Origin of the sequence: Streptomyces sp. NPDC091280 (genome assembly GCF_044768565.1) — a bacterium.
Lineage (GTDB): Bacteria > Actinomycetota > Actinomycetes > Streptomycetales > Streptomycetaceae > Streptomyces.
On sequence record NZ_JBIVUZ010000008.1, the window covers coordinates 485,879 to 543,549 of the forward strand.

General features: G+C 71.2%; 48 protein-coding genes (1 of these 48 cut by a window edge). 30 read left to right on the forward strand and 18 right to left on the reverse strand.

Annotation, left to right across the window (positions count from 1 at the left end; all coding sequences use genetic code 11):
* The first annotated feature begins 148 nt into the window (after positions 1-148).
* The 7 genes from ACIQPR_RS25910 to ACIQPR_RS25940 all read left to right on the forward strand — a co-directional run bounded on the left by ACIQPR_RS25910 (position 149) and on the right by ACIQPR_RS25940 (position 6,482).
* The gene (locus ACIQPR_RS25910; RefSeq protein WP_403652514.1) at positions 149-1,066 is read left to right on the forward strand and encodes an ABC transporter permease; all 918 of its coding nucleotides are present in this window, start codon (positions 149-151) and stop codon (positions 1,064-1,066) included.
* A complete protein-coding gene (locus ACIQPR_RS25915) occupies positions 1,063-1,866 on the forward strand; it encodes an ABC transporter permease (protein WP_403652517.1) in 804 nt (267 codons plus the stop codon). The genes ACIQPR_RS25910 and ACIQPR_RS25915 overlap by 4 nt, the downstream gene beginning before the upstream one ends.
* Positions 1,867-1,933: 67 nt before the next feature.
* On the forward strand, positions 1,934-3,016 hold the full coding sequence (locus tag ACIQPR_RS25920) for a PotD/PotF family extracellular solute-binding protein (RefSeq protein WP_403652519.1): 1,083 nt from the start codon (positions 1,934-1,936) through the stop codon (positions 3,014-3,016).
* Positions 3,017-3,018: 2 nt separating this feature from the next.
* The gene (locus ACIQPR_RS25925; protein WP_403652522.1) at positions 3,019-4,107 is read left to right on the forward strand and encodes an ABC transporter ATP-binding protein; all 1,089 of its coding nucleotides are present in this window, start codon (positions 3,019-3,021) and stop codon (positions 4,105-4,107) included.
* A 76-nt stretch (positions 4,108-4,183) separates the two neighbouring features.
* The gene (locus ACIQPR_RS25930) at positions 4,184-4,975 is read left to right on the forward strand and encodes a carbon-nitrogen hydrolase family protein (RefSeq protein WP_403652525.1); all 792 of its coding nucleotides are present in this window, start codon (positions 4,184-4,186) and stop codon (positions 4,973-4,975) included.
* Between the two features lie 8 nt (positions 4,976-4,983).
* Complete coding sequence (locus ACIQPR_RS25935; RefSeq protein WP_403652527.1) at positions 4,984-5,673, forward strand: RraA family protein; 690 nt, start codon at positions 4,984-4,986, stop codon at positions 5,671-5,673.
* 92 nt (positions 5,674-5,765) lie between these two features.
* A complete protein-coding gene (locus ACIQPR_RS25940; protein WP_403652530.1) occupies positions 5,766-6,482 on the forward strand; it encodes a 3-keto-5-aminohexanoate cleavage protein in 717 nt (238 codons plus the stop codon).
* A gap of 48 nt (positions 6,483-6,530) precedes the next feature.
* Here ACIQPR_RS25940 and ACIQPR_RS25945 read toward each other — a convergent pair whose 3' ends face one another.
* The 3 genes from ACIQPR_RS25945 to ACIQPR_RS25955 all read right to left on the reverse strand — a co-directional run bounded on the left by ACIQPR_RS25945 (position 6,531) and on the right by ACIQPR_RS25955 (position 9,836).
* Entirely contained in the window at positions 6,531-7,943 is a 1,413-nt protein-coding gene (locus tag ACIQPR_RS25945; RefSeq protein WP_403652533.1) for a cation:dicarboxylate symporter family transporter, read from the reverse strand.
* Between the two features lie 324 nt (positions 7,944-8,267).
* Positions 8,268-9,026 (reverse strand): methyltransferase domain-containing protein, encoded by a 759-nt coding sequence (locus ACIQPR_RS25950; protein WP_403652536.1) that lies wholly within the window; start codon positions 9,024-9,026, stop codon positions 8,268-8,270.
* A gap of 177 nt (positions 9,027-9,203) precedes the next feature.
* Entirely contained in the window at positions 9,204-9,836 is a 633-nt protein-coding gene (locus ACIQPR_RS25955; protein WP_403652539.1) for a hypothetical protein, read from the reverse strand.
* Positions 9,837-10,110: 274 nt separating this feature from the next.
* Between ACIQPR_RS25955 and ACIQPR_RS25960 the strand changes: the two genes are divergently transcribed.
* From ACIQPR_RS25960 to ACIQPR_RS26005, 10 genes are all read left to right on the forward strand, one after another.
* Positions 10,111-10,812: a hypothetical protein gene (locus ACIQPR_RS25960; RefSeq protein WP_403652542.1), complete on the forward strand. Its 702-nt coding sequence runs from the start codon at positions 10,111-10,113 to the stop codon at positions 10,810-10,812.
* A 74-nt stretch (positions 10,813-10,886) separates the two neighbouring features.
* Positions 10,887-11,642, forward strand: a complete 756-nt coding sequence (locus ACIQPR_RS25965) for a DUF1775 domain-containing protein (protein ID WP_403652545.1) — start codon at positions 10,887-10,889, stop codon at positions 11,640-11,642.
* Between the two features lie 330 nt (positions 11,643-11,972).
* Positions 11,973-13,034, forward strand: coding sequence for an ABC transporter substrate-binding protein (locus ACIQPR_RS25970; RefSeq protein ID WP_403652547.1), 1,062 nt, complete (start codon positions 11,973-11,975; stop codon positions 13,032-13,034).
* Positions 13,035-13,062: 28 nt separating this feature from the next.
* Entirely contained in the window at positions 13,063-14,697 is a 1,635-nt protein-coding gene (locus ACIQPR_RS25975) for a sugar ABC transporter ATP-binding protein (protein ID WP_403652550.1), read from the forward strand.
* Positions 14,690-15,643, forward strand: coding sequence for an ABC transporter permease (locus ACIQPR_RS25980; RefSeq protein ID WP_403652553.1), 954 nt, complete (start codon positions 14,690-14,692; stop codon positions 15,641-15,643). The genes ACIQPR_RS25975 and ACIQPR_RS25980 overlap by 8 nt, the downstream gene beginning before the upstream one ends.
* Positions 15,640-16,587, forward strand: coding sequence for an ABC transporter permease (locus ACIQPR_RS25985; protein WP_403652556.1), 948 nt, complete (start codon positions 15,640-15,642; stop codon positions 16,585-16,587). The genes ACIQPR_RS25980 and ACIQPR_RS25985 overlap by 4 nt, the downstream gene beginning before the upstream one ends.
* Positions 16,584-17,783 carry a M20/M25/M40 family metallo-hydrolase gene (locus ACIQPR_RS25990; protein WP_403652559.1) on the forward strand — a complete coding sequence of 400 codons (1,200 nt, stop codon included), beginning with the start codon at positions 16,584-16,586 and terminating at the stop codon, positions 17,781-17,783. Before ACIQPR_RS25985 ends, ACIQPR_RS25990 begins: the two co-directional genes overlap by 4 nt.
* Complete coding sequence (locus ACIQPR_RS25995; protein WP_403652562.1) at positions 17,774-18,502, forward strand: MBL fold metallo-hydrolase; 729 nt, start codon at positions 17,774-17,776, stop codon at positions 18,500-18,502. Before ACIQPR_RS25990 ends, ACIQPR_RS25995 begins: the two co-directional genes overlap by 10 nt.
* Entirely contained in the window at positions 18,499-19,293 is a 795-nt protein-coding gene (locus tag ACIQPR_RS26000; protein ID WP_403652565.1) for an IclR family transcriptional regulator, read from the forward strand. The genes ACIQPR_RS25995 and ACIQPR_RS26000 overlap by 4 nt, the downstream gene beginning before the upstream one ends.
* Before the next feature lie 152 nt (positions 19,294-19,445).
* Complete coding sequence (locus ACIQPR_RS26005) at positions 19,446-20,651, forward strand: hypothetical protein (protein ID WP_403652568.1); 1,206 nt, start codon at positions 19,446-19,448, stop codon at positions 20,649-20,651.
* 54 nt (positions 20,652-20,705) lie between these two features.
* On the opposite strand, the gene ACIQPR_RS26010 is transcribed toward ACIQPR_RS26005, so the two are convergent.
* Positions 20,706-21,821, reverse strand: a complete 1,116-nt coding sequence (locus tag ACIQPR_RS26010) for a serine hydrolase domain-containing protein (protein ID WP_403652571.1) — start codon at positions 21,819-21,821, stop codon at positions 20,706-20,708.
* Between the two features lie 180 nt (positions 21,822-22,001).
* Here ACIQPR_RS26010 and ACIQPR_RS26015 point away from each other — a divergent pair, with 180 nt between their 5' ends.
* Positions 22,002-22,883: a helix-turn-helix domain-containing protein gene (locus ACIQPR_RS26015; protein WP_403652574.1), complete on the forward strand. Its 882-nt coding sequence runs from the start codon at positions 22,002-22,004 to the stop codon at positions 22,881-22,883.
* 230 nt (positions 22,884-23,113) lie between these two features.
* Positions 23,114-24,349 (forward strand): MFS transporter, encoded by a 1,236-nt coding sequence (locus ACIQPR_RS26020; RefSeq protein ID WP_403652577.1) that lies wholly within the window; start codon positions 23,114-23,116, stop codon positions 24,347-24,349.
* Positions 24,350-24,356: 7 nt separating this feature from the next.
* On the opposite strand, the gene ACIQPR_RS26025 is transcribed toward ACIQPR_RS26020, so the two are convergent.
* Together ACIQPR_RS26025 and ACIQPR_RS26030 are read right to left on the reverse strand one after the other, a co-directional pair.
* On the reverse strand, positions 24,357-25,847 hold the full coding sequence (locus ACIQPR_RS26025) for a sensor histidine kinase (protein ID WP_403652580.1): 1,491 nt from the start codon (positions 25,845-25,847) through the stop codon (positions 24,357-24,359).
* A complete protein-coding gene (locus ACIQPR_RS26030; RefSeq protein WP_403652583.1) occupies positions 25,834-26,514 on the reverse strand; it encodes a response regulator transcription factor in 681 nt (226 codons plus the stop codon). The genes ACIQPR_RS26025 and ACIQPR_RS26030 overlap by 14 nt, the downstream gene beginning before the upstream one ends.
* 221 nt (positions 26,515-26,735) lie before the next feature.
* Here ACIQPR_RS26030 and ACIQPR_RS26035 point away from each other — a divergent pair, with 221 nt between their 5' ends.
* A complete protein-coding gene (locus ACIQPR_RS26035) occupies positions 26,736-28,358 on the forward strand; it encodes a glycosyltransferase family 39 protein (protein ID WP_403652585.1) in 1,623 nt (540 codons plus the stop codon).
* A gap of 1,326 nt (positions 28,359-29,684) precedes the next feature.
* On the opposite strand, the gene ACIQPR_RS26040 is transcribed toward ACIQPR_RS26035, so the two are convergent.
* Positions 29,685-30,770 (reverse strand): dipeptidase, encoded by a 1,086-nt coding sequence (locus ACIQPR_RS26040; protein WP_403652588.1) that lies wholly within the window; start codon positions 30,768-30,770, stop codon positions 29,685-29,687.
* The gene (locus ACIQPR_RS26045; RefSeq protein WP_403652590.1) at positions 30,767-32,080 is read right to left on the reverse strand and encodes an amidohydrolase family protein; all 1,314 of its coding nucleotides are present in this window, start codon (positions 32,078-32,080) and stop codon (positions 30,767-30,769) included. Before ACIQPR_RS26045 ends, ACIQPR_RS26040 begins: the two co-directional genes overlap by 4 nt.
* A gap of 193 nt (positions 32,081-32,273) precedes the next feature.
* Here ACIQPR_RS26045 and ACIQPR_RS26050 point away from each other — a divergent pair, with 193 nt between their 5' ends.
* On the forward strand, positions 32,274-33,035 hold the full coding sequence (locus ACIQPR_RS26050; protein WP_403652593.1) for an IclR family transcriptional regulator: 762 nt from the start codon (positions 32,274-32,276) through the stop codon (positions 33,033-33,035).
* Positions 33,032-33,988, forward strand: a complete 957-nt coding sequence (locus ACIQPR_RS26055; protein WP_403652596.1) for an ornithine cyclodeaminase family protein — start codon at positions 33,032-33,034, stop codon at positions 33,986-33,988. Before ACIQPR_RS26050 ends, ACIQPR_RS26055 begins: the two co-directional genes overlap by 4 nt.
* A gap of 72 nt (positions 33,989-34,060) precedes the next feature.
* On the opposite strand, the gene ACIQPR_RS26060 is transcribed toward ACIQPR_RS26055, so the two are convergent.
* On the reverse strand, positions 34,061-35,173 hold the full coding sequence (locus tag ACIQPR_RS26060) for an aminotransferase class V-fold PLP-dependent enzyme (RefSeq protein ID WP_403652599.1): 1,113 nt from the start codon (positions 35,171-35,173) through the stop codon (positions 34,061-34,063).
* A 248-nt stretch (positions 35,174-35,421) separates the two neighbouring features.
* Entirely contained in the window at positions 35,422-37,134 is a 1,713-nt protein-coding gene (locus ACIQPR_RS26065) for an MFS transporter (protein WP_403652602.1), read from the reverse strand.
* A gap of 273 nt (positions 37,135-37,407) precedes the next feature.
* Here ACIQPR_RS26065 and ACIQPR_RS26070 point away from each other — a divergent pair, with 273 nt between their 5' ends.
* On the forward strand, positions 37,408-38,181 hold the full coding sequence (locus tag ACIQPR_RS26070) for a TetR/AcrR family transcriptional regulator (RefSeq protein ID WP_403652605.1): 774 nt from the start codon (positions 37,408-37,410) through the stop codon (positions 38,179-38,181).
* 81 nt (positions 38,182-38,262) lie between these two features.
* Here ACIQPR_RS26070 and ACIQPR_RS26075 read toward each other — a convergent pair whose 3' ends face one another.
* On the reverse strand, positions 38,263-39,405 hold the full coding sequence (locus ACIQPR_RS26075) for a glycoside hydrolase family 75 protein (protein ID WP_403652608.1): 1,143 nt from the start codon (positions 39,403-39,405) through the stop codon (positions 38,263-38,265).
* A 486-nt stretch (positions 39,406-39,891) separates the two neighbouring features.
* Between ACIQPR_RS26075 and ACIQPR_RS26080 the strand changes: the two genes are divergently transcribed.
* A complete protein-coding gene (locus ACIQPR_RS26080) occupies positions 39,892-40,875 on the forward strand; it encodes a chitinase (RefSeq protein ID WP_403652611.1) in 984 nt (327 codons plus the stop codon).
* 172 nt (positions 40,876-41,047) lie between these two features.
* Here the strand turns inward: ACIQPR_RS26080 and ACIQPR_RS26085 are convergent, their stop codons facing one another.
* The 4 genes from ACIQPR_RS26085 to ACIQPR_RS26100 all read right to left on the reverse strand — a co-directional run bounded on the left by ACIQPR_RS26085 (position 41,048) and on the right by ACIQPR_RS26100 (position 44,943).
* Positions 41,048-41,905, reverse strand: coding sequence for a dioxygenase (locus tag ACIQPR_RS26085; protein ID WP_403652614.1), 858 nt, complete (start codon positions 41,903-41,905; stop codon positions 41,048-41,050).
* A 54-nt stretch (positions 41,906-41,959) separates the two neighbouring features.
* Entirely contained in the window at positions 41,960-42,802 is an 843-nt protein-coding gene (locus ACIQPR_RS26090; RefSeq protein WP_403652616.1) for a citryl-CoA lyase, read from the reverse strand.
* Positions 42,803-42,842: 40 nt separating this feature from the next.
* A complete protein-coding gene (locus ACIQPR_RS26095; protein WP_403652619.1) occupies positions 42,843-44,033 on the reverse strand; it encodes a CaiB/BaiF CoA transferase family protein in 1,191 nt (396 codons plus the stop codon).
* A gap of 91 nt (positions 44,034-44,124) precedes the next feature.
* Positions 44,125-44,943, reverse strand: coding sequence for an IclR family transcriptional regulator C-terminal domain-containing protein (locus ACIQPR_RS26100; RefSeq protein WP_403652621.1), 819 nt, complete (start codon positions 44,941-44,943; stop codon positions 44,125-44,127).
* Between the two features lie 271 nt (positions 44,944-45,214).
* Here ACIQPR_RS26100 and ACIQPR_RS26105 point away from each other — a divergent pair, with 271 nt between their 5' ends.
* Both ACIQPR_RS26105 and ACIQPR_RS26110 read left to right on the forward strand, forming a co-directional pair.
* A complete protein-coding gene (locus ACIQPR_RS26105) occupies positions 45,215-46,663 on the forward strand; it encodes an amidohydrolase family protein (RefSeq protein ID WP_403652623.1) in 1,449 nt (482 codons plus the stop codon).
* 258 nt (positions 46,664-46,921) lie between these two features.
* Positions 46,922-47,776, forward strand: a complete 855-nt coding sequence (locus ACIQPR_RS26110; protein WP_403652626.1) for an endo alpha-1,4 polygalactosaminidase — start codon at positions 46,922-46,924, stop codon at positions 47,774-47,776.
* 55 nt (positions 47,777-47,831) lie between these two features.
* Here ACIQPR_RS26110 and ACIQPR_RS26115 read toward each other — a convergent pair whose 3' ends face one another.
* Positions 47,832-48,422, reverse strand: a complete 591-nt coding sequence (locus ACIQPR_RS26115; protein ID WP_403652629.1) for a TetR/AcrR family transcriptional regulator — start codon at positions 48,420-48,422, stop codon at positions 47,832-47,834.
* A 176-nt stretch (positions 48,423-48,598) separates the two neighbouring features.
* On the opposite strand from ACIQPR_RS26115, the gene ACIQPR_RS26120 reads away from it, so the two are divergent.
* Positions 48,599-49,444 (forward strand): SDR family NAD(P)-dependent oxidoreductase, encoded by an 846-nt coding sequence (locus ACIQPR_RS26120; protein ID WP_403652632.1) that lies wholly within the window; start codon positions 48,599-48,601, stop codon positions 49,442-49,444.
* An 84-nt stretch (positions 49,445-49,528) separates the two neighbouring features.
* On the opposite strand, the gene ACIQPR_RS26125 is transcribed toward ACIQPR_RS26120, so the two are convergent.
* A complete protein-coding gene (locus ACIQPR_RS26125; protein WP_403652635.1) occupies positions 49,529-52,144 on the reverse strand; it encodes a LamG-like jellyroll fold domain-containing protein in 2,616 nt (871 codons plus the stop codon).
* Between the two features lie 179 nt (positions 52,145-52,323).
* On the reverse strand, positions 52,324-53,817 hold the full coding sequence (locus ACIQPR_RS26130) for an arabinofuranosidase catalytic domain-containing protein (RefSeq protein WP_403652638.1): 1,494 nt from the start codon (positions 53,815-53,817) through the stop codon (positions 52,324-52,326).
* 610 nt (positions 53,818-54,427) lie between these two features.
* Here ACIQPR_RS26130 and ACIQPR_RS26135 point away from each other — a divergent pair.
* The 3 genes from ACIQPR_RS26135 to ACIQPR_RS26145 all read left to right on the forward strand — a co-directional run.
* Positions 54,428-55,459: a LacI family DNA-binding transcriptional regulator gene (locus ACIQPR_RS26135; protein ID WP_403652641.1), complete on the forward strand. Its 1,032-nt coding sequence runs from the start codon at positions 54,428-54,430 to the stop codon at positions 55,457-55,459.
* A 505-nt stretch (positions 55,460-55,964) separates the two neighbouring features.
* Entirely contained in the window at positions 55,965-57,104 is a 1,140-nt protein-coding gene (locus tag ACIQPR_RS26140; protein WP_403652644.1) for a substrate-binding domain-containing protein, read from the forward strand.
* Positions 57,105-57,106: 2 nt separating this feature from the next.
* Positions 57,107-57,671, forward strand: partial view of a sugar ABC transporter ATP-binding protein gene (locus tag ACIQPR_RS26145; protein ID WP_403652646.1) — the start only. Its footprint extends 1,028 nt past the window's final position; 565 of the gene's 1,593 nt are visible here — the first part of the coding sequence; its start codon is at positions 57,107-57,109; the stop codon falls past the right edge of the window.

Consider the following 57,671-nt stretch of genomic DNA (forward strand, 5'->3'; position numbering starts at 1 on the left):
TGCCGTGGCGCCTGTTCACCTCCCGTACTCCTGGCAGAAGCTGTTGCGCAAACAGGACGACCGGGGCACCCGCGCCGGCCGTCCGACCGGATCCCAAGGAGGCAGAGCACATGCACGCACCCCCTCCCACGCCGCCGCGGAGGCAGCGGTGACGGACACCGTGACCGCGCCGCCGCCCACCGCGCCCGGGCCCGCGGCCCCCGCACGGCGGGCCGGGCTGCGGCACAAGGCGGTGACGGCGGCTCTCCTCGCGCCCGCCGGGCTCACCATCGGCGCGCTGGTGCTGGTGCCGCTGGCCCTGGTCGTGCGGAACAGCTTCGCGACCGCCGACCCGTACGGCGGCATCCAGGGAGGCTTCACCCTGGCGAACTACCACGAGCTGATGGACCCGGTCTATCTGAAGGTGTTCGGCTACAGCCTGGGCATGGCGGCCCTGAACACCGTCGTGTGCCTGGTGCTCGGCTACGTGGTCGCCTACTACCTCGCCGGACGGCCGCCGCAGCGCCAGGGACTGCTGCTCCTGCTGATCATCGTGCCGTTCTGGACCGACTTCCTGGTGCGCACCTTCGCCTGGATCAACCTGCTCAGCCCCGGCGGCCCGGTGAACGCCCTCACCGACGCGCTCGGCCTGACCGACGGGCCGACCCAGTGGATCCCCAGCCAGGGGGCCTCCTTCGTCGGGCTCGTCTACGCCTTCCTGCCGACCGCGATCTTCCCGGTGTACGCCTCGCTGCGGGGCGTGGACCCGGCGCTCGGCGAGGCGGCCCGTGACCTGGGCTGCGGCTGGTGGCGGGTGCACACCAAGGTCCTGCTGCCGCTCGCCCGTCCCGGTCTGCTCGCGGCGGCGCTGCTCACCTTCGTGCCCACACTCGGTGTCTTCGTGATCCCGGTACTGCTCGGCGGGGGCAAGCACCAGCTCGTCGGCAACCTCATCGTCACGCTCTACACCGAGTTCCGGAACCAGCCCATGGGCGCGGCGGCCTCCGTCGTCCTGCTGGCGCTGATGATCGCCTCGCTCGCGGTGTTCGGCACCGCGGCCGGGCGGCTGAGGAGGAAGGCTTCGTGACGTCCCTTCCCGACCGCGCCACCAACTGGCTGGCCCGCGCTGTCATCGTCTTCCTGTACGTGCCGATCGTGGTCGTCGTCGTGCTGTCCTTCAACGACTCCGACGTCACCTACAAGTGGGCCGGGTTCAGCACCCGCTGGTACGGCGTCCTCGCGCACGACACGGATCTGCTGTCCTCGCTGCGGATCAGCGCCGAGGTGGGGGTGGCCTCCGCGACCCTCGCCACCGCCGGCGGACTGCTCGCCGCCATGGGCATGGCCCGGCTCGGCCGACGGTTGCGGGTGGTGTTCTCCGGCGGTCTGTTCCTGCCGCTGATCATCCCCGAGATCGTGCTCGGCGTGGCCCTCCTGTCGGTCTTCGGCAAGCTGCGCGCCGACCTGGGCCTGACCACGCTCGTCCTCGGACATCTCGTGGTGACCCTGCCGTACGCGGCCCTCATCGTCCTCGGCGCGCACGGCGCCCTCGATCCCGCGCTCGACGAGGCCGCCGCCGACCTGGGCTGCGACGCCTGGCAGCGGTTCCGCCGGGTGACCCTCCCGCTGCTGCGGCAGGCGATGGTCGCGGCCTGGCTGCTCTGCTTCACCATCTCCTTCGGCAACATCGTGATGTCGACCTTCACCAGCGGCGTCGGCACCACCACCCTCCCGCTGCGCGTCTACTCCCTGCTCAAGGGCGGGCTCACCCCCGAGATCAACGCGCTCGGCACGCTCCTCGTCCTGTTCACCTTCCTGATCATCCTCGGCGCCGGGCTGCGCCAGCTGCGCCGCGTCCTGGTCGGCGGCGACCGCACACCCGGCTGACCCGCACCCCACCCGCTTCCGCACGGCCGTACGTCCACCCTCAGGCACGTCCTCGAAAGGCCCTGTCATGTCTCGTCGTACCTTCTCCAGAGCCCTTCTCGCCACATCCGTCGTCACCAGCACCGCCCTGCTCGCCGCCGCCTGCGGCGGATCCGGCTCCGACGCCGTGTCCTCCTCGGGCGGCGGCAAGAACCTGAACATCTACGCCTGGGCCGGGGAGATCCCCGACAGCGTGGTGAAGGGCTTCGAGAAGGAGACCGGCATCAAGGTCACCGTCGACACCTTCGACAGCAACGAGACGATGACCGCCAAGCTCAGCTCGGGATCGTCCGGCTACGACCTGGTCGAGCCCAGCCAGTACACCGTGCAGCAGCTCATCGGGCAGAAGCTCATCCAGCCCCTGGACCACGCGCAGATCAAGGGCCTCAGCAACCTGGCCGCGAAGTTCCGCGACCCGTCGTACGACAAGGGCAACAAGTACAGCGTCCCGTGGATCTGGGGGACGACGGGCTTCGCCTACAACGACAAGTGCGTGAAGTCGGCGACCAGTTGGAAGACGCTCTTCGACGCGAAGTACAAGGGCAAGCTGTACATGCTCGACAACATGCTGGCCGCGTACATCGCCGGCCTCCAGGTCACCGGGCACCGCGCCACCAGCACCGACAAGGACCAGATCGCCGAGGCCACGTCGGCCCTGGAGAAGCAGAAGAAGATCCTCGCGGGCTACAACTCCACCAACTACGCCCAACTGCTCGCCAGCGGCCAGGCCTGCGCGGCCGAGGCGTGGAGCGGCACCGCGATGGCCAAGGTCGTGCAGTCCGACTCCCACGTCCACTACGTGATCCCCGAAGAGGGCGGTTCCGTCTGGACCGACGGGCTCGCGATTCCCAAGGGCGCCAAGAACACCACCTCCGCCTACAAGTTCATCAACTACCTGCTGCGTCCCGAGATCGCCGCGAAGGCCACCGACGACGGCTCCTCGGCCAGCGCCAACCAGGCCGCCCGCGCCTACATCAAGGACAAGGCGGCCCTGAGCAACCCCGCGATCTACGCGCCCGACTCCGCCATCACCAAGGCCGACTTCCTCCTCGACCCGGGCACGGCGATGCAGTACTTCCAGCAGGGCTGGACCAAGGTGAAGGCGTCCTGACCATGACCGTCGTCTCCCCGCCCCAGACCGATGCGCCGGCCGTCAGACTGACCGCGATCGGCAAGTCGTTCGGCGCCACGCACGCCGTCCGGGACGTCACGCTCGACATCCGCGACAACGAGTTCTTCTCCGTCCTCGGCCCGTCCGGCTGCGGCAAGACCACGCTGATGCGCATGATCACCGGCTTCGAGGATCCCACCGAGGGCACCATCGAGCTCGGCGGCGTCCCGGCCCACGGTGTCCCGCCGCACAAGCGGGACCTCAACATGCTCTTCCAGAGCTATGCCCTCTTCCCGCACCTGAACGTACGCGACAACGTCGCCTTCGAGCTGAAGGTGCGCAGGACCCACTCCAAACAGGAGCGGGCCGAAGCGGTCCGCGAGGCCCTGGCCCTGGTCCGCCTTGAGGGCTACGGCGACCGGGCCGTCTCCCAGCTCTCCGGAGGCCAGCGCCAGCGGGTGGCCATCGCCCGCGCCCTGATCGGCCGGCCCTCCCTGCTCCTGCTCGACGAACCGCTCGGTGCCCTCGACAAGAAGCTGCGGGCCGAGATGCAGCTGGAGCTGAAGAAGATCCAGCGCGAGGTCGGGGTCACCTTCGTCACGGTCACCCACGACCAGGAGGAGGCCCTGACGATGTCCGACCGCATCGCGGTCATGCACGGCGGACGGGTCGTGCAGGTCGGCACCCCGGAGGACATCTACGAGCGGCCGGCCACGCGCTTCGTCGCCGAGTTCATCGGCACCTCCAACTTCCTCACCGGAAAGGCGGACGGCGCCGTCCTGGCGGTGGACGGCCTGGGCACCGTGCCGCTGCCGACCGGAGCCTTCACCGGCACGGCCCATCTCGCCGTACGCCCCGAGCACGTCCACATCGGCACGGGGGACTCCGCGCCCCCGGCCGGCCGGGCGGTCCTGCCCGCCACACTCCAGCAGGTCGTCTACCTCGGCAGCGCCACCCGCTACCACCTCGCCCTCGCCGACGGCGGGACCTTCGTCGCGGAGAGCCACGGCGCGGCCCCCGCCGGCCTCACCGCCGGCGGTCCGGTCCTGGCCCACTGGGACCCGCAGGCGTCCCGGCTCCTGACCGAGTGACCACAACCCGCCTCACCGGAGGCCGACTTCACACCCGCACGCCCGTAACCCACCCCCACAGCAAGGAGATACGGCCTTGAAGGTCGCCGTAGCCCAGTTCGCCCCGACCGCCGACACCGGGGCCAACCTCGCCACCATCGACGAGATGGTCGGCGAGGCCCAGTCGGCGGGCGCCGAACTCGTGGTCTTCCCCGAGGAGTCGATGATCCCCTCCGACGCCGCCACGCGACCCCTGCGCGACATCGCGGAACAGCACTGGCCCGAATTCCTCGAAGGCCTGTCCCGCATCGCGACCGCACACGGCACCGCGGTCATCGCCGGCGGCTACGAGGGCAGCGGCGCCGCCCTCCCCTACAACACCATCGCGGCCGTCTCCGCCGAGGGCGAACTCCTCGGCCGCTACCGCAAGATGCATCTCTACGACGCCTTCGACTACCGCGAATCCCGCGAGGTCCAGCGCGGCGAGGACGGCCCCTGCGTCGTGCGCATAGGCGAGTTCAACGTCGGGCTCGTCAACTGCTACGACATCCGCTTCCCCGAGTTCACCCGCTCCCTGGTGGAGATGGGCGCCGATCTCCTGTCGGTGTCGGCCGCCTGGGTGCGCGGCCCGCTGAAGGAGGACCACTGGACGACGCTGCTGCGCGGCAGGGCGATCGAGAACACCTGCTGGGTGGTGGCCGCCTCGCTCACCACACCCGACTGCATCGGGATGAGCATGGCCGTCGATCCGCTGGGCATCGTCCGCGGCGCGCTCGGCGAGGAGGAGCGCGCCCTGTTCGTGATCGACGCCGACAAGCACCGCATCGACCGCGCCCGCACCGTGCTGCCGGTGCTCCGCAACCGCCGCATCATCATCGGACCGAGGTGACCACCAGCATGCCGCTCGATCTTCGCCCCCTGACCGAACTCCCGCCGCTCGACGCCCGGTTGGCGGCCCGTCTCGCCCAGGTCGACTTCCCCACCCTCGGCCACTACCTGGAGGAGGGCTTCTGCGACCCGGGGCTGCGACGGGTGGCCGGAGCGGGCCGGCTCGTCGGCCGGGCGGTGACCGTACGCATCACGCCCACCGACTCCACCCTGCTGCACCACACCGCGAGCCTGGTCGGCCCCGGCGACGTCGTGGTCGTCGACTGCGGCGGGGACCGCCGGCACGCGCCCCTCGGCGAGGTCGTCGTCAACGCCCTCGCCGCGCGCGGGGCGGCCGGTGCCGTCGTGGACGGCGTCTGCACGGACATCGACGCACTGCGCGAACTCGCCCTACCGGTCTACGCGTACGGCACCTCGCTGCTGACCACCAAACTGCACGGCATCCCCGACGGCAGTGTCAACGCGCCCGTCAGCTGCGGCGGGATACCGGTCGGCCCCGGTGACCTGGTCCTGGGCGACGCCAACGGACTGCTGATCGCCCCCGCCGCCCGCCTCGCCGCCGTACTCGACGAGGCACTCCTCGACGACGCCGAAGAACCCTCGCTCGTGGCCGAGCTGTACGCGGGGCAGCCCCTCGGGGAACTCACCGGGGCCACCGCGACGGTGACGAAGCTGCTGGCCGCGGCGGAACACTCGTAGCCGACGACCGTCCACCCCCGACGACCGTCCACCAGCCATTCCTGCACACCAACTCCCGCACACCAACTCCCGTACCCGACAAGGAAGATCCCGTGTTCCTCAAGGCAGCCGTCAACGGCGGACTCAGCAAGACCGAGCACCCCGCGGTCCCCGTCACCCCGCGGGAACTCGCCGCGGACACCGTGGCCGTGATCGCCGCCGGTGCCGACGTGGTGCACCTGCACGTCCGCACCCCGGACGGCGGCCAGACCATCGAGCCCGCCGCCCTGGCCGAGGTGCTGCGCGAAGTCCGGTCCGCGGCGCCCGGCGCGACCCTCGGAACCACCACCGGCCTGTGGACCTGCTCGGGTCCCGAGGAACGGTACGCACTGGTCAAGGCATGGGAGGTGCTGCCCGACTTCGCCTCCGTCGCCTTCAGCGAGGAGGACGCCGCCGCCACCGCGTCCCTGGTGTTGGCTCGCGGCATGGACCTGGAGAGCGCGGTGTGGAGCCTCGACGACATCCCCGCGCTGCTCGCCTCACCGACGCTCCACGACAACGTACGCATCCTCATCGAGCCGATGGACACGGAACCCGCCGCGGCCGTCACGCACGCGCGGGCGATGGCCTCGCGCATCCGTGCCGCCGGGGTGACCTGCCCCCTCCTCTACCACGGCGAAGGAAGCACGACCTGGCCCGTGTTGCGTGCCGCGCTGGAGGACGGCCACCAGACACGCATCGGCTTCGAGGACGGCGTTCACCTTCCCGACGGCACCCTGGCGGCGGACAACAGCGCCCTCGTCCGCGCCGCCCGCGCCTTGGCGACCTGACGGCGGATTCCTGTCGGCGCGGTCAAGTCGGGCCCGAACGGCCGTGGTTCAGTCGGCCCGGACCGGGCGGTGCAGGTTCGCGGGCTCGGCGGGCCGGGCGGCGCCGGGCTCCTGGGGACTCCCGCCCGGCGCGACCGCGTCCTCCGCGAGGTCGGGGTCGGCCACGAACGCGGACTCCCCGTCCAGGACCCGCTTGGCCCGCGTGATGTCCAGCGCGCCTTCCCAGCGGGAGACCGCGAACGCGGCCACGCAGTTGCCGAGGAGGTTGGTGGCCACCCGCATCGAGTCCATGATGCGGTCCACGCCCAGCAGGAGGGCGACGGCCCCGGCCGGGATGACGCCGAGCGCGGAAGCGGTGGCGGACAGCGCGAGGAACGCCGAACCGGGCACGCCCGCCATGCCCTTGCTGGTGAGCATCAGCATCAGGACGACGGTCACCTGCTGGCCCAGGGTGAGGTCGACGCCCACCGCCTGAGCGATGAAGAGGGTGGCGACGGAGAGGTAGATGGAGGCGCCGTCGAGGTTGAAGGAGTACCCGGTGGGCAGGACGAGGCCCACGGCGTCGTCGCGGCAGCCCGCGTGGCGCAGCTTCTGCATCATCCGGGGCATCACGGTCTCGCTGGAGGCGGTCCCGAGGGCGAGGAGCATCTCCTCGCGGGTGTAGCGGACGAACTTCCACAGGCTCAGCCCGGTGAACGCCTTCAGCGCGACCGCGAGCAACAGGAGGAACAGCGCGGCCACCGCGTAACTGACGCCGATGAGCTTGCCGTAGGTCGACATGACGCCCAGGCCGTACTGGCCGACGAGGTGGGCGGTGGCGCCGAAGACCGCGAGGGGCGCGAGTTTCATGACGAAGCCGACGATCGCGAAGACGATCTCCTGGACCTGGTTGACGGCCGGCAGGATCGCGGGGACCTTCGTGAGCCCCAGGTGGAGCAGGGCCGCGCCCACCAGGCAGGCCAGGACCAGGACTTGGAGGAGCGAGTTCTCGGCGAAGGCACCGACCGCGCTGTCGGGCAGGGCGTGCAGCAGGAACTCGCTCGTCGACGGCAGCGCCGCGCCGCCGGTCTTCGCGTCGACCGCGGTGGAGTCGAGAGTGGCCGGGTCGACGTGCATGCCCGCACCGGGCCGGACGAGGTTGCCCGCGAGGAGGCCGAGCAGCAGGGCGAAGGTGGTCGCCACCTCGAACCAGATCAGCGCCTTGACACCGATGCGGCCGAAGGCCCGTAGATTCCCGGCCTTCGCTACGCCGGTGACCACCACGCAGAACACCAGCGGCGCGATGACCGCCTTGATGAGCCGCACGAAGCCGTCGCCCAGCGGCTGGACGGCGGTCCCGAGGTGGGGCCAGAGGCGGCCCACGACGAGTCCGAGCAGCAACGCGCAGGCGACCTGCGCGAACAGTGACGTACGCAGCAGACGTGCGGTGCGGCGTGGCAGGGACGGTGCGGACAGCGGCACGAGCTACCTCCGATACTTGTTCCGCCATACGGAATTCATATTCCGCTGATCGGGGGCAACTATGGTTCAAGGGACGTCTTCGCAGAAGGCCACGAACCGTCACCGTCGAAATATTGGACGTTCATCCAAGCGGGGGGATCGCCCGAACCGGCCCTGGTGCGGGAGCCCGTGCGGGCTCGGCCGACGCGGCTCGGCGGCCGTCGCGGCGCAGGGGGAGGGCGGTGAATGTGTCTCGCCACCCGGTGGGTCGGACCCGCTCGGCGTGGGAGCGTGGGGAAGTCCGGCTCACCGGGTGGCGAGTGGCAGGGCCTGAGCTGAGCCAGGTCAGGCCGTGTTCTTGAAGACGAGCACCTCCGTGGACGCCACGCCCAGGGGAACCAGGAAGTCCGCCTCAAGGCTGAAGCCGAGCGTCGCGAAGAGGTCCACGCAGGTGCCGCGAGGCATGGCGGCAGGGAACGAATCGTGGCCCGATCCGCCCTTCGTCGCCCAGACACGCATCGTCTCCGGGTCGAGGCAGGTCTCCGTCATGACGTCGAAGACGATCCGTCCACCCGGTCGCGTGACGCGGGCCATCTCGAAGAAGTAGCGGCAAGTGCCGAGGAAGGTCAGCGTGTTGAAGACCTTGTGGGCCTGGACGAGATCGACGCTGTCGTCCGCTGTCGCGTCGAGACTGAATCCGGTCACCGGTCGGGCGACCACTCCGAACGTGTCCACCAGGTGGTTGGCCCAGGGCTCCGCCGTCTCGTATATCTCGTAGCGGCTGGGCGAGCACTCCTTCAGCGTCTTCTCCAGGTACCGCCCGGACCCGGGGCCGATCTCCAGCACCGTGTCCGGCTTCGCGGCGAAGACCCCGAGGGTCCGTAGTCTGTCGACGGTGGACTGGGTGGCTCCCGGGGTCCCGTTCATCACCTCGTCGATGTAGTCACCCACCGACAGTCCGGCCGCCCGCGCCGCTCGCATCGTCGGCTCGAAGGGGATGAAGTCGTCGACGCCTCCCTGGGGGGTGGTGCTGCGCACGAGTTGGAACCCCGTGCGTTCCAGGAGCCGCTTCGCCCCGGACTTCGCTCTGCCTGCTGCGGTCATCGGTCCACTCCTTCCCGGGCGGCCCATTCCGCCCGGTCTTGCTCCGTGCACAACTCGTACGTACGCCTTGAGCGAGTGCTGGCGCGCTCAGTGAGGACGACGGGCGTAGCCGCTCGCGTCGTCTGTGACATGTGGTTCATGGGACACCGGCCGCCGTACGGATACCGCCGTGACGGATCAGACGGCGGCGTACGGCGGGGCGAGGGGCGGAGGGCCGCGGCGGACCACCGCGCCGGTCAGCAGAACCGATGACGGGGGAATCCGTGCCGGCCCGGAACGCGTGCGCCAGTCGGGTCCGGACTCTGACATCTCGTCAGGTGGGCAGCCCGGAACCAGAAGCCTGCGCAGCAGTGCGCGCAACGCGCTCCACTCCGCCCCGGCCGCGTACAGCACGCGGCGCACACTGTCGTCGAGTCCGTGCAGCAGGACCGCGCAGAGCAGGGCCAGCAGGATGTGGCCGATCGCCACGGGCCACCCCGCGAGAACGGAAGACGGCAGCAGTCCGTGTTCGCGGAGCGTGACAGGGCTGTCGGCGAGGACGAACCAGTACCCGATGACGGCCTGGGAGCCGAACGCCAACAGCACTTGGGTACGGAGGGACTTGTTGCTCCCGGCGCCGGGCAGCGCCACGGCGAACAGGAAACAAGCCGCCAGTGCCTTCACGAGGCGAGACGGGTTCGATGCGAAGGCCAGGTCATGCACGATCACCGTGACCATGGTTCCGAGCAGGGAGAACATGCCCGCGCGGGCGGCTGCCATCACCGCCGCAGGCGGTATGTGGCCATGACGGCGCACATCGAGAACGCGCAATGCTCCCCCCTCCGACAATCAGCCATCATGGGCCCTACCGCACGACTTGTCATCCTTTTCCGTCCTGTCGGCCCGGGCCTCGCGCCCTGTCCGACGCCGCGGCGCCGCCGGGCTCGCCGATGTGGCCGAAACCCTGCCCCGGTGAACGGCCCCACCGGCCCCCACGTATACGAAAAGGTGAACGCCCGGGACCTTCGCCACCCCGAGAGTCCGGTGGGGCTCGCCCTGTCGCTCGGCACGCGGCCCTGAGCGCCTGTGGGGGAGGATGGCGGCCGTGCCGCCTGATCACATGACCGGGTACGAGCGACGTGCCGGAGCAGTCCGGGCCAGCCGCGCGGGAGCGTGCGCGCGGGCCGGCCTGTTCGCCGTGCTCGGCACGGTGCTCGCGACGCTCGGGCATCACGCGATCGCCGAAGGCGCGCTGCCCTGGCGCCTGTTGGGCGCGATGACCGCGGCCCAGTTCGCGGCGGTCTGGCCGCTCGCCCGGCGTCGCTACGCGCCGGTCACGACGGCCGTCGTCATGCTGGCCGCGCAGGGCGTGCTGCATCTCGCGCTGTCCCGCACGGCCTACGTCACCTCGCTGGCGATGCCACGACACGCCCCGCACGCCGGGTCCATGGGCGTCGCCGGGGACGGGCACGCCTGGCATCACGCCGGGGTCGCGATGACGACGGTGCACACGGTAGCCGCGCTGACGGTGGCCTGGCTGCTGCACCGAGCCGATGTGCGGGTGACGGCCGCCCTCGGCACGCTGCGCACGGGGGTCAGGGCCGCCGAGGCGGCTCTGGCGCACGTGCTGCCGCGCCTGATGGCCGACCCGGACCGCTTGCTGCCCCAGTTGTTCGTTCGCGGCACGGCAGGGTTCTGCGTGGCTGCGGCAGCGGCACACGCACAGGAGGAGGTACTGGAACACGCGGTGGTGCGCAGGGGGCCACCGCGACGGGAGCACCTTCCGGTCCTCCACCGGTCCCGGTAGCCGTAGCCGCCGGACCGGACTTCCCTGTACCAGCAAGGAGTTCCCCTGTGTCCCCCATGTCCCCCGTGTGTGCTGTGTCCACGTCGCCTCGACCCCTGACGCGCGTCGGCCGCCGTGTCGCTCTTACCGCTGCGGTCGCGCTGACGGCCGCACTCGCCACCGCCGTACCCGCCGCCGCGCACGCCGAGGTCGAGGCCGACCGGCCCCGGGCCCTGGCCGAGAACGTCACCCTCAGTTTTGTCTCCGAGGCCGAGTCCAGCTCGGCCGGCTTCGCCGCGCTGCGCGTCGTGCTCCCCGAGGGCATCGCCCCCGGGGACGTGACCCTCGGCGAGGCCCCCAAGGGCTGGAAGCTGACGGCGGCTTCCGACGGGTACACCGTGAGCGGCCCCGCGCTGAAGCCCGGCGTCGACGCCGAGCACGAGATCGAGGTCCGGCAGTTGCCGGACGCGAAGGAACTCGTCTTCAAGACCGTCGAGACCTACAGCGACGGGAAGATCTCCCGCTGGATCGAACTGCCCACCGGCGACAAGGAAGCCGAACAGCCCGCACCGGTACTGAAGTTGAAGGCGGCGGCGCCGGGCGCCGAGCCGGTCGGTCCCAGTACCAGCCCCAGTCCGAGTTCGAGCCCGGCCACCAGCGCGACACCGGACCCGTCCCCCTCGGCCACCGTGACCGCAGGTTCGGACACCGAGGCCAAGGCCACGAACGCGGACGACGGCGGCTCGACCGGAGTCGGCATCGGCATCGGCATCGGCCTCGCCGCAGTGGCCGTTCTCGGTGGCGTCGGATGGTGGCTGGTGCGGCGGCGGAGCGCGTCGCCGGAAAGCTGACGTCCACCGCCGCCGTCCCGGGCCGAGCGCCCCGGGACGGCGGCGGGCGCTCCGGCGCCCACGGCCCTGGGCCGATCCGTGTCGCGGTGGTGACCGCCGCCCGATGTGATCGGCCATGTTGTGCAATGCGAAATTCTGTAGTGCAGATGTGGTGCGCGGCCGAGCGCGGCCATAGGTTCCCCTCTCAACAGACCGGTCCTCACCGGGCGCAGCGCTCCTACCTGCCGGAACGCCGATGTTCCGACATGCGCGTACGCCCTTCCCCCACCCTCGCCCCCGCCAGGGGGCACCCCTGCCCGGACTCATCCCGAGGGAACCGAGGAGCTTTTGATGAACGCACGCTCTGTACGCGGTGGAACGGCGGTCGTGGCCTCCCTGTGCGCCCTGGCCGCACTCACGGCCTGCGACGTCCAGAACAGCAGCACCTCCGCCGGCAGCAGTGCCTCGGCGGCCACCGCGAAGAACCTCAAGGTCGGCTGGTCGACCATCTACCTGACCCCGTCGTGGATGCAGCAGACGCTGAAGATGCTCAACGGAGATGTCGCCACGCTGAAGAAGGCGGGCAAGGTCTCTCAGTTCAAGACCTTCAACGCCAACGGCGACACGTCGCAGCAGATCGCGCAGATCCGCGCCATGATCCAGCAGAAGTACGACGTGATCCTCGTCGACGCGGGCTCCTCCACCGCCCTCGATCCCGCCCTGGAACAGGCCGTGTCCGCGGGCATCACGGTCGTCGCCTTCGACTCGCTGCCCGACAGCACCAAGGTGATCAGAGTCGGCACGGACCAGAAGGCGTGGGGTTCGATGATGGCCACGTGGCTGGCGAAGAAGCTCGGCGGCAAGGGCGACATCATCGCCATGAACGGGCCCGCGGGAGTCTCCGTCAGCGAGGACCGGTGGGCGGGAGCTGCGGCGGTCTTCAAGAAGTACCCGGGCATCAAGATCGTGAGCAATGTGCACAGCGAGTACAACCTCGCTCCGGCCGCCCAGTCCTTCGCCTCCGCCTACTCCGCGCACCCCGGCATCCAGGGTGTCTTCTCGCAGGGCGGCGCGCTCTCGGCCGCCGCGTTGCAGACGCTGGTCAAGCAGGGCAAGAAGCTCGTTCCGATCACCGGCGAGAACTACAACGGCTTCCTGAAGCTGTGGCAGGCCCAGAAGAAGAATGGATTCTCCTCCTATGCCACCGCCCAGCCCAACTACCTGGCCGTGATCGCCATGGAAGCCGCCGTCGCCAAGAGGGAAGGCGTCTCCGTACCGCAGGACATCACCGTCCCGCTGCCCGAGATCACCGACGACAACCTCTCCCAGTACGTCAAGACCGACCAGCCGGACGACTCGTACCCGATCAACGACATCTCGCAGTCCGAGATCGACAAGCTCATCGGAAAGTGAAGCCGAAGGCGAAGCCGGGGGAGTGGCCATGGCGTCCGTGCTGAACGTGGAGCAGGTCTCGAAGTCCTTCGCGGGCAATCAGGTGCTGCGCGAGGTGAACCTCACCGTCGAACCCGGCGAGGTCCTCGCGCTCGTCGGGGAGAACGGGGCCGGCAAGTCCACCCTGCTCTCCCTCGTCACCGGACTGCTCGCACCGGACTCCGGCCGCGTGGTCCACCGGGGCGTCCCCGTGACCCGGGCCTGGTCCCCGCACCGCGCCCGGGCCGCCGGGATCGGCTCCGTCCACCAGGAGTTGAGCCTCAACCCGCACCAGAGCGTCGCGGAGAACGTCTTCCTCGGCGCCTGGCCCAGCCGGCACGGCCTGGTGCGGTCCCGTGAACTCGCCGCGCGGGCCCGCCCGTTGCTGGAGCGGGTCGGCCTGGACGTCGACCCGCGGCTGCGCGCCGGCCGGCTCCCGCTCGGCAGCCTCCAACTGGTCGAACTGGCCAAGGCGTTGGCGGGCGAACCCCGGCTGCTGATCCTCGACGAGGTCACCTCCGCCCTCGACGAGGACCAGGTGGCCGCCGTCTTCCGGGTCGTGCGCGCACTGCGGGAGGACGGCGGCTCGGTGATCTTCGTCAGTCACCGCATGGCCGAACTCTTCGCCATCAGCGACCGGTTGACGGTGCTGAAGGACGGAGCGGTGACGGCGACCCGGGAGCGGGACCGGACCGATCACGACGACGTCGTACACCTCATGATCGGGCGGGAGCTGTCGGACCTGTTTCCCCCGAAGGCTTCCGGCGCGGACGCGGATGCGCATGCGGTTGCGGCCACGACGCGTGAACCGCTGCTCCAGGTGCGGGAGTTGACTGTCGCCGGTCGCTGCGCCGGGGTCGACCTGGACCTCGTACCCGGTCGCATCCTCGGCCTCGGCGGGCTCCAGGGGCAGGGCCAACGCGAGGTGTTGCGCGCCCTGTTCGGCCTCGCCCGGCACACCGGACGGGTCACGGTGGACGGGCGGCCGGCGCGGATCGCCTCCCCGCGCGAGGCGATCCGGCACCGCATCGCGTACGTGCCCGAGGACCGCAAGACCGAAGGGGTCCACACCGCACGCAGCGTCCGCGACAACCTCGCCCTGCCCAGCCTGCGCGAACTCGCCCCGGCCCGCCGCCTGACCACAGTCTCCCGCGGCGCCGAGTCCCGACTGGTCGCCGAACTCACCGAGCGGCTGCGCATCAAGGCCGCGTCCCCGGCGCAGGAGGCGCGGCGCCTGTCCGGCGGCAACCAGCAGAAGGTGGCCCTCGCCAAGTGGCTGCCCACCGCGCCCCGCATCCTGCTCCTGGCCGAACCGACCCGGGGCATCGACATCGGCACCAAACGCGAGATCTACCACCTCCTGCGCCGCCTCGCCGACGAGGGCATGGCGGTCCTGGTCACCTCGGGAGACACGATGGAACTGGTCGGACTCTGCGACGAGGTGACCGTGCTGTACGAGGGGTCGGTCGTCGACCGCCTCTCCGGCGCCGACCTCACCGAGGAACGGCTCGTCCGGGCGTCGGTCACGGGAGCGGCCACGGCGGCCGACACGGAAGCCGCGGAAAGCGCCGGACCTGGTGCGGAAGCCGAAGCACCGGTCCCGGGACCGGACACCTCCGCGCCCGGGAGCGTGGCCCATGCGTGAGCGTCTGGCCTCCGCCGCCCGGGGCAACACCGAGATCCTCTGGCTGCTCGGCCTCCTCCTCGTCCTGCTCGTCGCCTACCAGCACTACGACTCCGGGCTGTTGACCCCGGCATCGGTCACGATCCTGTCGGCCCAGTTCCTCCCGTTGATCCTGGCCGCGGCCGGGCAGACGTCGGTGATGCTGCTCGGCGGCATCGACCTGTCGCTCGGGTCGGTGCTCGGCCTCGCCATGGCCGTGTTCGCCACCCAGGACGCGCACAGCGCCGGCGGGGTCGCGGCAGCGGCGGTCGTCGCCCTGTGCGTGGCCGTCGGCGCGGGCGCGGTGAACGGCACGCTCGTGGCGTACGCGGGACTCCCGCCGATCGTGGTCACGCTGGCCGCCTCGTTCCTGTGGAGCGGTGTCACCCTGATCGTCCTGCCGCAGCCAGGCGGACATGTGCCGGGCGGACTGGTGGACGCGTACAACAACGGCTGGAACGGCGTCGCGGTGCCCGCCCTGGCACTCGTCGTCGTCCTCGCCGTCTGGAAACTGCTCCGCACCACCCGGCACGGCCTCGCCCTGTACGCGGTCGGCGGCAACGAACACGGCGCCTACGCCAGCGGGTTGCACACCCGGGGGGTGAAGATCGGCGGCTACGCCTTGGCGGGCGCCTTCACCGGGCTCGCCGGGATCGCGCTCGCCGTGCAGACCGGTTCGGCGGACCCCACCATCGGCGCGCCGTACACCCTCAACTCCATCGCGGCCTGTGTCCTCGGCGGCATCAGCTTCTTCGGCGGGGCCGGCCGGATGCGCGGGACGGTCCTGGGCGCGCTGGTGATCGGGCTGCTCACCAACCTGCTGCTGTTCACCGGGATCTCGCCGTTCTACCAGCTCGTCGCCCAGGGCGTGATCCTCGTGGCGGCGCTCGCCCTGAAGACGTACGTCACGAAGGAGGCAGACGTATGAGCACAGTGAGTGCCGCGGCCGTTCTGCGCGGCAGCCGGGCCGCCTGGGCGTTCTGCGTGCTGGCGGTGACCTGGTTCGGGGCGGTGCTGTTCGCCGACGGCTTCGACAGCCTCGCCAACTTCCGCTACCTGGTGCAGACGGCGTCCTTCCTGGGCATCGTCGCCGTCGGCCAGACCCTGGTCGTCGTCATGAGCGGCATCGACCTGTCGGTGTCGGGGGTGGTGGCCCTGTCGGCGGTCGTCTGCGCCAAGGTCGCCTCCGGCACGGGAGGCGGGATCACGGCCGTGCTGGTCGCCCTCGCGCTGAGCGCCCTCGTGGGCGCGGTGAACGCGGCCGGTGTGGTGTGGCTGCGGGTACCGCCGATGGTGATGACGCTGGCCAGCGGCACCGTCCTCGCCGGTGCCCTGCTCGTCTACACCGACGGCTCACCCAGCTCGGCACGACTGCCCCTGCTCGACTCGCTCGCCAACGGGCGCCTGCTGGGCGTCCCTTGGGCATTCGTGCTGTGGCTCGTCGTCACGGCCGCCGCGGGCTGGCTGCTGCACGCGTCCCGCACCGGCCGGTACGCCTTCGCGCTGGGCTCGGGCGAGAGCGCCGCCCGCGCCTCCGGAGTGCCGCTCGCCGCCACCGCGTTCACCGCGTACGTCGGCTGCGCCCTGCTCGCCGGAGTGGCCGGTCTGGTGCTCCTCGGCTTCACCGGCACCAGCTCGCTGACCATGGGCAACCCCTACCAACTGCTGTCCATCGCCTCCGTCGTGCTCGGCGGCACCTCCATCCTCGGAGGCCGCGGCCACCTCCTGGGCACCGTCGCGGGCGCCCTGCTGCTCACCCTCCTCACCGCCCTGCTGACGTCCTGGAACCTCTCGGAGGGCGTACGCCAGGTCGTCCTCGGGGTACTGATCATCGGCCTGCTGCTGGTCTACGCGAGGGAGCGTCGCACATGACGGAACTGGACCCGGCCCCGCTGCTGACGGATCTCGTACGGCTGCCCAGCGTCAACCCGCGCGGCGGACCCGGTGACGGGGGCGAGACGGCCGTCGCCGAGTACGTCCGTGACTGGCTCGAACGGCACGGCGTCCGGGCCGAGTTGGACGAGGCGCTGCCCGGCAGGTGCAACGTGGTGGCCGTCGTGCCGGGGCGCCTGGAGACGGCCGTACTGCTGGAGTCGCATCTCGACACCGTCGAGGTAGGCGGCATGACGGTGCCGCCGTACGACGGTGAAGTGCGCGATGGTCGGCTGTACGGGCGCGGAGCCTGCGACGCCAAGGGGCCGCTCGCGGCCTTCATGCTGGCCGCCGCCGAACTCGCCCGCGGCGAACCGCCGTTGCACACCGTGGTGCTGGCCGGGGTGTGCGACGAGGAGCACGAGTACCGCGGGGTCGTGCGGCTGCTGGAGCGGCTGCGGGGGCGTAGGTTCGTGGGCGCGATCGTCGGCGAACCGACCGGACTGGTGCCGGCCGTCGCCCACAAGGGAGTGGTGCGCTACACCGTGCGGACGACGGGCCGGGCGGGGCACAGCTCACGCCCGGAGGAGGCCGTGAACGCGATCTCGCTCATGGCCCCGGTCCTCGCCCACCTCGCCGTGACCCCTCCGGCCGTCGCCCCGCACCCGCTGCTCGGCCCGGCCACCCGCGTGGTCACCCGGATCCGCGGCGGCACCGGCCCCAACACCATCGCCGGCACCTGCGAGGCGGACGTGGACCGGCGCACGCTCCCCGGGGAGGAACCGGACCTCGTCTGGCGTCGGGACCGGGACGAACTGGCTTTGCTGGGAGCCGAGTTGGATCCCCCCTTCCTCGTCGACCACGCCCTCGACACGCCCGCGGACTCGGCCCTGGTGACCGCGCTGCGCCGAGCCCTCGTCGCCCTCGGCCGCCCCGACGACGTCGCGGGCATGCCCTTCGGGACGGACGCCAGCAAGATCGCCCGGACAGGCGTGCCGACGGTGGTCTTCGGCCCCGGTTCGCTGCGGGACGCCCACGCGGCGGACGAATCGGTGGAACTGGCGGAGGTGGAATCGGCCGCACGGACCGTGATCGCGACCGTACGCGGCATGGACGCGGCGGACGCCACCGATCTGACGGACGTCACCGTCGCGGCGGACGCGATCGACGGGCGGCAGGAGTCGTCATGCGGCTGACCGACCACGTCACCCTCGTGGCCAGCGGGGCCGCCGGGTTCGATCTCACCGACCCGCTGGACTGCCACGTCTACCTGGTGCGCGGCACGCGCCGCAGCGCCCTGATCGACGCCGGCGCCGGACGCTCGGTCCCCGACATCCTGCGCACCGCGAGCACCCGGCCCGAGCTTCTCCTGCTCACCCACGGGCACGCCGACCACGCCGGCGGGGCCGCCGCCCTGGCCGAGGAGCTGCCCGGCCTGAAGGTACTGGCCGGGCGGCAGGCCGTCCGCTGGATCGCCGAGGGCGACGAAGCAGGCCTCAGCGTGGACAAGGGGAAGGCCGCCGGTGTCTACCCGGCCGACTACTCCGTACGGCCCTGCCCGAGCGTCGAACCGGTCGCGGACGGCACGGCGTTCGACCTCGGCGGCGGGGTCGTCGTACGGGCCCTGGCCACCCCCGGCCACGCGGACGGCCACATGTGCTACCACCTCACCACTCCGCACCACCGGGCCCTCTTCTCCGGGGACTGCGTCTTCACCGGCGGCCGGATCTCCCTCCAGAACCTGCACGACTGCCGCGTACCGGAGTACGCGGCCAGCCTGACCCTGCTGGCCGCCCTCGACGTGGACGCCCTGTTCCCCGGCCACCACGAGCTCTCGCTCAACAGAGCCGGACGTCATCTGGCCGCCGCCCGTGACATCGTGGTCCGTGGCCTGTTGCCCAGGAGTACGACATGACGACGACACCACCGTCCCGACGCAACCAGTCCTCCTCGCTGCGCCGCGCCATCACGGTCCTGGTGTACGTCCGCGACCACGCGGGCAGGGGCCGGGGCGTGTCCCTCACCCAGATCGCCGACGACCTGGGCGTCAACAAGAGCACGGTGCTGCGGCTCGCCGCGCCCCTCATCGAGGCCGACCTGCTGGTGCGTGACCGGGAGACCGGCTGGTTCCGGCTCGGGCACGGCACCCTGCGGCTCGGACAGGCGTACCTGTCCTCCCTCGACCTGCGCACCGCCGCCGCGGAACCGCTCCGGCTGCTCCAGCACGCGGTCGGCGAGACCTGCCACCTGGTCGTGTACGAACCGCCGGACGTCGTCTACATCGACAAGGTCGAGAACGAGGCCAGCGTCCGCATGGCCTCCCGCATCGGCAGCCGGGTGCCCGCGTACCGTACGGCCGTCGGCAAGGCCATCCTCGCCTGGCAGGGCGAGGAGACGTTCCACACCGTGGTGGCCGCGGGGATGCCCCCGGTCACCCAGTACACGGTGACCGACCCCGCACGGCTGCGTGTCGAGCTGGAACGCGTCCGTCAGCGCGGCTACGCCATCGACGACCGCGAGAACGAACCCGAGGTGCGGTGCGTCGCCGCGCCCGTCTTCGACCACACCGACGCGGTGGCCGGCGCGCTGAGCGTCTCGGGCCTGACCACCCGGATGACCCCGGCCCGGGTCCGCGAGGTCGGCCCCATGGTCGTCCGCACCGGCCTGGAGATCTCCCACGTGCTCGGCTCCGCCCGGGGGCGCTGAACAGCAGGTCCTGAACAGCAGGTCTTGGACAACAAGTTCTGGACAACAGGCAAGGCGGCCCGGGCATCCCGCGCGGGCGGGCCGGCCGGGCAGACCGAACCACCCGTGCACACAGGCCGAGCGACGTCGGCCGTCCGAAAGGAACCCACCTCGTGCGATCCGCCCTCTACACCTTCGTCGAGGACCTGCGCGCCGAAGGCGTCGGCCCGGTCCTGGACCGCGTCCTCGGCACCTACGGCTGCGACACCGTGACCGTCGCCGCCGCCTACCACCGCGCCCGCGACGTCACTCCGCACGGCCCCGCCCGGGTCACGCTGCGCCAGGACGGCGTCCACTTCACACCACCGGCCGACCTCTTCGACGGGGCCCGCCTGATCCCACCCGTCCAGCCCGGCGCCGCCCGCGAACCCCTGCGCGAGCTGCGCCGGGCCACCGAGGAACGCGGCGCGGCCCTGCACGGCTGGACCGTCTTCCTGCACAACACCACCCTCGGCCTCGCCCACCCCGACGTCACCCAGGAGAACTGCTTCGGCGACCGGGCCGCCCCCGCCGACCTGTGCCCCGCCCACCCGGACGTGCGCGCCTACGCCGTCTCCCTGGCCCGTTCCGTCGCGCGCCTCGGCGTGGACGCGGTCGTCGCGGAGTCGCTCCACTACGGCACGTTCGGCCACGGCTACCACCACGAGCGCAGCTTCGTGACCCTCGGCCCGTTGGAGGAGTTCCTGCTCGGGCTGTGCTTCTGCCCGCACTGCGCGCGGCACGCCGAGGCCCAGGGTGTGGACGCCGCCAAGGCACGTGCCGTGGCGGTGGAGTCGGCGGGCCGGGTGCTCGACGGCGCCGCCCCTGTCCCGGGACCCCTGGGCAGCCTCGACGACCTGCCCGGCCCGGTCGCCGCCTACGCGCGGGCCCGCCGCTCGACCGTCACCTCACTCGCCGCGGCCGTCAGCGACGCCGTGGCGGACGAGGGCTCCGACCTCGTCTTCCTCGACCTGACCGGTGCCGTCAAGGGCTACGCGGACGGCCTGCCGACCGGGGCGCCCGCGGCCGAGGACGCCTGGTGGACCGGGGTCGACCCGGCGGCCGTGGGCGCGGTGGTGCCCGGTTACGCCGTACTCGCCTACGCCCGCGACCCCGCCCGAGTCGCCACCGACACCGCGGCCTACCGCGCCGTCCTGCCGGACACCTGCGCCCTGCGGACCGTACTGCGCCCCGGCGCCCCGGACACGGAGTCGGCCGAGGCGCTGGCGGCGAAGACGGCGGCGGCCCGCACGGCGGGTGCGGAGGCCGTCGACTTCTACCACTACGGTCTGGTGCCGTTCCCGGTGCTCGAACGGGTGCCCACGGCCCTCGGCCGATGAAGCCAGCAGGACGGCTGGACGGCCGAACGGCAGCACGGCAGGACCGCGCCGGTGTCACCGCAGTCCGCTGTAGGCGGCCATGATCATCTCCATGCCGCGGTCGTCCTCCTGCCGCTCCTGGTCGATCATCTGGTTCATCACGTAGGCCACCGTCATCCGTGCCTCGGGGTCGCTCGCCACCAGCGAGCCGCCCCAACCGCCCCAGCCGAAGGCGTTCCCGAACCTGGCGAAACCCACGGTCCAGGACATCGGGGCCCGCAGCACCCGGTCCTCGCCCCGGAACACCTCCTGCCACGCGGGCTCGCACCCCTGGGGAGACAGCAGCCGTACGCCACCCGCGGAACCCCGGTTCGCCAGGACCGACTGGACGAGGGCGACGGACCGGGCGTTGCCGAAGCCGTTCACGGCGGGGATCTGCGCACGGCGCCAGGCAACGGAGTTGACGTCCCTGACCCGGACCGCGACACCGTCGTACTCCCGCCGTGTGCCGTCCGGTCCGGACGGTGCCTCGGCGGTGTAGTCGTCCGTCTGCGCCGGTGGCGGGAGGAGCGGTGCGACGCGCCGGTCGTCGCGGGCGGCCAGCCCGATGTGGAAGTCCGCGCCCAGCGGTCCGGCGATCTCCTCGGCGAAGAAGTCGCCCAGGCGACGCCCGGTGACGCGTCGGACGATCTCACCGATCAGGTAGCCGAAGGTGAGTCCGTGGTACCCGGCGGCGGTTCCCGGTTCCCATTGGGGGGACTGCGCGGCCAGTCCCGCCGTTACGCCCCGCCAGTCGTAGAGGTCCTCGACCGCGGTCGGCCCGGACAGGTCCGGCAGCCCCGCCGTATGGGACAGCACATGCCGGACCAGCACACGCTCCTTGCCCGCCGCGGCGAACTCGGGCCAGTAGGCGGCGACCGGCGCGGTGAGATCGATCCGACCCCGGTCGGCGAGGACGAGCGCGCACAAGGCGGTCATGTTCTTGGTCGTCGAGTTCACCGCCGTGAGGGTGTCGCGCTCCCACGGGACACTGCGGTCCGCGTCGGCGTACCCGCCCCACAGGTCGACCACCGGCTCGCCGTCGACATAGACAGCCACCGACGCGCCCACGTCGTCCTTGCCGAGCGAAGCCGCGAGGGCCGCCTCCACCGCGGCGAACCCGGGCTCGCACCGCCCCTTGATATCAGTCATGTGCGCCAGCCTCGGGCCGCGCCGGGGCCACCCGCCCGACAATTCCCGCACGGCTTCTGTCGGGCGGCGCGCGCAGCAGCCGCCTACACCTGAAGAGGGCCCGGCCGGACGGCAGGCGAGCTGTCCCACGGGGGAGACTCGGGGAAGCGGGGGAGACACGACGACGAGGGGCGGACACACGTGCTGGAGCGGCTGAATCAGGCACTCGACCACCTGGAGGACCATCTCGACCGGGAGGTCGACGTGGCCGGGGCCGCCAGAATCGCCGCGGTGTCGGAGTACCACTTCCGGCGGCTGTTCTCCGCCCTCGCCGGGATGCCGCTCCCCGTCTACGTCCGGCGCCGCAGGATGACCCTGGCGGCGGCCGAAGTGCTGGCCGGGCGGCACACGCTGCTCGATGTCGCGGTGCGCTACGGCTACGGCTCCGGCGAGGCCTTCGCCCGCGCGTTCCGGTCGGTGCACGGCATCGGTCCGGGCGAGGCCCGGCGCACGGGCGCGACCCTCACGGCGCAGCCGCGCATGTCCTTCCGCGTCGTCGTCGAGGGCAGTACGACGATGCGGTACCGGATCGTGGAGAAGGAGGCGTTCCGGATCGTCGGCAGGAAGGCGCGGGTCCCGCTGGTGCCCGAGGGGGAGAACGCGTCCGCCGCCGCGCACCTGGAGAGCCTGGACGAGCGGGCGGTCCTGCGGATGAAGGAGCTGTCCGACCGGGAGCCCGAAGGGATCGTGTCGGCGGCTGTGTATCTCACCGACAGCCGGGAGGAGGGAGCCGAGGCCGACTACTGGATCGGCGCGGTCACCGGCCCGGACAGCGAGGCCGGGGACCTCGACGCTCTCGACGTGCGGGCCGGGATCTGGGCGGTCTTCGACAACGACGGTCCCTATCCGAGCGCGCTCCAGGAGCTGTGGCGGGACGTGTTCACGCAGTGGTTCCCCTCGAACCCGTACACGAGCCGGCCCGGTCCGGAACTCCTGCGCACCCAGCCGGTGTCGATCGGCGAGGAGACCCACTCCCAGCTGTGGATCCCGATCGAGCGGAGCAGCGCGCACATCAGTGCCTGAACACCGGCGTCTGAACCCCGGTCTGTTCATCGCCCGATCCTGGAATGCGGGCGTGCCTGCCGTGGCTGTACAGCTCGTAGACTTCCCCTGCCCCCAGGGGCGCATCGGGCAACGGTGGCCGGCGCGACACGCAGCACAATCAGGGCGAACGGGACCTGTGACGGTTCTGCCCCGCTTCGCCCCACCCGCATCCACGCACAGACCCCGCCCGTGAAAGGTACCCGCGCTCCATGCCACTGGCCCTGTTGGCCCTTGCCCTCGTCGCGTTCGGAATCGGTACGACCGAGTTCGCCACCATGGGACTGCTGCCCCAGATCGCCGACGGCGTCGGCGTGTCCGTGCCGCACGCCGGCAACCTCGTCTCCGCCTACGCGCTCGGTGTCGTCGTCGGCGCGCCCCTCCTGACCGGCATCGGCGCGCGCATCGCCCACAAACGGCTCCTGCTCCTGCTGTCCGCGCTGTTCGTGATCGGCAACGTCGCCTCCGCCCTCGCTCCCGACTACGGCCTGCTGTTCGCGGCGCGCTTCCTGGCCGGTCTCCCGCACGGCGCGCTGTTCGGCGTGGGCGCCGTCGTGGCCTCCCGGCTGGTCGCCCCCGAACGGGCCGGGCGGGCCGTGTCGAGGATGTTCCTCGGACTCACGGTCGCCAACATCGTCGGCGTCCCGGCCGGCACCGCCCTCGGCCAGCATCTCGGCTGGCGGTACGCCTACTGTGCCGTCTCCGTCATCGGCCTCGTCGCGCTGGCCGCGCTCGCCGCCTTCGTCCCGCACCAGCCCCGTGGCCAGCAGGCCGGCATCCGGCACGAACTGCGGGCGATGGGCAACCGGCAGGTCGCCCTGGGCCTGGCCACCGCCGTCGTGGGCTTCGGCGGCTTCTTCGCCGTCTACAGCTACCTGGTCCCGATGCTGACCCACGTGACCGGCCTCGCCGACTCCTCCACCACCTGGGTCCTCGCGCTCTACGGCATCGGCATGACGCTCGGCACACTGATCGCCGGTCCGCTCACCGACCGGGCCATGCGCCCCACGCTGTACGGGGGTCTCGTCCTGCTCGGTGCGACGCTCGTGGCGTTCTACTTCACCGTGCACAGCATCGTCCCCGCCCTGGTGACCCTCGTGTTCATGGGCGCGATGGGCGCCCTGGTCACCACCCCGGTGCAGATGCTGCTCATGGCGAAGGCGAAGAACGCCCCGACGATGGCCGCGGCTTCCAACCACTCCGCCTTCAACCTGGCCAACGCCGGCGGCGCCTGGCTCGGCGGCCTGGCCATCTCGGCGGGCTGGGGCTGGGCCTCACCGGCCCTGGTCGGCGCGGCACTCGCCGCGGCGGGCCTCGGCCTCGCCCTCTTCGCCGGCTTCACGGACCGTACGACCGGCAGCTCCGCGCTGATCACCTCGTCACGGGCCCGGACCTCGTCGGAGCCACTGCCGACGACGTCCCGGACGGGGACCGGCGCGGACCAGTAACGCCCCTTCACTTCCCGGCCGGGGCGGGGGCTCGCGGAAGGCGCAGCCGGAAGCACGCCCCGAGGGTCCGGGGAGTCAGGGTGAGGCTGCCTCGGTGGCGGTGGGCCAGGTCGCGGGCGATGGCGAGGCCCAGGCCGGTGCCCCCGTCGTGGCGGGAGCGGGCGTCGTCGAGCCGTACGAAGCGTTCGAAGATGCGCTCGGCGTGCTCGGAGGGCACGCCCGGTCCGTCGTCGTGCACCGTGAGGACGATCCAGTCGTCCTGGTTCCGGACGGTGACCTGGACGCGGTGTGCGGCGTGGCGGGCGGCGTTGTCGAGGAGGTTGCGCAGCAGCCGTTCGTATTCGTCGGGGTTCCCGTGCGCGTGCGTGGGGGCGGTGCTGTCGCAGGTGAGGGTCAACTGTCGTTCGGCGAGGGGGTATTGCAGTCCGTATTGCTCGGTCAGCCGGGTGGCGAGGGCTGTCAGGTCGACGGTTTGGGGGTCGGCCGTGGGCGCGCGGGTGTCGAGGCGGGCCAGGAGCAACAGGTCCTCGGCGAGGGCCTGGAGGCGGCGGGTCTGCCGGGCGGCGGTGGTGGCCGCGGCGGGCCAGTCGGTGCGCTCCGGGTAGGCGAGTGCGACCTCCAGGCTGGTCAGCAGGGTGGTGAGGGGGCTGCGCAGTTCGTGGGCGGCGTCCGCGACGAAGCGGCGTTGCTGGGCGGCGGCGTTGTCGAACCGCTGGAGGGTGGCGTTGATGGTGGTGGCCAGGGCGGTGATCTCGTGTCCCGTGGCGGGGACGGTGACCCGCTCGCGGGGGTCGCTCGCTGTGACCGATGCGGTGAGGACGCGGATGGCTTCGACCGGTCGCAGCGCGATGCGGACGGTGACGTAGGTGACGGCGGCGATCAGTACGAGGCTGACGAGCCCGGCCCACAGCAGCAGGCGGTCGATGGTCCTGGTGATCGCGTCGGCCGTGTGGGGCAGCACCACCACGTAGACCCGCAGGTTGGCGTCGGCCGCGACTCCCAGGGCGGCGGCTTTGCCGTCACGCAGGAAGCGGGCCGGAATGTCGGCCGTTATGACCCGATTGGTTCCGCCGGCCACGGAGAACTTGTCACTGGGGTCGTAGTCCGGGTTCGCGGGCAGCCGGACGGTGGTGATGAGCTCGGCCCGCAAGGTTTTCGGTGGGGCGGGCATCACGTGGTGGGTGCCGGGAGCGAAGTCGTCCATGCCACCGCCGTAGGCGACAGCGGTGCGTCGGCCGGTCGCGACGACCTCGTACGGCACGGTGCTCGTCGAGTCGGGGACGATGCCCTGCTGCAACTTGTCGCAGAGGGACCAGAGTTGTTCTTTGGCCTGGTCCTCGGCGATCTGTGTGCTCTGGTGGTAGACGGCGTGGTGGACCCACCAGCCGATGCCGACCAGGATGACGGCGGTGGTCGAGGCCGCTGCCAGGGCCGCGACGGCCCGTACCGAACGCGGCCGACGGAGGCGCCACAGGCGCCGTCGCTCAGTCGCGGTCACGGTCGTCCACCAGCCGGTAGCCGGTGCCCCGCACGGTCTCCAGGGACCGGCGGCCGAACGCGGAATCCACCTTCTTGCGCAGGGCGCTGACGCGCGCCTCCACCAGGTTGGGATCCAGGGCTTCGTCGGGCCACGCGTGATAGAGCAGATCCGATTTGGAGACGGCCTGGCCCGCCCGGCGGGCCAGCAGTTCCAGCACGGCGAACTCCCTGGGCGTGAGTTCCACCCGGGCCCCGGCCCGGCGGCAGATCCGGCCGGCGACGTCCAAGGAGAGGTCGCCCACGGCGAGGACGGGCGGGGCGACCGCGGCGGCCCGTCTGACCAGGGCCCGCAGCCGTGCGACGAGCACCAGGTAGGAGAAGGGCTTGGCCAGGTAGTCGTCGGCCCCCGAGTCCAGGGCCTCCGCCTGGTCCCAGTCCCCGTCCTTGGCGGTGAGCACCAGGATGGGGGTCGCGTTGCCCTCCCGGCGCAACTGGGCGCAGACCTTGTAGCCGTTGAGGCCGGGCAGCATCAAGTCCAGTACGACCAGGGCGTATTCGCCGGTCCTGGCCATCCACAGACCCTGCCGGCCGTCATGGGCGAGGTCGACGCTGTAGCCCTCGGCGGTCAGACCGGTGCGCAGGGTGTGGGCAAGGTCCACCTCGTCTTCGACCACCAGGATGCGCATGCGGTGCAGCCTCGCACAGCGCCGGGCCGACTTCCTGATCGGCCGGTCAGGTTGGATCAGCATCCGGTCAACGAGGCCCGGGCACGGTGGCGGAACGTCTTCGCCACCGCTGAAAGGCCCTGCCACCGATGTCCCTTGACGAACGTGCCCCCGCCGAGGCCGGAACGGTTCTCCCCGTAGCCGTCCGCCGACGAACACCGAGACCCACCAAGGCACTTGTCGTGATCGCGCCCGCGTCGCTGACGATCGCTCTGGGGCTCTGGGGCATCCGCAGGGAGAACACGATGTGGGGCGACGAGTCCGTCACCTGGCAGCTCGCGCATCGCGATCTCGCGCAGATATGGCGCACCGCCCAGCACGTCGATCTGGTCCACGCCCTCTACTACGCCGTGATGCACGGGATCTTCGGTCTCTTCGGCGACGGCCTGCTGACACTGCGGCTGCCGTCCGTGCTCGCGATGTCCGTGGCGGCGGGCGGAGTCGGGCTGCTGGCGCTGCGTCTGGCGGGGCCCCGGGCCGGACTGCTGGCCGGGCTGGTGTTCCCGCTCCTTCCCCAGGTGCAGAAGTACGCGCAGGAAGGCCGCTCGTACGCCATGGTCTGTGCCCTGGTCACCTGGGCCACCTACGTGCTCGTGGTCGGCGCCTCGCAGCGCGCCCGGTGGCGGTGGGCGGTCTACGCCGCCACGATGCTGCCGGCCTGTCTGCTCCATGAGTTCGCGGTCCTCGCCCTGGTGGCACATGGCGTCACACTGGTCGTCTCCCGTGTCCCGCGACCGGTGCTGAGGGCGTGGAGCGCGGCTGCGGCGGGTGTGCTGGCCGGGCTGCTGCCGCTGGCGGTCAGGAGTGCGGGGCAGTCGGGGCAGGTGGCGTGGATCGGCGGACCCGTGCGGCTTCGCTACTTCCTGATTGTGGCGGTCGTGGGTGTGGCGTGTGCCCGAGCGCCCCTGGGCGTGCGGGGGCCCGTACGGCTTTCCGCGCTGGCTGTGCCGATCCTCGTGCTGCCCGGCCTCCTGCTGCTGATCACCTCTCCGGTCAAGCCCCTTTTCGTCGACCGGTACGTGCTCTACAGCAATATCGGAATCGCCTTGCTGCTGGGTGCCTGGATCGACTGGTTCCACCGGCGGCAGCGGTCTCCCCGCACCGTGTGGCTCGCGGCGATCGTCGCCCTGGCCGCGCTCGTCCCACCGAGCCTCGCGCTGAGGACGCCCGCAAGCCGGAGCAACGACGCCACCGCAGTCGGCGCCGCCGTACGCGAGGCGGGCCGTCCAGGTGACGGGCTGCTCTACTTCTCCGACCAGTACCGGGCCTGGAGCGCGGCCGACCCCGAGGACACCCGCCTCCTGACGGACCTGGCCCTGGCACAGGACCCCGTCGCGTCGAACACGCTGGGAGGTGTCGAGCTTCCCGCCCGGGAGATCGCGGCCCGCATGCTGGAGTTCGACCGGATCGTCGCGGTCCGCGAACCGCTGGGCGCGCACGCGCCGGCCGGCCCGGGGAAGGAGGCGAAAGCGAGCACGTTGCGGCGCCACTTCCGCGAGGACGCAACAACTCGGGTCAGCGGGGCACGGATCACCGTCTACGTCCGAACAAGCACGGTCGGCACCATCAGCCCGTCCGGGACGCGCGCCGCCGACGCCGGAGCAGGGCCACCAGAACAGCGACAGCCGCGAGCGACACGGCTCCAGCAGCCCAGAGGCCCGAGTTGTGGGAAGGCAGGGCGGGCGACGCGTCGAGCGGGATGTCGGCGGTGTCGTTCCCGGGCGTGCGGTCGTAGCGGTTGTACGTCCGGATGGTGCCCCGCGCGCCGGGCACCTGCCGGTCGATGTGGATGCGGAACGCGATGACGGTCGTACCCCCTCTGTGCAGCACCTCGGTGAACCGCTCGGTCCCGAGGTCGCAGACGAACGCCCCGCCGGGCCGCTCCGGACGCTCGCACGCCCACTTGCCGCCGGAGTCCTCGAAGGCGAACGGGATGGAGGTGACGGTCGTCCCCTCCGGTGGGACCACTTCGAAGCGCCCCAGCGCCTCGGTGTCGGTCAACCGGCCCGGTCCGTGGTCGCGCAGTCCGAGCCGTACCGTCACGGTGCGGCCCACCCGGCCGCGGACGGTCGCCGTCACCGGCTCGTAGTCGGCCTGGACGGTGGTCTCGACACTCACCCTGCCGCTCGCGCCGGTGAGGCCGCGGTCGGCGGTCGTGGTCAGGGTCAGGGCGGCGTCCGTGCCGCGCACCGAGAGACCTTCGGGTTTCCGGGGGTCGGACGACCAGCTGTAGGACAGCGAGCCCGTCAGCTTCCCGGGAGCGGCGATGTAGCCGATCGGGGAACGGGTGCGGTAGGCGGTGCCCGGCGCGGCCTTCGTGGGGAACGTGCACCACGCCGAGGTGTACGAGCTGTCGAAATAGCAGTTGCCGGGGCGCGAGGTCACCATCAGACCGTCCTGCGCGCTGATGTGCAGGGCGACACCCCGTTCCGTGGTGAACCGGCTGTGGTTGGCGAACACCGGGGTCAGCGGCACGGACTTTCCCGGTTCCAGCCCCGTCACCGCCTTTTCCTCCTCGGGGGAGTAGAGGGTGGGACCGCCCACGGTCATGCGGGTGATGCCGGTCACCGGGGACGCGTTGTCGGCCGTGGCGGTGTACGTCACCGTCCCGCTGTCGCCGGGCTCGACGCCGTTCTCGCCGTGGAGGGTGAAGGGGGCGTTGGCCTCCCCGTCGCCGTTCTGCACGTCGCCGTACTCACAGGTGAACACCGGGCCGTCGCCGGTGCAGTTCCCGTAGCCGCCCTTTCGCGCGCGGGCGACGCCCGCCAGCCCCGATGTGTCCACGACGACCTTGACATTGCGGGCCGGGCCGCCGTCGTCCGGTGCGACGGCGACCGGCACGACGAAGTCGTCGTTCGTGGCACCGGCGCCCTCGTCGGCGTTGTACATGCGGAAGGTCGACTGGGTTTGGAGCTGGAGCGCGACCGTGTGGGAGTCGTCGGCCGCCGCGGACGGCACCGGGGCAGTGGAGAGGACGGCGGCGAGAGCCGCCCCCAGGACGGCCGGGAATCTGACGGTCCGTATCCGTTGAGGCATGCGGACACTATGTCAGCGGCCATGGACGGCAGTTGCCGCCAGGTCGAGGAGGCGGTCCGGCTCCGGTCTCGCGGTCGCCGCTGGCACGTGGACCGTCAGGACGTCCAGACGCGGTCGGCGTAGTCGAGGAAATTGCGGCCGAGGATCTTCTCGATCCGTGCGGAGCCGTAGCCGCGCTTTTCCAGGAGGCGGGCCAGGTCGCGGAACTGGTCCACACCGCGCAGGTCCACGACGAAGGGGTAGGTGTCGGCGCGCTCGCCCGCCGCGCCGACGCCCGCGGCCCGGCGGGCGGCGACATGTTCGGCGAGGGCGGCGCGATACGCGTCGAGGTCGTCCACGGCGGTGACGCTGCCGTCGGTGCCGATGCCGACGTGGTCCTCACCGCAGACGTCGACCGCGTGCGCGATGTGGTCGACCACGTCGGCCGCGGTGGCGTGGCCGGTCGGGTTGAGGAACGGCATGAAGTAGATGCCGACGAACCCGCCCCGGTCGGCGACCAGCCGGAGTTCCTCGTCCGTCTTGTTGCGCGGGAGATCGGCCAGGGCACGGCAGCCGGTGTGGTTGATCGACACGGGCTGCCGGGAGTACCGGGCCGCGTCCAGGCAGGTGTTCTCCCCGCTGTGGGACAGGTCGACCATCAGGTGGTGGTCGTTGAGGGCGTCGACGACCTGACGGCCGAACGGGGTCAGGCCCCGGTTGGCGGTGGCCATGGAGCCGTCGCCGAGGTGGTTGGCCTGGTTGTAGGTGAGCTGCACGACCCGTACGCCGGCCTCCGCGAAGGCGGCGACGCGGCTCTCGACGAGGGTGGGGTCCTCGCCCACGGCGACGGCGTTCTGGAAGCCGTAGACGACACCGATCCGCCGCTCGCGATGGGCGCGCCGGATGTCGTCGGCCGTACGCACCTTGAGCAGGTCGGCCGGGTGGGCGTCGAGGATCCCGTCCCAGACCGCGATCTCGTCCAGCGTGTGCTCGTACGGCGGCAGGTCGCCCATGGTGTAGCCGAGGGTGATGTTGACGGCGGTCAGACCGGAGGCGCGGGCCTCGGCGATCGCCCGCTCGTCCACCGCGAGTTGACCGCTGTCGGGGTTGAGCTGCGTGGCGGCGGCCCGGGCGGCGGGGGTGTTGGGGTTGTCGAGCTGCCCCAGCGCGTTGACGATCATCGGGTGTGCGACGGCGGTCACTGGGCGTCCTTCTCGAAGTCGGCGCGGTCGAAGCGGCGACCGCGTTTCACGGTGAGGGCGATGGTGCGCAGGTGGGCGATGTCCCGGAGCGGGTCCTCGTCCAGGACGGCGAAGTTCGCGAGCTTTCCGGCCTCGACGCTGCCCATGTCCGCCTCGGCACCGGCCGCCCTGGCGCCGACCAGCGTCGCCGAACGCAGCACGTCGGCGGTGGACATGCCGCAACGGTCGACGAGGAAGGCGAGTTCGCCGTAGAGGGCGGGGAACGGGTCGTCGGGGCCGGTCTCGAAATCCGTGCCGGTGCAGACGCCGACTCCGGCGCGGTGCGCCTGGGCGGTGATCGCGGCGGCCAACTCGGTGTTGCGGCGGGCCCGTTCGGCCGATTCCGCCGTGTCTCCCCGGAGTTCGTCGCTGGTCCACATGGACGCGGTGGCGTCGAGGACGGTGCCGCGGCGGCGCATCTCGGCGAAGAGCGCGGCCAGTCGGGGGTCGTCGCCGGCGGCGAAACGGTCGTGGTCCACGGGGGGTTTGGTCTTGTAGCTGCTCAGCGGCTCGGTGGGGTTCTCGAAGGCGAGCAGGGTGACGTGGGAGACGCTGTCCACGCCCGCGGCGACGACCTCGCCGGGCGCGGCCGGGAAGACGGTGGCGTGCGCCCAGACGGCGATGCCCTGGCGGTGCGCCTCGGCGGTGACGGCGGCGACGGTCGCCGCGTCGAGGTTGGCGTAGACCTTGATCGCGGAGGCGTGGGTGCCGCGCGCCAGCGCGACGGCGATGGTGAGGTCGGTCCCGGGAGTGACGGCCTGCATCCAGGGGACGGCACCGGGCGTCGCGCCCCGGGAGACCTCGTGGGTGCGCGGGTCGTCGAAGAAGGAGGGTCCGGCCATGAGCGCCGCGTAGCGGATGTCGGGGCCGGGGATCTCGCCGACGAGCGTGGCGCGGGCGAGGTCGCCGATCTGCCGCAGGTCGTCGGCCATGTCACGGACGGCGGTGACCCCGCTGTGCACCAGGCGCCGCAGCACCGCCTCGGCGACGGGCCGGTCGGGCGGGGTGGCCAGGTGCTGGTGGGTGTCGATGAGGCCGGGAACGACGAATCTGCCGTCGAGGTCGACGCGGGGCGCGTCGGCCGCGAGCGGGGGCAACGGGTCGCCGTCGCGGACGACGGCATGGATCCGGGCGCCGTCCGTGACGATCGTGGTGTCCGCGCGGGCCGGGTCGCCGGTGCCGTCGAAGAGCGTGGCGCCGCGGTAGACCGTGACGGTTCCGGCGGGCGGCGCGGCCCAGGGGGTCGGAGCGCCCGGGGGCAGATCGGTCATGGTCACCTTCGGTCCGAGAGAGCGTGCGTTGTGCGTTGTTGCGCTGTACGTAACAGCTGTATCGTGGGATGAAAACGCGGATACTGTACTCCGGAACCCGTGGACCAACGCAAGGACCCGAACCGGACAGGCCGCCGTGCCCGGACGCCCCGGTCCGTGGCCACACCGTGGACGAGAGGGAAGAACCGCCGCCATGCCCGTCCCACCCCCTGCGCCGGCGCCGCCCAGGTCGGCCGTGGACAAGGCGCTCGACCTGGTCGAGGCCGTCTCCCGCGCACCGCACCCGGTGCGACTGACCGACCTGGCCGCCGAGGTCGGCCTGCACCGCGCCACCGCCTACCGGATCCTGCTGGACCTGGTCCGGCGCGGCTGGGTGCTGCGGGCGGGCGACCGCTATCTGCCCGGTGCCGCCGTGCTCCGGATGTCCGCCTCGGCCGCGGGCAACTCGCTGACCGCGCTGGCCCGTCCGGTACTGGAACGGCTGTCCGTCGCGACCTCGATGATGGTCAACCTCCAGGTGCTGGAGGAGGGCGGCGCCCGGGTGATCGACGTGGTCCGGCCCGAACGGCTGGCCATGATCAGCCACTTGAGGGGCGAACTCCTGCCGGTCGGGCGGTTCGCCGGGCCGCTGGCTCTGGTCGCCGCGCTCGAACCGGACGCCAGGGCAAGGTGGTTGGAGGGGCTCGGCGACGACGCCGGCGCGGTGGTGCGGGAGTTGGCCGACGTGGAACGGACAGGTGTCGCCGTGGAGCGCGGTCGTAGCGACAAGCTGGTGGCCTCCGTCAGCCGGGCGGTGGTGCCCGACCCCGGCGCTCCGGTGTGCGCACTGACGGTCGTGGGACCGGACGCCGAGTTCGACGGGCCGCAACTGGCCGCAGTGGAACGGGAGTTGCGCGCGGCGGCGGACGAGCTGGCGGCGGCCCTGACCGCCGGTACGGCGGAGCCCGGCCGGTGAGCGGCCTGCTGGTGCTCGACCGTCGGCAGACGGCCGCCGCGCTACGGCCCGACGCCGTCCTCGACGCGGTGGGCCGGGCCCTGGTCTCCATCGCCCGCGACGAGGTGTCCGTCCCGCCGCGGATCGCGGCCCTGACCCCGACCGGCCTGCTCGGCGCGATGCCCGGCTACGTCCCCGGGCTCGGACTGGCCGCGAAGCTGGTGACCGTGACCGGCGATCCACGGCACCCCGGACGCGGTTTCCACCGGGGGCTGGTGGCCCTCTTCGACGAACACGACGGGCGGGCCCTGGCACTTGTCGACGGCGAGTCGCTGACCGAGGTCCGTACGGCGGCGGTCGCCACCCGGAGCGCGCTGGCCCTGGCCGTCCGCCCCGAACTCGGCCGGGTGGCGGTGGTGGGGACGGGCGCCCAGGCCCGCGCCCAGCTGGCCCTGCTCGCCACGGTACGGCCGGACGCCGAGGTGACGGTGGCGGGCCGCGATCCGGCACGGACCGGCGCGGCGGCTGCCCTGCATCCCGGCGCGCGGGTCGCCGTCGGTGTCGAGGAGGCGGTCCGCGAGGCCGACGTGGTGTTCTGCTGTACCGGCGCCACCGCGCCCGTCGTCCGCCGCGAATGGCTCGCTCCCGGCGTCCACGTCTCGTCGGTCGGCGGCTCCCAGGGGCCCGAACTGGACCCCGGCACCGTCCGGGACGCGGCCCTGTTCGCCGAGTGGACCGGCGCGGCCACCGTGCCACCACCGGCGGGCGCCCATGAACTCCAGGGCCTCGCGCCCCACCGGGCGGTGACCCTCCTCGGTTCCGTCCTCGACGGCGGCCATCCGGGCCGGGCCGGTGACACCGACGCCCTCACCGTCTTCAAGTCGACCGGCCACGCCGCCCTCGATGTGGCGGCGGTCCGGGTGGCCTATGACGTGGCGCTCGAACGGGGCTGGGGAGTCCGCGTGGATCTGTGAGGGGCGCGGACCCGGCTCAGGACAGACGGCGGACCGGAGTCGCCGTGCGAGCCGTGGCGGGTGATCGGCGGGTCAACTCCCCAATGAGGCGAGCGCCGCCGCCACCCGCGCGCACGCCTCCGGTGGCGTCGAGGCGTGCGGGGAGAACCGCAGGGAGTCGGCGCGGACGGTCGGTGTGACCCCCTCGCCGTGCAGCGCCTTGGCGACGACGGACGGATCGTGCCCCGGCATCGCGAAGGAGAGGATGCCCGCCCGCCGAGCAGGGTCGGCGGGGGACAGGACGCGACCGCCGTGCTCCTCGACGACCTCGCTCAACTCGGCGACCCGCAGGGCGATCGCGGTCTCGATCGCCGTGACCGTGTACCGCTCGACGAGCCCGAGGGCGGCTGCGAACGCGGCGGCCGTCACCGGACTCAGATTCGTGATCGACCACCGCCGCGCACCCACGGCGGGCACGTGCTCGGCGCCGTCGAAGACACCGACGTCCTCGACCCCCGTCCAGCCGGTGAGGACAGGCTCCAGAGACTCCAGGGCACGGTCGGAGAGGACCGCGAAGCCGGTGGCCCATCCCGCGCGCAGCCACTTCTGGCCGCCCGCGACCACCACATCGGCCGCGTCCCACGCCATCCGCGCCACCCCGAACGCCTGGATGGCGTCCACGATCAGCAGCCGGTCCGGCCCGATCGCCTCGCGCAGTGCGGCGAGGTCGGCACGGAAGCCGGTGCGGAAGTCGACGGCACTGACGGACACACCCACCACGTCGTCGGTCAGCGCGGCGCGAACCAGGTCGGGGGTGACTCCCGCACCGGGCGCGGGATCGAGCCAGCGCGGGGCGGCCCGGCCCAGGTCGGCGCTGCGCCGCCACGGGTAGTGGTTGGCCGGGAAGTCGGTGCGCGCCGCGAGGACCACTCCGGCCGGGATTCCGAGCGCGGCGTGGAACAGCCCGGTGGACGCGTTCGGGAGCAGCACCGTGTGGCGGCCGTCGCTTCCGGCCAGGCGGGCGGCCGTGTCCCGTGCCACCGCTTCCGCGTCCATCAGGCCGTCCACGGTGGTGTGGTCGGCGCGAGCGGAATCCTCCATGGCCCGGGCCGTCGCGGCCACGACGTCCCGCGACGGCGGACCGAACCGCGCGAAGTCGAGATATCCCGCAGGCGTGTCGAAGTGGTCGGCGTACGGCGTGAGCACGGGGCTCGTCCTTCCGGGAGGGCGCGGGGACTGCGGCGGGCGGGCCCGACGCACGGTGCCGCTTTCGGCCGGCGCGCACGCGTTCCCGCCTGCCCGCACGGTACGCGGCGCGCCCCACCCGGGCCTGACCGGGGTGAACGTCTCTGCTCCCGCGCGCGTGCCCCACGGAACACGGGACGGTCGTAGACCCTCTCCAAGGCGTCTACGACCGTCCCGTGCACGGTGGTTGGGGGGAGAGGAGCCTTGGCTCAGTGTCCGGGCTCGCCCTCGGGGCGGGCGTGGCGCGGCAGGAGGAAGGAGAGCAGCAAGGTCAGTGCGAGCATTCCGTCGACGATCCAGAGCAGTGTCTGCATGACGGAACCGAAGCCGCTGCGGAAGGCCGAGGAGGCGGTGGTCTCCAGGGCGGCGGATATCTGGGCACCCGCCTCGGGCGTGGTCACCGCGGACCGGGTGTCCTTGCCCAGGAGCGCGCAGGACGCCGGTGTCGCGGCGGGGTCCTTGGCGGTGGCGCGGTCCGAGGCGCAGCGGCGCAGGTCGGCCACGACGCGGTCCTGCGTCTCCGGAGCGACGTGCGCCGCGCTCAACTGACCGCGCAGATCGTCCGAGCGGTGGTCGACCGCGCCGCCGATCCCGCCGCCCAGCAGACCGAAGAACACGGTGCCGAGGATGGCCACGCCGAAGGCGCCGCCGAGCTGCTGCACCGCGGTCATGGTGCCGGAGGCCGAACCGGTCTCGTGCTGTTCGACGCTGGCGAGGACGATGTCGAAGAAGGGCGCCATGAGCAGGCCCATGCCGATGCCGGTGACGAGCAGCGACGGCAGGAGCTGCCAGGGGCCGACGCCGGATCCCACCTGGTCGAGGGTCAGCCAGACACCGAACACGCCGAGCGCCATGACCACCGTGCCCGCCTGGAGCACGGCGCGTCCGAAGCGGACGACGCCCTGCGCGATGCCGAAGCCGACGATCATGCCGCCGGACCAGGGCACCATCACCAGGCCCGCCTTGAGCGGCGAGTAGCCGAGGCCGATCTGCGTGTACAGGTTGAAGACCAGCATGAAGCCCTGCATGGTCGAGAAGAAGACCAGCCCGAGGACCATGCCGCCGCTGAAGCCGCGCTTGCGGAAGAGGCTCGGGACGACGAGCGGGTCCTGTCCGTTCCTGCTGCGGGACGACTCGTACCGGGCGAACACGGCGAAGACGGCGATCGACGCGGCCATCATCACGAACGTCCACACGGGCCAGTCGTACTCGCGCCCCTGGACCAGCGGGAAGATCAGGAGCAGCGCGGCCAGCGAGACGAGGAGCATGCCGGGGATGTCGAGGCGCGGCTTCGTCTCGGAGCGTCCCTGGGGCAGATAGCGCAGGGCACCGAGGATCGCAGCGGCGCCGAGCGGCAGGTTGATCAGGAAGATCATGCGCCAGCCGGTGCCGAAGTAGTCCGCGTCCACGAGCCAGCCCGCCAGGATCGGCCCGCACACCGCGGACAGGCCCATGACCGGACCGAACATGCCGAACGCCTTCTGCGACTCCTTCGGCGGGAACATCTCCTTGATCATGCCGAGGCCCTGCGGCAGCATCACCGCGCCGAACAGACCCTGCACGATCCGCGCGCCGATCAGCATCTCGGGCGCCACGGATATCGCGCAGAGCAGCGAACCCAGGGTGAATCCGGCGGCACCGACGAGGAACATCCGGCGGCGGCCGTGGATGTCGCCGAGCCGTCCGCCGGTGACGAGCCCGACCGCCATCGACAGGGTGTAGGCGGCGGCCAGCCATTGCAGCGTGGAGGCGCCGCCGCCGAGGTCGGCCCGCATGGAGGGGCCGGCGATGTTCGTGACGACGGCGTCGAGGAGGTCCATCACCTCGGCCGCCAGGATCACGAAGAGCGCGGCCCAGCGCCACCGGTAGGGCGCAGGAGAGTCGATGGGCGTCTCGGCGGACGCGACACCGGTGGTGGACATCGGAACTCCTCGGAACGGGTCCGCGCGCAGCGGGATCTGCGGGCGCGGTGGGACGGATGGATGCGACTGCCCAGCTCCCTGGTGAGGGGCCGGGCAGACGCGACCGGGCACCGGAGAACACTGTTCACCCTAACAGAACAGTGCTCACCGGAAGAACGGCGTTCATCAAGATATAGCGCAACTCGGCCGCGCGGACAAGATATATCGCGTTTCTCGTGGTGAACGCTGCTCACCCGGAGAGAACACTGCTCTCCCGGCGCCTAGACTGTCCCCATGACTGACGCGGACGCCGACACCCCCACACCGCCTCCGCCCTCCCCCTGGGAGCGCGAGCGCCCGGCACCTGCACGTGTCACCCCGGCCCGCGTCCCCCTGTCACGCGACCGGGTCGTGGACGCCGCCTTCACCGTGCTCGACCGTCAGGGCCTCGACGGCCTGTCGATGCGTCAGGTCGCCGCCGAACTCGGAGTCACTGTTTCCGCCCTCTACGCGCACGTCAGCTCCAAGGACGACGTCCTGGAGCTCATGTACACCCGGCTCTTCGACGGCTTCAAGCCGCCCGAGGCCGCCCCGGAGCGCTGGCAGCAGGAGGTGCGCGAGTACGCCGTCGAGGGGCGGCGGCGCCTTCTGGCGCACCGGGACATGGCCAGGATCTCCATGGCGCACGTCCCCTTCACCGCCGAACTCCTGCCGCATGTCGAGGCGTTGCTCGGGGTGTTCCGTACGGCGGGGCTGCCCGACCGCATCGCGGCCGAGGCCAGCGACCTCATCTCGACGTACATAGACGGGTTCGTCCTGGAGGAGGGCATGTGGCAGGACCGGGCCGCGCAGCAGAGCGCGGACACCTCCTCGCCCGCCCGTCCCGACTGGCGCGAGATGGCCGACGAGATGCAGAACTACTTCGCGGCCCTTCCGGCCGCGGACTTCCCCCATCTGCGTGCCCTGGCCGGGGTCATGGTGACGGACTCCTCCGACGAGCGGTTCGACATCGGCCTGGAGATCATCCTGCGCGGCCTCGCGAGCTATCTGCCGCCCGACCCGGCCTGACCGGACGGGCCGCGAGCGCGGGTGAGCGAAGTCCGACGTGACCGGTGGCCCGTCAACCACCGGTCACGTCAGGGGTGTTGGTCAGACGATGATGCGGTCGAGGTTGGGTGCTCCCGCGCCGGGGTTGGAGAACTCGATGGTGTTGGCACCGGCCTTGAGCTGGACGGTGACGTCCTTCGTGACGACCGTGTTGTAGTCGGGCGTCTCGGGGAAACTGACGGTCTGCTTGACCCCGTTGACCGTGACGACCGCGCTACGGGCCTGGCCGACACTCATGAACGAGACGCTCATGGTGTAACTGCCCGCGGCGGGCTCGGAGACGTTGCTGAAGGTGGCGGTGCCGCCGTTGCCGAGGTAGGAGAGCTTCTTCCCGCCCGAGCAGTGCGCGCAGCTGGTGACGGTGGTGCCACCGGCCAGGGTCGCTCCTTCGGCCTCGTACGACACATTCCCACCGCTCGGCGGCGGGGTCGAACCACCGTTCATGCTGGCGCCGAGGCTGTCCAGGGCCTTCTGGACCAGGGCCTGCGTGTTGGTGTTGAGGTTGGAGTTGGTGCCGTTGACGACCCACTGCGAACCGGAGAACATCACCACGGTCACGCCGTTGTCGACGCCGCCGGTGGTCCCGCTGCTGGGTATGCCGAGCAGTTGGGCCGCCTTCACGGACGCCTCGCCCAGTTCGCGGGAGTCGTTGTCCGAGGTGGTCTGGCTGTTCGCGGTCTGGGTGTCGCCGAAGATCGAGCCGATGGCCTTGCCGTCGTAGAACATCAGCGCGAACTGCCGGCCCTTCATGCCGCGCTCCTTGTAGAAGAAGTGCGGGCAGGGGCTCTTGCGGTCCCAGCAGTCGTCGCCCAGGACGTAGAACGGCACGTGGTGGGCGCCCAGGGCCTTGCCGTTGCTGTCCTCCCAGGTCGTCTCGCCCTGGTGGTCGGGGTCGGGATCGGGGTCGCTGCCGTCGGTGTCGATGGCCATGCCGGAGGTGTACGAGTACACGCCCGGGGCGACTTGGTACACGTTGACGTTCTGAGCCCGCGTCATGGTGTTGATGTGCGGCTTGGTGTTGACCTGGTTCGCGGCCGTCGAGTTCTGCTTGACGCCCGCCAGGACCTGGGCGGCGGTGTACGAGGCGGCGGCCGGGGTCGCCTTGGCCGCTGCGGAGTTCGGCGCGGCGTCGGCGTTGCCGACGGTGAACGGTGCGGCGAGCGCGATGGCTGAGGCGGCTGCCACAGCGAGGCGCGTACGGATCGATGACATGGCGGTGTGGGGCCTCCATCGTTCATTAGTAACGTTTCCTAACAGACGGAAGCAGTCGTGACCGCAGTCACACAATCGTCTTGTTAAGTAGCTTTACTAAGTCCATACCTGCATGGAAGTGCCCGGTGTCCCGCCCTGGCGTCGCATCAATCTTTAAATGTGCAGGTCAAACATCCCTTCCGGTCGAGCCGCCGGTGAGGGGTGGAGTGGAGCGTGTTCTGTTAGGAAACTTTCCATTCCATTGTATTGACGGGCCGACCACGGAGAGATTGACTTCGGGCGCTGCCAAGCGATGTCAACGCACCCCCCACCACTGCCAGTTCACGCCACTTCCCCCCGCGGCCACCTCGCTGCGCCCCGCTCTCCCCGATCATCCGCATGCCGCGACTCCGGCCTCAGTTCGGACCCAGAGCCGGGTTCTTCGGCATGCCCCGTCCCGATCCCACCAGGAGGACCCACGTGACATGGTCACGACTCAACAAGGGGCTTGTCGTCTCCGCACTCCCCGTCGCGGCGATGGTGGTGAGCGTCAACGCGACCGCCAGTGCCGCTCCTCAGGCGGCGACCGCCTTCCCGGCCCACTACGCGGCGCCCTATCTCGAACTCTCCAGCAGCACCGCCGGTGACATGGCGGCCGACATGAGAGCCACCGGGCTCAAGAACTACACCCTGGCCTTCCTCATCCCCAAGTCCGGCTGTACGCCGCAGTGGGAGGCCGGCAACAGCGCGCTGGGCGCCTTCACCTCCCAGGTCAACACCCTCAAGGCGGCCGGCGGAAACGTCATCGTCTCCTTCGGCGGCGCGGAAGGCGGGGAACTCGCGCAGACCTGCACATCCGTCTCGGCGCTCACCGCCGCCTACGCCAAAGTGGTCAGCACGTACGGCATCACCCGGCTCGACTTCGACATCGAGGGCGACACCCTGAGTGACACCGCGGCCAACACCCGGCGCAACAAGGCCCTCGCCGCCCTCCAGGCCCAGAACCCCAGTGTCCAGGTCGACTACACCCTCGCCGTCGACCCGTCCGGCCTGGAGTCCGACACGCTCAACCTGCTCAAGGACGCCAAGAGCAAGGGCGTCAAGGTCAACCTGGTCAACATCATGACCATGGACTTCGGCGACGGCGAGAACGCCCTCAACGACTCGCGGTCCGCGGCCAAGGGGACCGCCGCACAACTCGCGAGCCTCTACGGCATCTCGACCTCCCAGGCCTACGGCCGGATGGGCCTGACTCCCATCGCCGGCCACAACGACGACGACGAGAACTTCACCCAGGCCAACGCCAAGACCCTGGAATCCTTCGCCGCCACCAACGGCGTACAGGAGCTGTCCTTCTGGGAGGTCGACGGCTACGACAAGGGAACCGGATACGCGTACTCCAAGATCTTCAACAAGATCACCGGCGGTACCACGGTTTCGTCGAGCGGGGGGAACGCGTCGTAGGAGGCTGAGGCGGCGCCCCTGGCCGGTGGCACCACCGTCACCGGCCGGGCGCACTGTTCATGAGTGTCGGCCAGGGCCGTAGCGCGGTCGTCACCAAGGACGTCACCCAGGCGCGGGAGCGCCCGACCTCGACGACCGCATCACCGTCTGACCCCGGCTCCCGGCCGACCGGTCAGCGGGGTTGCAGGACGAAGTTGTACTCGGCGTGCAGGTACGGGACTTCGAGCGTGCCGCCGTCGGGTGCGTCGCCGGCCGGTCGTTCGGAGAACGGGACGATCAGCGCGTCCTTGGTGCCGAAGACGACGTCGGAGTCCAGATAGTCGCTGCCGGCCTGGAACAGGTGGGTGATCAGTTTCCGGTAGCCGGGTTCGTCGATCAGGAAGTGCACGTGTGCCGGCCGGAAGTGGCTGATGTCCGTCCTGCGCATCAGGTCGCCGACCGGGCCGTCCATGGGGATGGCGTACCCGCGCGGCGCGATGGTGCGGATGCAGTAGGTACCGTCCTCGCGGGTGCGGTACTTGGCCCGCAGGCGTGCCTCGTCGATCTCGGGGATCTGCGCCTCGTAGGCGCCTTCCGCGTCGGCCTGCCACACGTCGAGCACCGCGTCCGCCAGCGGCTTGCCCTCGGTGTCGGTCACCCTCCCGGTGAAGAACAGCGGTGTGCCCGCGATGCCGTCCGACATGTCGAAGCCGTGCGGCGCGGTCGGCGAGCCGTCGATGTGGAACGGGCCGAGCACCGTGGCGGGGGTCGCCTCCGGCGTGAACCGGTTGTTCAACTGGACGACGAGTGTGCTGAGTCCGAGGACGTCGGAGGTGAGGATCAGTTCCTGGCGCTTGTCGTCACTGATCGAGCCCGCCGCGGTCAGCCACTCGATCGCGGCCATCCACTCGTCCTCGGTGAGCCGCACCTCGCGCGAGAAGGCGTGCAGATGCCGGACCAGCGCGGTCATCAGCTCGCCCAGCCGCGGGGAGTGAGCGGTGGCCCACCGCTGGGTGGCCAGCTCGGTGATGTCGTCCTTGTCGTCGGACACGGTTGCGGCTCCTTGGTCTGCGTGCGGGTGGATGGCGGGACGGCGGGCGCGGGGTCAGTCCCCGCTCCGGTCCCTCGTGAGCGGATCCGGGGTGTAGGGCTCCGGCGGCACCGGGGCGTTGTTGAGGTCGACGGACAGGAACACGTCCTGCGCGACAGGATGGCGCAGTTCCTCGGCGAGTTGCCCGATGAGACCCGCCGTTCGGGCCAACAGCGCGAAGCCGCGCAGCAGTTGGAGCGGGAGGCCGAGATCCGCCAGGGCGGCGCCGCAGACCCCCGCTCCGTTGAGGGGGAGCGTCCGGTGCAGCACCTTCGGGTGCACCCGGCCGATGGCGGCGAACAGGCTCAGGTGCGGGCCGTAGACGCCCTCCTCCTGGGCGATCCGGATCAGTCTCGGTGTGCGGGGGTCGCCCTCCTTGTGCACGTGGTGACCGAGGCCGGGGACGAACTCCTTTGCCGCGCGCCGCCGTTCGACCGTGCGCAGCGCGACCGCGTCCCAGCCGGCCTCGTCCGTGGGGAGGTCTCCGTCGAGGGACTCCAGTACGTCGTGCAGGAAGCGGCCGGTGTCCTCGGTGACGCCGAGGAAGCGGGAGCCGCCGCCGAGGAGTCCGGCGGCGAGTGCTCCTTGGACGGAGTCGGGGGCGGAGAGGTAGGTCAGGCGGGTGACGATGGCCGTGGGGGTGAAGCCGTGGTCGGCCAGTGCCGCGAGTACGGCTTCGAAGACCCGTGTCTCGCCGGGCGTCGGCCGTCGTTGGGTGGCGAGCCAGAACGCGAGTTCACCGAAGCCGACCGAGCCCATGATGTCCTCGGCCAGGTCGTGGCCGAGCAGGGTGATGGTCCTGAGGTCGGAGGCGCCGAGGGCGGTGGGGTAGGCGGGGCGCGGTGCCGGTTCGGACACGGGCTCCGATGTGGGCCCGGAAACGGGCTCAGACACGGGCTCAGACATGGCTGTCCTCCTCGGGTGCGGACAGCCAGGCGCGCAACTCCGCGCCGTGTTCGTCGAGTTCGGGTGGCGGCAGACGGTAGGCGGCGGGGGTGGCGGAGAAGCGGATCGGGTGCCGGGTGGTGGGCACCGCGCGGTCGCCCTCGCCCACGGTGACGACGGGGTCCAGCCCGAAGCGGTCGGCCATGGCGAAGCCGCCGTCGATGGTGTTGATCGGCCCGCTCGGGACACCGGCCTCCACCAGTGCCTCGAACCACTCGGTCGCGCCGCGGGTCTTCAGCCGCTCGGCCAGCAGCGGGCGCAGCAGATCGCGGTGGGCGGTGCGGTCGGCGTTGCGCGCGAACCGCGGGTCGTCGGCCACCTCCGGTATGCCGAGGACCTCGCACAGCTTGCGGAACTGGCTGTCGTTGGCGGCCGTCACGATGAGGTCGTTGTCGGCGGTGGGCAGCGGTTCGTAGGGGAAGACGCTGGGGTGGGCGTTACCCATCCGGTAGGGCACGGTGTCACCGGCGACGTAGGCCGAGCTGTGGTTGACCAGTCCGGTCAGGGCCGAGGACAGCAGGTTCACCTCGACGAGCTGGCCGTTCCCCGTGGCGTCCCGATGGCGCAGCGCGGCGAGGATCCCGATCGTGGCGTGGTTGCCCGCCATCACGTCGAACACTGAGATCCCGGCCCGGTACGGCGGTCCGTCGGGGTCGCCCGTCAGGCTCATCAGCCCCGAAATGGCCTGCACCATCAGGTCGTAGCCGGGGACGTGCCGGCCCGGTCCGGAGCCGAAGCCGGTGATCGACGTGTAGATCAGCCCGGGGTTGTCCCGCCGGACCGAGTCGTAGTCCAGTCCGTACTTCGCCATGCCGCCGGGCTTGAGGTTCTCGATCAGGACGTCCGCCCGCCGGGCGAGGTTCCGGGCGACCTCGGCGTCCTCCTCCTTGCGCAGGTCGAGGGCGATCGAACGCTTCCCACGGTTGATCCCGAGGTAGTAGGTCGAGACCTCGTCGCGTGTCGGGGGCATCCAGGTGCGGGTGTCGTCGCCGCCCGGTCCCTCGACCTTGACGACGTCGGCCCCCAGGTCGGCGAGCAGCATCGTGGCGTACGGCCCGGCAAGGATCCGTGAGAAGTCCGCGACCAGCACCCCGGACAGCGGGCCCGCGGTGCCCGGTGGAGTGGGCTTGGCGCTCTGCGACATGAACCTTGCCTTTCTGTCCGCACACCGGACAGTCGTCCGGACAGTGATTCTCCGTCCCGGACGGCGGGGGCGTCAAGAGACGGCGGAGGCCTCAAGACACGATCGCGCCGGACGGCCGGACCGCGTGGGGCGCGGACTCCAGCCGGGCGAAGTCCAGGCTGATCTCGCCGGCGGCCTGGAGGAGGAGCGGCAGGTAGTCGTCGAGCAGCACCTCCATCGAGGTCTCGGCGGCGTGCGCGTTCACGTTGACGCTCGCGACGACGCGGCCCGAGCCGTCCCGCAGTGGAGCGGCCACCGAGCGGATGCCCCTGGCCAGTTGCTCGTCGGTCACCGCCCAGCCCCGCGCGCGCACCTCCCGCAGCTCGGCCTCCCATTCGGCCCGGCCGGGGTGCCACACCGACTGGAGACCCGAGCGGCTGGGCTCGGCGACGACCCGGGCCGCCTCGTCGGGCGCCAGCGCGGCCAGCAGCACCTTGCCCAGCGAGGTCGGCAGCGCGGGGAAGCGGGTGCCGATCTGCACGGCGAGGGTCACGATCTTGGGCACCGAGACCCGGGCGACGTAGACGATGTCCGAGCCGTCGAGCTGGGCGATCGAGCAGGACTCGTTCGTGCGCTCCACCAGCCACTCCAGGTGCGGGCGCGCCACCTCCCACAGTCCCGTCGAGCGGACGTAGGCGACGCCGAGGTCCAGGACGCGCGGGGTGAGTACGAATCCGCCGGTCTGCTGGCGCACGTAGCCCAGCTCGGTCAGGGTGAGCAGGATCCTGCGCGCGGTCGGCCTGGCCAGTCCGGTCGCGGTCGCCACGTCGGACAGCGACATCACCGGCTGCCGCGGCCGGAAGGCGGTGATGACCTCCAGGCCCCGAGCCAGCGCCTCGATGAAATCGGGTCCGGTTCCTTCGCGCGGCATGGTGGCTCCTCGGGTCGCCGTCGGCTTCGCTTGCGGGTGTCCGCCCTACGGACACTTGTTGAAGGCACTCTACGCAGCAGGGCGGGCCCTCGCCCCGACGGCTCGGACCCGGTGGCTCGCAGCCGACCGCAGAGCGGACGTCTGGTGACCTTGCCGGTCGGAATTCGGAAACCACGGAGTATTGACACCGGACAGCACCCTGACGACGATCGGTCACCAAGCGAGAGCCGCCATACGGACAGTCGTCCGATGTCGAGTGGGAGAGTCAGTGATGAGCCAGTCCACCCCATTCCAGGCGGGGCGACCCGTAGTCCTGCGCGGCGGCACCGTCCTGCCCATGGACCGTGCCCGGCGGGTGCTGAGCGACACCGACGTGCTCGTGACGGGCGACCGGATCACCGCGGTCGGCCCGCGGCTGGCCGTGCCGGAGGGCACCGCGGAGATCGACGCGACCGGCGGCATCGTGATGCCCGGCATGATCGACACGCACCGGCACATGTGGCAGACGGCGATGCGCGGCTACGGCGCCGACTGGACCCTGACCCAGTACTTCGTCTGGTACTACCTCGAACACGGCAGGTCCTTCCGGCCCGAGGACGTGCACGCCGGCAACCTGCTGGCCGCCGTGGAGGCGCTGGACGCCGGGGTGACCACGGTCGTCGACTGGTCGCACGGACTACAGAGCGTCGACCACGCGGACGCCGCGGTGGACGCGCTGCGGTCGGTGCCCGGCCGGTTCGTCCTCGCCTACGGCAACATCCAGCAGGCGCCGGCGGAATGGACCGCGGCACCGCAGTTCCGCGACTTCGTGCGCCGCCGCATCACCGGCGACGACATGCTCGGCTTCCAACTCGCCTTCGACGTCACCGGCGACCCCGCCTTCCCCGAGAAGCCCGCCTTCGAGGCCGCCCGCGAACTCGGCGTCGCCGTCACCACCCACGCGGGCGTCTGGGGCGCCACCAACGACGACGGCATCCGGCTCATGCACGAGCACGGATTCATGACCCCCGAGACGGTCTACGTCCACGCCTCCACCCTGTCCGCCGACTCCTACCAGCGCATCGCTGCCACCGGCGGCTCGGTCTCGGTGTCCACGGAGAGCGAGCAGAGCGCCGGCCAGGGCTACCCCACGACCTGGGCGCTCCGCTCCCACGACATCCCCGTCTCCCTCTCGATGGACACCAGCGTGTGGTGGAGCGGCGACCTCTTCTCCGCCATGCGCACCACCCTCGGCGCCGACCGTGCCCGCGAACACCTGGAAGCCCACGCGGAGGGCGAGACCGTCACCCACTGCGCGCTGCGCGCCGAACAGGTGGTGGAGTGGGCAACTCGCGGCGGAGCAAGGGCACTTGGCCGTGAACACGACCTGGGCAGTATCGAGGAGGGCAAGAAGGCCGACCTCGTCCTGCTGAAGAACGACCACTCGCCGGTCTCCTTCCCGCTGCTCAACCCGTACGGCCATGTGGCCTTCCAGGCCCAGCGCGGCGACGTCCACACCGTCGTCGTCGACGGTCGCGTGGTCAAGCACGAGCACCGTCTGCTCGACACCGACCTGGCCGCGGTGCGGCGCACCGTCGAGCAGACCGTGGACCACCTGCGGGCCACGATGGGCGAGGAGGCCTGGGCCAAGGGCATGAACCCGGACGTCCCCGAGACGAAGGTCCTCGACAACCCCTACACGTACACCGACTACCGCAGCACCTCGACCCACGGCAGTTGAGGAGGCGCGGGGGGTTGCACCGACGCGTCGCGGGCGACCAGCGCGCCTAGGGCCGCCTCTTCCCCCGGTGGGGCGCGAGGCGGTCGGGAGCGCTTTGGTATCGTCGCGGCAGCGGGCCACCCGACACCCCCCACGGTCCGTACAACCAAGGCATTCCCAGCCGGTAACCCGAGCCTTCGAGCCGTCAGTCCGGCCCCAGTCGCCAGGATCCGGCATGTCCGAGGCGGGGCATGCTCTCGCATCCAGAGGCAGACCGTCATGCGCAAGTCCCGCGTCACCGTGCCCCTTTCCGCCGTCCTCGTCGCGACGGCCGTCACCGCCGTCGCCTGCTCCGCCACCGGCACGGACACCGCGAACGACACCGACACCTCGCCGAAGGCCCGGACGGCGCAGGTGTCCACACCACCCGTCCACGCCGGCGTCGACTACCAGCTCGGCGGCGCCTACACCCCGCCGAAGGGCGTCTCCGTCGTCTCCCGCGACCACACGGCCTCGCCCGCCCCGGGCATGTACAACATCTGCTACGTCAACGCGTTCCAGGCCCAGCCCGACGCGACGGGGGACTGGGACGCCGACCTCCTGCTCCGGGACCGCTCCGGCAAGGTCGTCATGGACAAGGACTGGGGCGAGGCGATGCTCGACATCGGCAGCCCCGCCAAGCGCGCACGGATCGCGGAGAAGGTCGACGACTGGATCGACTCGTGCGCCGACAAGGGATTCGACGCCGTCGAGCCGGACAACTACGACAGCTACACCCGCGCCCCGCACGGACTGCTCACCGCGGCCGACGCCGAGGCCTTCCAGACCCTGCTCGCCCGGCACGCGCACGCCCGGCACCTCGCCGTCGCGCAGAAGAACACCCTCGAACTCGCCAAGGACCGCAAGCGGGTCGGCCTCGATTTCGCGGTGGTCGAGGAGTGCGGGCAGTACGACGAATGCGGGTCCTACGTCGACGCGTTCGGCGACCACGTCATCGTCGTGGAGTACACCGAGAACGGCATGAAGAAGGCCTGCGCGGGCTGGGGTGACCGGATCAGCATCGTGAGGCGGGATCTCGACGTCACCCCGGCCGGTCAGGACGGCTACCTGCGCCAGACCTGCGACCGCTACTGACGACCGCCCTCGGGGCACGGCCGTCGCGTGGCTGTGGACGGGTGCCGGAGCGGGGTCACGAGGGTGACACCGGCTCGTGTGCTCCGTACCGCAGGCCGTCGAGGAGCAGGTCGAGGAGGCGGCCGGCCCGTTCGCGTTGGCCGGGGGCGCTGGTGATCAGGGCGACGCCGGCCAGGGTGAAGCCGACGTCGAAGGGGTCGACGTCCGGGCGCAGGAGACCGGCGTCCGCGCCGGCGCGCAGCAGGGTGCCGATTGCGGTGCCGAGTCTGTCCAGGGTCTCGGCGAAGGGGTCCGCGCCGGACGCGACCACGGCCCGCAACGCGTCCGCCATGCCCTGCTTGGCGGCCAAGTAGTCGATGAAGCGGTCCATCCACAGGCGGAGCGCCTGGTCCGGCGCGTGGTCGGAGAGCAGTTGCGCGGCGCTGTCGCAGACGCGGACCAGCTCGTTGCGGTAGGCCGCCTCGACCAGTGCCTCGCGGGTGGGGAAGTGACGGTAGAGCGTGGCCGAGCCGACCCCGGCGGCCTTGGCGATCGTGTCGATCGCGACGTCCGGGCCCTGTTCGGAGAACGCGCGCACGGCCACTTCGAGGATGCGTTCACGGTTGCGGCGGGCGTCGGCGCGCAGTGGGCCCGGCTTGCTGGTCAAGGCTGCTCCCTTTGTCGAGGAGGCCAGTCTAACTGGACAACCGGGGAGTTCCCCGTTTACCTTGACGGGTAACCGGAGAACTCCCCGGTTATGACTGTCGGCCCGCCGCGCGCCGCCACTCCTCACTGCCCACCCCTCAGTCCTCACTCCTCACTCCTCAGGCAAGGAAAACCCGCATGAGTTCCCCGAAGACGGTTCTGATCACCGGTACGTCCTCCGGCATCGGCCTGGCCACGGCCATCGGCACCGCCCGGGAGGGCTGGACGACCATCGCCACCATGCGCGACACCGGCAAGGCCGAGGCCCTGCACAAGGCCGCCGTCGAGGCGGGCGTCGCGGACCTGGTCCAGGTCAAGCGCCTGGACGTCACCGACCCGGTCGGTGTCACCGCCTGTCTGGACGAGGTCGTCGCCGAGCACGGCCGCCTGGACGCACTGGTCAACAACGCGGGCGCCGCGCAGATCGGCACCGTCGAGCAGAGCAGCGTCGACGACGTCCGCGCGGCCATGGAGGTCAACTTCTTCGGCGTGGTGACGGCGACCCGGGCCGCGATGCCGCACCTGCGCGCCTCGCAGGGCCGGGTGATCACCGTCAGCAGCGTCGGCGGCGCCGTCGGCCAGCCCTTCAACGAGGCCTACTGCGCGGCCAAGTTCGCCGTCGAGGGCTTCATGCAGTCCCTCGCGCCGGTCGCCGCCACCCTCGGTGTCGATGTCTGCGTCGTCGAACCGGGAGCGGTGGCCAGCGAGTTCGTCGCCAATCTCGGCCTCGACCTCCCGGCGATGCTTGCCGCCGCCGGTCCCTACGCCCCGGCGCTGGAGGCGTACATCGCCCGCACCCAGCGGTCGTTCGGCAACGCCCAGACCCCGGCCGAGGCAGCCGCCCCGATCATCGAGGCACTGACCGTCGCCCGGCCGCCCTTCCGCATCCAGACCTCCCAGTGGGCCCGCGACTTCGTCGCCACGAGCCTCGCCGACCTCGACGGCTCCGCCGTCCGGAACCTCACCGACACCTGGGTGCGCTGACCGGCACGCAGGTACCGGTGGCCGTCGACGCGCCCCGCCTGCCGTGAGCGGACAGGCGGGGCGCGTCGTGAGCATCGGCCGGTGTCAGGTCAGCGTGAGTTCCAGGACCGTGACGGAGAGCGGCGGCAGCGTGCTGGTGAAGGTCGCCCCGGCACCGCTCACCGTGCTGGACCTGGGCACGAGCACGGTGGGGTCGGCCAGCGTGTTGGTGGTTGTCGCCGAGGGCCCCGTCAGGACGGTGGCGGTGGCCTGCCGCCTGACTCCCTTGACCAGCCCCTTCAGCTCGACCGGGACATCCAGCTTCTCCGTCCCGTAGTTGACGACCGCGAGGTAGAGGCGCTTCCCGGAACGGGTGGCCACGGTGGCGAGGCCGGGAAGGGCGCGGGTGGTGGCCGGCAGCACCGTCTCGCCCAGCCTGCTCGTCAGCATCTGCTGCGCCCAGTAGCTGGGGGAGACATAGCTGGTGAGGTTGTCGTAGGCGATCAGGTTGGTCGCCCAGACGTTGTTCTTGACGTGGGAGAACAGCGGCGCGTAGCACTCCATGAGGACCTGGTCGGAGTTGCGGATCAGCCCGGCCAGCCAAGAGGCGTCGCCCAGCGCCGCGTTGAGGTCGGGAGTGGGGCGGCCCTCCTGCGCGGCCCACTCGCCGACGAAGACCTTCGTCGACGCGCGGTCCCGGTTGTCGTACTTGTGGGTGGCGGCCTGGGCGGCGGACGGCGCGAGGTAGTAGTGCTCGTCGATCAGATCCGGCGTGCGGCTCGTCACCGTGGTCGTGGCGATCAGCTTGAGGTGCGGGTACTTCGCCTTGATCGCGTCGTGGAAGGCCGTGAACCGCTGGTCGTAGGACCCGGAGGAGTCGAACCAGTCCTCGTTGCCGATCTCCACGAACTCCAGCGGGAACGGCTTCGGGTGTCCGTCGGCCGCGCGCTTCGCGCCCCAGGTGCTGGTGACCGGACCGGTGACGTACTCGATCTCGTCCAGCGCGTCCTGGACGTACGGCGTGAGCGCGTCGCCGGTGACGTGTTCGCCCTTCAGCGTGTAGCCGGCGAAGACGGCCAGGACCGGCTGGGCGCGCATGTCCTCCACCCAGTGCAGGTATTCGAGGAGGCCGAGCCCGTCCGTGGACCAGTAGCCCCAGGCGTCGTCCATGTGGCCGGGGCGCTCCCAGGCCGGGCCGATGGTGTTCTTCCAGTTGAAGCGTGTCGCGATGGTGTTGCCCTCAAGGAAGTTGCCGCCGGGGAAGCGCAGGAACTTCGGTTTCAGGGCGACCAGTTTCTCCATCAGGTCGACGCGCAGGCCGTTGGGGCGGTCGTTGTAGGTGGGCGGGAAGAGGGAGACGTACTGGAGCCAGAGGGTCTCGCCCGAGGCCGCGGGGTCGTCGGTCGTGACGGTCAGCCGCGCGTCGCCGTCCACCGGGGTGCGCGGACCGGTGCGCAGGGTGAGTTCGAAGGGGCGGTCCGGGAACGCCGTACCGACGTGGTGGAGCCGGGCGGAGGCGTACACCGTCGAGCCGTCCGCCGACTCGACGGTCACCGTGAGCGGGCCGACACGCCGTGACGCCTTGGCGAAGAGGCGGGCGGTGTAGGTGGTTCGGGGGCGTACCGGTATGCCCCAGAAGCCGTCGTTGGACACTCCGGCCCGGTGGCCAGCGCCGGTGCCGGTCGGCAGGACGACCTTGAGGGAACGTGTGAGGGCGTCGTTGAGGGGCGTGCTCGTGTCGAGTGCGAGGGTCGTCCCACCGACCGCGGACCAGTGGTCGGCCGAGGTGTCGCTGGCCATCATCGAGCGGTTCTGCACCAGTTCGGCGTAGATGCCGCCCTCACCGGAGTGGTTGATGTCCTCGAACATCAGGCCGGGAAGGATGGGGGACACCGCGTGCGCCGGGTTGGCGACGTCCACGCTCAGCAGCGGTGTCGTGGACTCCACCGGCACTCCGGCGAGCGTCGCGACCTGGTCGGAGGTGAGGGCGGCGGGGAACAGCCACACGTCGTCGATCAGGCCGTGCCACTGGTCGACGTGCCCGCCGCCGTAGAGCGCGCGGCCGATGGCGGTGTCGCCGGTGCCCGCCCAGCCTGCGGTGTAGGCGGCCTCGCCCTCCAGCACGCCGTTGACATAGAGGCGGGTCACCCCGGCCGACGCGTCGCTGACGCCGACCAGATGGGTCCAGGTACCGGTCGTGGGCGCGGAGGCGGCGGCTGCCACGGCGGCGCCCTGGGTGGCGTCCGAGGCGAGCCGGGCGAAGGCGAAGGTGCCGGTGTCGTCGCGCAGCCCGAGGTAGAAGGCGCTGACGACCTTGCCGTCGATGCTCACGGCGGTCTGGTAGCCGCCCAGTTGGGCGAGGTTGACCCAGGCGGCCACCGAGAACGCCTGGGACGTGTCGAGCGCGGGACCGGTCGCCGCGGCATTGCCGCCCGCGGTGAGGCTCAGGCTGTGGGCGCCGATCTTGCCGGTGTCCCAGGTGGCCGCGCCCTGGAGGGCGGCGGTGTGGGCGTTGCCGGACGAGTCGGCGGCGGAGGTGCCGGAGCCCTCGTCGAAGGCCCAGTGCGCGGCCGAGGCCGGCAGGGTCACGGCGGCGGCCGTCGCGGTGCCGGAGCGTTCGGCGGCCCACGCCGGAGCGGCGGTGGCGAGGGTGCCGGCGAGGGGTGCGACGCCGAGGGCGGTGAGGACGGTTCTGCGGGACGGCCCGGCTTCTGGAGGCATGGGGGAGTTCCTTTGCGAGATGGTTCGATCGGGCGAGTGCGGGTGTGGCGGGGCGCCGAACTGGGGAAGCGGGTGCCCCTTCGGGGAAGGCGGCGGCTCCGACGCCGGTGCGTCGATGGCACCCGGGGACGGACCGCCGGCGGGGAGACCGGCGGTCCGTCGGTGGATCGGGTGGTCGCTCAGGTGGCGATGTTCCACTGCTGGCAGGTGTTGTCGAGCTGCTGCCACTCACGGACCACGGTCCCGTTGGCGGTTCCGCAGTTCTTCACGTCGAGCGCCTCGCCGTTGCCGACGTTGGTGATCGTGTAGTGACTGCCGACGTGCGTGACGTCCCATTCCTGGCAGAGGTTGCCCAGCGCGGCCCACAGGTCGATGGCGGCGCCGTTGTACGCCTCGCAGTTGACGGTGTCCAGGACCGTGCCGCTGTTGACGTTGGTGATGGTGTAGTGGCCGTTGCCCGCGCTGCTGAACTTCCACTGCTGGCAGGTGTTGCCGAGCGAGGCCCACTGGTCGATCGAAGTGCCGTTGGCCGTACCGCAGTTGACCGCGTCCAGGACCTTGCCGCTGTTGACGTTGGTCAGCCGGTAGGCGGTGCCGGCGACGGGGAAGGACGCGGTCGGGGTGGTGTAGCCGACGGAAGTGACGTTGGCCTGAACGGCGTTGTCCGTGGCGTCGGTCGGGTAGCCGGAGGTCATGACGCCCTCGAAGAAGGAGCCGTCGGACCCGTTGCTGTTGTCACCGCCGGTGCCGAGGACGATCGCGCCCTCCTTCTGCATCGGGGCGTAACCGCTGGTGGTGGGCAGGGCCCCGTTGTAGAAGGTGCTCAGTGAACCCGACTGGGCGTTGCCGCCCTTGATGGCGTAGGTCGTCGTGCCGTTGTTCTTCTCCATGGCGGTGACGTACTCGCTGGAGATGCCGGTGTTGCCGGAGTAGGAGCCGTTCGCCCCGAAGAACAGTCCGTTCTCCAGGTCCGCTTCGACCCAGGGGCCGGAGCCGGTGCACGAGAACCAGCACTCCGTACCGAAGTTGATCGCGTCCATGTGGCCGTTGCCGGTGTCGTCGCCGGAGGTCTCGGCGTTGCCGTAGTCGAAGCAGCAGCGGTTGTTCACGTGATGGCCGCTGGTCACCATGTACGCGCCCTCGGGGGAACTGCCGGTGGCGATGCCCGTGGTGCTGTTGTCGCGGTAGCCGACACCGGCGGACACGAAGACGCCGTACGCCGCGTGGCCGCCGACCGTGACGGGCAACGCGTCGGCGATGGCACCGACGTCCTGGCCGCCGTTGCCGCCCGGGCCCTCGATGGTGAGGTCGTTGTGGTTCGAGCTCTGGTCGTAGATCTTGGTGATGACGCAGGTCGTGCCGGAGCAGAAGGAGTTCTGCGCCGCCGCGTTCGCGTAGCCCCCGGTGCTCAGCACGCCGATGTCGGCGGTGGTGGAGTCCGAGGCGCGCTTGACCTGGTACAGGGCGCCGTCGTAGGAGGCGTAGAGGGCTCGCGTGGTGCTGTGCGCCGCCGCACAGGGGGTGCCGGCGGAGGCATAGATGTCACACGGCAGGGACGAGGCCGCCTGGGCCGTGCCCGCGGTGCCGATGGCCCCGACCAGGATGCCGGCGAGCAGTGCGAGGACCGCGCCCACCACCCTGAGCCGGAGGTCCCTCAGATGCCTTGCTGTCACTGTGTACCTCTTCCGTGTCGCGTTCTTCTCGGGCCCGGCGCGGCATGCGCCGGGCACGGAGGGACGCCCGGTGTGCGGAGAGATGCGCGCCGGGGGAGTTGCCGTCGGGCAGGGCGTCGACGCCGGTCGGAGTCTCGCCGGTCCGCCGGACAGCACGATGTGAGCGCTAACAATCAAGCCGGCCGGATGCCGCCACTCATCCGGGCTTCATGGGGGGACGGGGGTGCCGCCGGCCCGGTGTCACTCGGTTCGGGCACGGCTGCCGACCTGGTAAGGCCGACGGTGATCCACCGCTCTTGCGGCTCCGCCTTTTTTACGCGGGGATGAATGGGCGGTCAACACTGACGGACGGTCAAGAGTATGGAAACGAATGCCCTCGATTTCGTGGGGGACGGTCCACCGGGTCGGGGGAGTCGGGCCGTCTTCGGGCATGAACTGGCAGGTCGGAGCGGTTCACGCCGTGCTGACAACGCTGTCCGAAATCTCCGAAACCGGGTGGTCGGCAGCCTTGCCGAGTCGGAATGTGTGCGCTAACAATTCTCCACGGCGCACCGGTTCCGGCCGGGGGCGCAACGCATCGGAAACACCACGACAGGTGAGGAGGCGGAGCATGGAGGGGGAGCGCACACCGGTGATGGCGGACGTGGCCCGGGTCGCGGGCGTCTCGCACCAGACCGTCTCACGGGTCCTCAACGACCACCCGAACGTACGGTCAGCCACCCGCGACCGGGTCCTCGCCGCGGTCCGTGAACTCGGCTACCGCCCCAACGCCGCCGCCCGCAACCTGGCCACCCGCCGCACCCGCACCCTGGGTGTGATCAGCTTCAACACCACGCTGTACGGACCGGCCTGCATGCTCTACGGCATCGAGCAGGCGGCCAGACAGCACGAGTACTTCGTCACCGTGGCCGCGGTCGGCACCCTCGACCGGCGTTCGCTGCTGGACGCCGTCGACCGACTGCGCGACCAGGGTGTCGAGGGGATCATCGTCATCGCGCCGCAGACCGCGGCCGTAGGGGCGCTGGCGAGCGTGCCGTCGGACGTACCGCTGCTCGCGGTCGGCTGCGGCACCCACGCCCGGCTGGCCTCGGTCGCCGTCGACAACGAGGCGGGGGCCGAACTCGCCACCTCCTATCTGCTCGACCTCGGCCACCGCACCGTGCACCACCTGGTCGGGCCGCGCTCCTGGCTCGACGCGCAGGAACGCGAGGCGGGCTGGCGCGGCGCCCTGGAAAAGCGGGGCGCTCCCGTGGTCGAGCCGTTGGGCGGCGCCGACTGGACGGCCCGTACCGGATTCGAACTCGGCCGGCGGATCGCCGCCGACCCCGAGGTCACGGCGGTGTTCTGCGCCAACGACCACCTGGCCCTCGGGCTGCTGCGGGCCGTGCAGCAGGCCGGGCACCGGGTGCCCGAGGACATCAGTGTCGTCGGGTTCGACGACATGCCGGAGACCGAGTACTTCGGCCCGTCACTGACCAGCGTCCGCCAGGACTTCGACGAACTCGGCCGACGTGCCCTGCGCGCGCTGATCGAGATCGTCGGCGGCTCCGACAAGGGGCTGCCGACGGTCGACGAGCAACCTCACATCGTCATCCCACCCAGTCTTGTGGTGCGTACGTCGGCGACCCGTCCCCGGCACTGACCGGCGCCCCGGCCGTACCGCGGCCCTGCCCAGAGAAAAGAGGAAATGCCATGGTCCGTGTCCCCTCGGCGTGACCGCCGGCCGCCCGGCCGCGAGTTCCCGATGAGCCGGGTGCCGTCCCGCGCGAGTGCCGTACGCCGGACAACACCTCCTCCCGGACCGTTCAGGTCGCGAGGACGGCGACGTGATCCGTCCTCCGTCCCGTCGGCACAAGCTTTCTGACGCTCCGTCAACTCTGACGTCCCGTCAACCCTGAGGCTCCGTCAACCCCGACGGGCCGCCGCCTCCACCGGGCCCCGCACGATCGGCCTCGCCGAGCCCGCGGCCGACCACTCGCCTCCGGGCCCCTCCGTCCGACCCCTCATCGACCAGCCCTGCCCGCCTCCGGCACCCCGCCATGCCCGACAGCCGGAGCGGTCACCGCGGCCGTACCCCGATTCGCCCACACCGCAAGCGGGTGGGGACCCACTCCACCCCGACATGTTCAGAAGGGCACTGATCAGCCATGATTCGTACCAGCAGGTCCCGCACCGTGGCGGTCGCCGCCGTCGTGCTCGTCTCGCTCACCGCGGCAGGCTGCTCCAAGAGCTCCGGAAGCACCTCGGCCTCGAAGTCGGCGGGCTCCAGCGCGGCCCCGGTCGCGCTGGCCGGCTCGGTCACCTTCAACCAGACGAACCTCGCCAAGCTCGACGCGGCCCTGAAGTCCGCGCTGGCCGGCAAGGACCTGTCCAAGGTCGACATCGCGATGGTCGTGAACGTGGCCGCCGACTACTGGAAGGCCGGCCAGGTCGGCTTCCTCAAGGGCTGCTCCGACCTCGGCATAGCCAAGAGCAAGTGCACCTACTTCGCCCCGCCCAACGGCAAGTTGACCGAGCAGAACTCGGAGCTGGAGACCCTGCGCTCGCAGGGCGTCACCGGCTACTCGATCTCGGCGATCGACCCGACCTCGGCCGCGGGGACCATCCACACCGACGTCCAGAAGGGCATCAGCGTCCTCGCGATCGACTCGCCGCTGCCCGGCACCGACGCCGCCTCGCTCTACCTGGGCACCCCGAACTACACCGCCGGCTTCCAGGCGGGCACCGCCATGAAGCAGGTCCTCGGCAGCAAGGGCAAGGTGGCGATCCTCGTCGGCTCGCTCACCGCGTCGAACGCCACCCAGCGCATCGCGGGCTTCGAGGCCGCCCTCAAGGGCACCAAGATCACCGTCGCCCAGAAGGTCAACGACAACCTCCAGGCCAGCACCGCCACTTCGGACGCCGAGACCATCCTCGCCAACAACCCCGACGTCACCGGCCTGTACGGCGTCTACTCCTACGACGGACCCGCCCTGGCCCAGGCGGTCACCTCGGCGGGCAAGACGGCCTCGGTGCACATCGTGTCGGACGACTCCGACGCCCAGACCCTGAAGTTCATCCAGTCGGGCGTGATCTCCGGAACCGTCGTGCAGATGCCGTACCAGCAGGGCTACACCGGGGCGTACATCCTGGCCGCGGAGAAGGTGCTCGGCAAGGCCGCGACCACGGCGCTGGTCAAGCCCTATCTGGAGAAGGACGGTTCGACCCTCAGCTCCGGCGTGGGCCTGGTCACCAAGTCCGACCTGAGCGCGTACCAGTCCCTTGAGTCCCAGCTCGGGATCGGCTGAGCATGACGGCCGCGGAGAACATCCCCAGCCGCGCCGTCACGGCGCGGCTGCGGGGGGTGCACAAGTCCTACGGGCCGGTGCGCGTCCTCGACCTGCCCGAACTGGACCTGTACGCGGGCCAGGTGATCGGTGTGGTCGGCGAGAACGGTGCCGGTAAGTCCACCCTGATGGGCACGCTCGCCGGATCCGTCCACCGGGACGGCGGCGAGATCCTGATCGGCGGCGAACCCCTCGCCGCCGGGTCCACCGAGGCCGCGGGACAGCTCGGTATCGCCATGGTCTCCCAGGAGTTCCCGCTCGTCGGACAGCTCTCGGTGGCGGAGAACCTGCTGCTGGGCCGCCGCCCGCGGAAGTCGCGGCGGCGGGTCCTGGTCGACGGTGCCGCACAGCGCGCCGAGGCGAAGGCGATGCTCGCGGAGATCGGCCTGTCCGCCGAGACGATTCCGGTCAGCCGGGAGGTGCGCACCCTCCCGGTGCCGACCCGGCAGATGATCGAGATCGCCAAGGCCTGGGGCCGCGAGCCCAAGCTGCTGATCCTGGACGAACCGACCTCCTCGCTGGGACCGG

Excerpts from the sequence above, each read along its gene's own strand:
- ACIQPR_RS25920 (WP_403652519.1), top strand. The coding sequence starts at position 1,934 with ATGTCTCGTCGTACCTTCTCCAGAGCCCTTCTCGCCACATCCGTCGTC.
- ACIQPR_RS25925 (WP_403652522.1), top strand. The coding sequence starts at position 3,019 with ATGACCGTCGTCTCCCCGCCCCAGACCGATGCGCCGGCCGTCAGACTG.
- ACIQPR_RS25935 (WP_403652527.1), top strand. The coding sequence starts at position 4,984 with ATGCCGCTCGATCTTCGCCCCCTGACCGAACTCCCGCCGCTCGACGCC.
- ACIQPR_RS25950 (WP_403652536.1), bottom strand. The coding sequence starts at position 9,026 with ATGACCGCAGCAGGCAGAGCGAAGTCCGGGGCGAAGCGGCTCCTGGAA.
- ACIQPR_RS25970 (WP_403652547.1), top strand. The coding sequence starts at position 11,973 with ATGAACGCACGCTCTGTACGCGGTGGAACGGCGGTCGTGGCCTCCCTG.
- ACIQPR_RS25975 (WP_403652550.1), top strand. The coding sequence starts at position 13,063 with ATGGCGTCCGTGCTGAACGTGGAGCAGGTCTCGAAGTCCTTCGCGGGC.
- ACIQPR_RS25980 (WP_403652553.1), top strand. The coding sequence starts at position 14,690 with ATGCGTGAGCGTCTGGCCTCCGCCGCCCGGGGCAACACCGAGATCCTC.
- ACIQPR_RS25985 (WP_403652556.1), top strand. The coding sequence starts at position 15,640 with ATGAGCACAGTGAGTGCCGCGGCCGTTCTGCGCGGCAGCCGGGCCGCC.
- ACIQPR_RS25990 (WP_403652559.1), top strand. The coding sequence starts at position 16,584 with ATGACGGAACTGGACCCGGCCCCGCTGCTGACGGATCTCGTACGGCTG.
- ACIQPR_RS25995 (WP_403652562.1), top strand. The coding sequence starts at position 17,774 with ATGCGGCTGACCGACCACGTCACCCTCGTGGCCAGCGGGGCCGCCGGG.
- ACIQPR_RS26000 (WP_403652565.1), top strand. The coding sequence starts at position 18,499 with ATGACGACGACACCACCGTCCCGACGCAACCAGTCCTCCTCGCTGCGC.
- ACIQPR_RS26010 (WP_403652571.1), bottom strand. The coding sequence starts at position 21,821 with ATGACTGATATCAAGGGGCGGTGCGAGCCCGGGTTCGCCGCGGTGGAG.
- ACIQPR_RS26020 (WP_403652577.1), top strand. The coding sequence starts at position 23,114 with ATGCCACTGGCCCTGTTGGCCCTTGCCCTCGTCGCGTTCGGAATCGGT.
- ACIQPR_RS26030 (WP_403652583.1), bottom strand. The coding sequence starts at position 26,514 with ATGCGCATCCTGGTGGTCGAAGACGAGGTGGACCTTGCCCACACCCTG.
- ACIQPR_RS26045 (WP_403652590.1), bottom strand. The coding sequence starts at position 32,080 with ATGACCGATCTGCCCCCGGGCGCTCCGACCCCCTGGGCCGCGCCGCCC.
- ACIQPR_RS26050 (WP_403652593.1), top strand. The coding sequence starts at position 32,274 with ATGCCCGTCCCACCCCCTGCGCCGGCGCCGCCCAGGTCGGCCGTGGAC.
- ACIQPR_RS26065 (WP_403652602.1), bottom strand. The coding sequence starts at position 37,134 with ATGTCCACCACCGGTGTCGCGTCCGCCGAGACGCCCATCGACTCTCCT.
- ACIQPR_RS26070 (WP_403652605.1), top strand. The coding sequence starts at position 37,408 with ATGACTGACGCGGACGCCGACACCCCCACACCGCCTCCGCCCTCCCCC.
- ACIQPR_RS26095 (WP_403652619.1), bottom strand. The coding sequence starts at position 44,033 with ATGTCGCAGAGCGCCAAGCCCACTCCACCGGGCACCGCGGGCCCGCTG.
- ACIQPR_RS26100 (WP_403652621.1), bottom strand. The coding sequence starts at position 44,943 with ATGCCGCGCGAAGGAACCGGACCCGATTTCATCGAGGCGCTGGCTCGG.
- ACIQPR_RS26105 (WP_403652623.1), top strand. The coding sequence starts at position 45,215 with ATGAGCCAGTCCACCCCATTCCAGGCGGGGCGACCCGTAGTCCTGCGC.
- ACIQPR_RS26110 (WP_403652626.1), top strand. The coding sequence starts at position 46,922 with ATGCGCAAGTCCCGCGTCACCGTGCCCCTTTCCGCCGTCCTCGTCGCG.
- ACIQPR_RS26120 (WP_403652632.1), top strand. The coding sequence starts at position 48,599 with ATGAGTTCCCCGAAGACGGTTCTGATCACCGGTACGTCCTCCGGCATC.
- ACIQPR_RS26125 (WP_403652635.1), bottom strand. The coding sequence starts at position 52,144 with ATGCCTCCAGAAGCCGGGCCGTCCCGCAGAACCGTCCTCACCGCCCTC.
- ACIQPR_RS26135 (WP_403652641.1), top strand. The coding sequence starts at position 54,428 with ATGGAGGGGGAGCGCACACCGGTGATGGCGGACGTGGCCCGGGTCGCG.
- ACIQPR_RS26140 (WP_403652644.1), top strand. The coding sequence starts at position 55,965 with ATGATTCGTACCAGCAGGTCCCGCACCGTGGCGGTCGCCGCCGTCGTG.